This is a genomic window from Allomuricauda sp. ARW1Y1, from assembly GCF_013407935.1.
Classification (GTDB): Bacteria; Bacteroidota; Bacteroidia; order Flavobacteriales; family Flavobacteriaceae; genus Flagellimonas.
The window spans coordinates 115,343-169,293 of record NZ_JACBZU010000006.1; the positions used below are offsets into that span (position 1 = coordinate 115,343).

The following is a 53,951-nucleotide window of genomic DNA, read 5'->3' on the forward strand; positions in this document are numbered from 1 at the left end:
CCATTTGAATCGATGTGCATCCAATATGTCCACCAAATCGTTGGTGACCACTTTTTTATCCGAAATTTTTGGTGCTTGAATCACCAAGCATTCTCTCTCGTCTTTGGTTACGGAAACATGGGGAAGGGTTTCAAAATAATCCATCGGTTTACCATTGATGCGTTTTACGGCAATATGGGTAATGGTCTCCGTCATCCCATAGGTTTCATAGGCGTCCACAGGTATCTCTTGAAGTTTTTCCCTCAAATTTGAATCGACCGCCGCTCCCCCTATAATGAGTTTTTTTACCTTGTTTAATTGATTCAATGAATTTTGCACCTGAAGCGGCACCATCGCCACAAAATCGTAGTCCTGTTCTTGTGTGGACAAGGGGTTAGATGAGGGTTCCACATAATCCAAGGTGAGTCCGAGCACCATGGCACGGACCAACATCATTTTTCCAGCGATTCCAGTGCAAGGTAAGCAGAGTAAAGCGCTGTGCTTAGAACGCAATCCAAAATAGTGTCCCGTAGCCTGTGCGGAATTGACCATGTGCTCCTTTTTGAGCCGAATGATTTTTGGGGCTCCTGTGGAACCCGACGTCCGAACGTTCAAAACAGATTCATCCGAAGTCCAGTCCTTTAAAAAAGCGCCTATGGTTTGCTCGTAATGGGAAGTAGACATGGTAAGCTCGTTGGCTAACTTCCGCACCCCATCTCGACTGTATGCGGTACCGTTCAGCTTAAAATCAGGATGGATGTTATGCCAAGTCGGATTCCCCATCGGTCAACGCCATAAATTCTTCCTTGTACAATACGCGCCCAAATAATCTATCCTTCCAGTTTTTCCAGCCGTATTTTTTGGAGAAGTACAACAATAATAATGGATATACCACAAATACAGGAATCAAGACATCCCAGCCCAAAGCAGGCTCGGATACATCCTTAAAAATGGAATTGGTCTGGAAGGCGGTCCAATCTGCCGTCACCAATAATGCCGTTATCAAATTATTGGCTGCGTGAAAACCGAGTGCCAGTTCCAACCCTTCGTCCATCAAGGTCAAAATACCCAAAAAGAATCCTGTACCGATATAGTAGACCATTATACCCAAACCTAGCTTTTCAACCTCTGGATTGGCGATGTGCATTAAACCAAAAAGACTGGATGTTATGAATAAGGGCAACCATCTGTTTTTGGCCATCAACCCTATGCCCTGCATCATGTGGCCCCGAAACAGATATTCTTCAAAACTGGTCTGTAACGGAATCAGTAATATGGCAATTATGGCCAATGGAATGAATTTGACTAGATTAAAGTTTAACTCATATTTCTCAGGAGAAAAAAAGATGTCTACTCCAGTCAAAATAATGGTGACTCCTGCCCAAAGTCCAAAAGCGAACAAAATTCGTTTCCAATCAATTTTCTTACGGGATGTTGTCAACGAAGTAATGGATTGTTGATGCACTAAAAGTGTCCACCCAAGTACCACAAAAAAACCGACCACCAAAGGTGCCAACAATAAGATCAGAACTAGATTGCTCCCAAATTGGTCGATTATTTGTTGCATCGCGTCCTCAACACTTATTGGAGAATTTATAGTGGTGATATAGTTGAGCACCATAAATCCAATAAAACCAACAGGAAGCACCAAGTACTTCCACATACCGATATTTCCCTTATACCCTTGCTCTATATACATATTTGTTCTATTACATCCATATCCCAGGCATTATCCTGTCTATAAAAAAGTTGCCCTCCGGAAACCTCCAAAGGGCTATTGATATTATTGGTAAACAAACTGCCCGTTCCCAAACCTTGTGGCATAGTCGTTTTCAAGGTGTGGGTAAACTGTGCAATGGCATTTAGGCCAATATTGCTTTCCAACGCGCTGGTAATCCACCAGCCTATGTGTTGTTTGCCGGCCAATTCTATCCATTCCCTGCAACCCTTTATTCCGCCCACCAGACTTGGCTTGAGTATGATGTACTGTGGTTGTATAGTTTGTAGCATTTTCTGCTTTTCCGTTACATCAAAAACACCAATAAGCTCCTCATCCAAAGCGATGGGCAAGGGGGTTTTTTCGCAAAGCAGGGCCATGTTTTCCCATTGTCCCGCTTTTATGGGCTGTTCAATGGAATGTAGCTGAAATGCGGCTAATTGTTCCAATTTTCCCATGGCTTCGTTGGGAGAAAAGGCTCCGTTCGCATCAACACGTAACTCTATTTCATTGGGGGAAAAATTATCCCGGATTGACTTGAGGATAGCCAATTCCTTGTCAAAATCAATGGCTCCAATCTTCATTTTGATGCAGCCGAAACCGTCTTTCAACTTTTGCTCCAATTGGTTCAGCATATATCCCTCATCCCCCATCCAGATCAGTCCGTTAATAGGTATGGGCGCTTCTTTTTTGGTAAAGTCCGAAGGAAACAACTCAAAGGGATTTCGGGAAGCCAATGACAAAAAGGCCTGCTCCAATCCAAACTGAATCGAGGGAAACGCTTCTAATTCTGCCAATAGCTTATCCTTTCCCAGTTGTATGTTTTCACAGGTCCATGCTAATTTTTCTTCGTAATCAGGTCGATCGTCCGCGCTCAGCCCTCGGAGAATACCGCACTCCCCTATTCCAAAAGAACCATTGTTTTTTAAGATCAGGAACCACGTCTCTTTTTGGGTCATCACACCACGTGAAGTGCCACTGGGGACTTTAAAATTGAGGGTATACTTTTTATAATTTGCTTTCATGAAGTAGCCCAAATTTAAGTATATTTTGTTTCTAAAACAGAAGGTATGGGAAGTATCCATGGAAAAACGATTTGGATAACCGGGGCTTCGTCCGGCATTGGGAAAAGTTTGGCTTTGGCCCTTAGTAAATATGATTGCAATTTGATTCTTTCATCCCGTAGGGAAGACGAATTGCTCGAGGTGAAAGACCTCTGTGATACTTCAAGTACTATTTCCGTTCTTCCATTGGATCTAAAGGACCACAAAGGAATGCAGGGCATTGCCAACAAGGCTGTTGGTTTGTTCGGAAAGGTGGATATTTTGGTAAACAACGCTGGAATAAGTCAGCGGTCGCTGATCAAGGACACAACACTCGAAGTGTACCAACAATTGATTGACATTAATTATATGGGGACGGTAGCGCTTTCCAAAGCCATTCTGCCCCACTTTATGGCCAATCAAAGTGGACATTTTGTAACCGTTACCAGTTTGATGGGTAAGTTTGGTTCCCCTTATCGTTCCGGATACTGCGGGGCCAAGCATGCCTTGCACGGTTTTTTTGATGTGATGCGGATGGAACACGAAAAAGATGGAATCCACGTGACCATGGTCTGTCCTGGATTTGTACAGACCAATGTGGCCAAAAATGCCTTGACCGCCGATGGCTCTCCGCAAAAAGAAGATGATATAGCCACGCAAAATGGCATATCCCCTGAGCTTGCAGCACAAAAAATAATTGCTGCCATCCAACGCAAAAAGTTCGAAGTCTATATTGGTGGCAAGGAAGTAAAGGGCATCTACCTCAAGCGATTTTTCCCAAAACTATTGCACAAAGTGGTACTGAAGAGTCAGGTGCGCTAGGGCTTAACTAAAGTTGAACCAGAAACGAACACCTTCTACCTGCCTATCGATATTCAATTTGGACTGCAATTGGTTCACCAATCTATTGATCAAGCGAATACCCATGGAGGAATGCGCCCGTTCATCGGAATCCTCTGGCAGGCCTACACCGTTGTCGGTGTATTCAAAGTAGCCCTGATCTCCATTTTTACGCAAATGAATGTAGATTTTACCGTTCTCATCATTCTCTGGAAAAGCATATTTGAATGAATTGGACACCAATTCGTTTAAAATCAATCCAAAAGGAATGGCACGGTCAATATCCAGTTCGGTGCCCTCGGCATCAATGGTGATGCTAATGTTGTGCCCTCCTTTTTTGTAAACGGATTGAACGCTATTGATCAAACTTTCAATGTATCCCTGCATTTCTATTACCGAGAGGTCATCGTTCTGATACAGTTTTTGATGGATCAACGCCATGGCCTTCACCCTACTCTTTCCTTCTTCCAAGGCTTCAATGGCCGCCTTGCTTCTGGTGTTTTTGGTTTGAAGGCTCAAAAGGCTGCTCACCATCTGCAGGTTGTTTTTTACACGGTGATGGATCTCTTTTAACAGGGAGTCCTTCTCCACCAACGAATTCTCGATAATGTGCTTTTGTTCAGCGATCAATCGTTGGTTTTTGATACTCTTCAGATAGGCATACACCAGACCTGCAAACCCTAAAAGGGTGAAAATCAAAGAAATGAACACCAGATTAATTCGCTCATCCTTGGCCTTCATTTCACTTCGGGCCAGTTCGTTGATGCGCTTTTGTTCATCGATCAACCGTTGGGAATTCTCCAAATCCTCATTGGCCACGATGGTGACCAGTTGTTGTTTAATCAAGGCCGACTGCTTTTTGGCCAAGGAGTCCTTAATGCGCTCGTTACGTTTGTAGTAGATTGATGCGTTTTTGTAGTTTTCTACCTTATCATAGAACGCGGCCAATAAACTGTTCCTTTTAATGGTCTGCAAAACGGTAATGTTATCAAACTCCGTATCCAAATGCTTTTTGGCCTCCCTAAAACGCTCCAACTGAAGGTTGGCCTCCGCCAAGAATAGGGTGTTTTCAACCACTTCGCTATGGTCGTTGTTGTTGGGTGATTTTTTTAAAGTTTCGATGCTGGTCTCCAACAGGGGGATGGCTTCTTCGAACTCACCGAGCATCACATGGCACTTGGCAATATTCCCCTCGATTTCGGCCTGTAGCAACTGACTCTCAAAAATATCTGACTCACTTTTTTGGGTCGAAATATCGTTCATGTATACTCCCAAGTACGAATTTGCTTTTTTCAGTTCGCTCAACGCTGTGGGTGCAGAATCGTCCAAGCGCAGGTAATTGCCCACTTTGCTATGGTATTTGGCCAATCCGTACGAATCGTTGTCCGCAATGGTAGGCTTTACCTCCATAATGTATTGGTTCCTCGCCTTTCGGTACAGGCCAAGGTTGCTATAAATGTCGTAAAAGGCTACATTGTTGGTAATGCCCAGCTCCCGCTTTTGCTTTCGGATTTCAATCTGCTTGTCGAACAATTGCAGATTGGCGTAATTGTCGTCCAGCACATCCAAAACCACTTTTTGGGAAGCATCGTCCAAAGAATCCTTGATGTCATAAAGTTCCTTGGCCAGGACGGTACTCTTGTCGTATTCCCCAAGATCGTTATAGACTTGGGCTTGCATCACTTTGTATAAACGGATAGCGGTTGTGTCCTCCGTTTTTTCTGCGTTGGTCAAGTATATTTTGATGGTATCCAACCAGTCGTAAGCGGAATTGACGTTGTATCGGTCCAACGAATTGAAAAAGACCTCGAACCGTTCTGAAGCTAGGCCGGTATCCTGGAATTCTTCAAGTACACTATCCTCGTTTTCCGCATTGGTTTGTGCGAAAGAAGTGAAAAGAAAAGCAAAGTATACTGAGGTAAATAAAAATCTTACGTAACGTCCCATTAATTAATTTGATACAGTGGCCCGGAACAGTACCGAAGACCCTATATTATTATCGTGCCCTTTTTTCCTTTATTGCCCCGATAACCAAATCAACTGTAAAAATGGAATGTTATACCGATTTGCAAGCTATGGGGTATATAAAGAACGCTAGTTTGGTCGTAAAATTAAATGTCAGTGGAAAGAGATGACCATTTATGTTGTGAAAGTGTCCATTTCTGTTGTGAAAAGTTATCAACTGTATGTCAAATGGCATTTTGTCGATGTTTTGTGCTTTTCATGGAGAAAACACAGTATTACGAATCCCCTGAAATTGAAAAAGGCCCTGCTTTTTACAACAAGACCCTTTTACGAGAACACTATATGAAAATGAAAAAATTACTTTCTGATTTAATAACACTGCTAAAGTAGGCGCGAGATTCCATGTTGAGAAAATATTGTTGTGAACCTGCACAAAACTGTGGTCTTGCCCCCAACAAGCTGTTGTTGGTCAAAAAAAACGCTCCCGTTGGGGAGCGCTTGGTATCTTAATAAAGGAATTCCTTTAGCTGTTCATGGAGGACAGGATAAATTCCTTAAAGTCTTTGGAAATCGGTATCAAATTATTATTGATCATGATATCCTTGGAGTTGATGGCATCAATGTGGTCCACATTGACGATGTAGGATTTATGTGCCCTGTAAAATTTATTTTTGGGCAATTTTTCCAAATAGTCCTTCAGCGGAGAGCGCACCAAGAACTTTTTATCTGCCGTATTGACTTCCAAATAAACATTGTCTGCCTTAATGAACTGGATATCACTAAACTGTATACGATAATACAAATGTTGCTTTTTGACGAAAATGGAATCCTTCAAAATGGAATTGGAGGTGATTTCATCCGCTGCATCATCATCCGATACTTTCTCAACCCCTTTTTTGTTGTAGTTGAAATTGGATAGTGCTATCTCGATGGATGTATACAGGTCCTGTTGTTCAAAAGGCTTTACCAAATACCCATCCGGCTTTACGGTTTTAGCATTCTCTACCGTGGCGCGGTCGGAGTTAGAAGTTACAAAGATGAATGGAATATTATACGTTTCACGAATGTGCTTGCCCAAATCGATTCCTGTCTTGTCCGAAGCCAAGATGATATCAATCAAAACAAGGTCTACATGATTATTTTTAAGGACATCTACGGCTTGTTCGTATACAATCACATTGTCCACGATCTCATAACCGATTTCCTCTAACATGGATTGCATATCATCAGCAATGATGACATTATCCTCTACGATCAAAATTTTTATCGGATGTTCCAAGTTCCTTTAAGTTTATTTGGTTGTATATCAAATTTACAAAAAAATATTAACTGAAATTAAGAATAATACCGCTAGCAAAAAGGTGCTCAAAGCGACTTTCTTCAGTTCGGGATCTAAATGACCTGGATTTTGGGTCTGCATCACTTTGCGCAGATGAATGAGCAATGGCACAAAGGCCAGCATGAAAAAGCTGGCTTTCCAACCCCAACCTTCCAACCAAATAAAGACAGAAAAGCATATCAGGGCCGTAATAATCAAAAAACCATGATAAATTTTCCCCCTATCAAAGCCCATTTTTACCACCAGCGTTACCTTACCATGCTTTTTATCGGAAACCATGTCCCGCAAGTTGTTCAAATTGAGAACAGCGACACATAACAACCCAATGGCGATGGCAGGGAAAAGGGCAACCGCATCCAACGATTTAGTAAACAGAAACATACTGCCCAAAACACCTAGCAGACCAAAGAACAGGAAGACAAAAAGGTCACCCATACCTCGATAGCCATAGGCTTTGGAGCCAATGGTATAGTTTATGGCGGCCCAGATACTCAGCAGCCCCAACACAAAGAATAGAATAATGTAGGGCAAGTTTTCCAAACCGAATGCCAAATAAATAAGCGCTAAAGCGATGAGCAGGGTCAGTATCGTGGAAACAATAATCCCATTTTTGAGCGACGCCCGAGTTATGGTACCGCTTTGCAGGGCGCGTGCCGGACCAATGCGGTCCTCGTTGTCGGTTCCCTTTACACCATCACCATAATCGTTGGCGAAGTTGGAGATTACCTGAAAACCAATCGTGGTCAACAGTGCCAAAACAAATAGGGTCCCATCAAAATATCCTTTATAGGCAGCCAGTGCAGTACCTACAATAATCCCTGATAAAGAAAGTGGGAGTGTACGAAGTCTAGCCGCTTGTATCCAAGCCTTTGTGTTTCCCAAGTTTAGTACGGATCTTCAATTTTGACACGTTGGCCATCAATATAAGAGGCTACAAACGCATCTTCTAAACCAATTTGAACCAAAAACTTTCTAAGCTTTTGGGCCTCCTCCAAAGTTTCATAATTACCAAATGAATAGGCATAAAACGGATTGGTTTTTACAAAAAGTGTATTGGTCAGAGCTTCCGAGGCCAAGGTCACATTGTTGTCCACAAAAGACTTCACTTGTACGGAGTAGATTTTTTCCTTGTTCAAAAATTCCTTGGCCAAATAAAATTCCTTTACCAAGCTCAATTCTTGGTTTTGTTTCTTCAGATTATCTATACGGGCCCTGATCACATCCAAGCTGTCCAACGAGAACAGGACATTGCTCTGGTTCTCAAATTGTTGTTTGCTGCTCAATCCAGCAGTGAATGAGGTTATGGCAAGTGTACCGATAACGAACAGGCCAACAAATCCCAAAAGGATATTTCGCTGTAATTTGATTTTGCGTAAATCCTTGTTCTTGAACTTGATCTGATCAAGAAGTCTTTCGTTTATAATCTGGGCCTTATCTATATCCTTATGAAGGTCCAACAAATCGCTTTCTTCAATAAAAGGCATATTAGGAGGAGGTTGTTAAATTAAGCCATGCTAACCGCAAGGCAACCAATACGTTAATCTGAATCCCTACAAAAATAAAATATTTGGGTTAAGAAAAAAACTTTACGGCGCTAAAGCTACCATAAATAGGGTCTTGGCGTTGTTTTTGGTCTAAAGTAAGCGGATACCGTCTTCCTGTATACTGATTTTACGTTGACGGTACAGAATACCCACCCCTTTTTTAAAGGCTTTTTTGCTCAAATGAAGGGTCTTTTGGATTGTTTCGGGCGACGATTTATCGTGCAAGGGCAAAAAGCCACCACTTTGCACAAGTTTGTCCAAAATCATTTTGGCTGTCGGTTCCAACATTTTGGCTCCAATGGGCTGTAGTGAAATATCCAGTTTTTTGTCATCCCGAACATTTTTTACAAAACCATTCAGACGATCGCCCACCGAAACCGGTTTGAAGATATCACTGTCAAAAATGAGTCCTTTGTGACGATTATCCACGATGACTTCCCACCCCAGCGGAGTTTTTCGATACACCAAAAGGTCCACTGGATCATTTTGCTCGTAATCCACACTATCGTTGGACAAAAACTTATCTATCCTGCTCGAGCCCGTAAGACGCATACTTTCCTCGTCCATATAGCAATGGACAATATATTTTTGACCATCCTCCATGCGTTGCGATTGCTCCCTAAATGGCACCAACAAATGCTTTTCCAATCCCCAATCCATAAAGGCGCCGTAGGCTCCCACTTCGACCACTTGCAAGTAGGCAAACCCATTACGGACAATTTTGGGCTTCAATGTGGTTGAGATGGGGCGTTCCGCATTGTCCAAATAACAGAACACTTCCATTTCTTGGTCTATTTCAAAATCCTCGGGCACGTATTTATTGGGCAACAAAATTTCCGTTCCTTCCTCATCTCCCAAAAAAAGCCCTATACTAGTGCTCCTGAGCACCTTAAGGGTATTGTAGTTTCCCAGTTCTATCATGCGGTAAAGGTAGTTGTAAAAACGGGTATAAAAAAAGCTGTCCGCAATCGAACAGCTCTTTTTTAATAGTGAACATCCTAGTTATATACCGATTCCTTACCAAAGTGCTTGGCCAAAATATAGTAGATAACGGCGCGATGCTTGTTTTTTTCCGATCGTCCGTACGTATCAATAACGCTGTTGATGGACTCCATTAGTGCTGGGGTATCGGCGAGTCCCAATTTTTTGATCAAGAAATTGTTCTTTACGGTTTCCAGTTCCTTTTCGTCAGAACCGGATACTTTGGATGCATCCAAATTGTAAATGGCAGGGCCCAATCCAACCGCTACTTTGGTCAACAAATCCATATCAGGATCTTGTCCAAATTTGTTTTTGATGTCCGCAGCGTACTTTTCGATCAATTCGTCTCTTTTACTCATAATCTGTTAGTGTTCTAGTTTGATTTACAGTTAAGCTTCTAAGATATAAAATCGAAGTACCCAAGCAAAATTTTATTGTTCAAAACCCGTGGTGTGGCGACTTCCAAGATTTTTGGCCGTTCCGATTTCCCATAAAATACATGGAGCGAATCTTTCAGTTCAGCTTCATTGTTCGCTTTCAAATAATCGTAACCGTACATTTTCGCCAAATGTTCCGCCGATAAATTGTGGCTGGTCTCAAAAAAGGTCTCAAACTCCTCGGTCTCCTCCATTCCGGGTAAGATCCTAAAAATACCTCCTCCGGAATTATTGATGAGTACAATCCTAAAATCAGGACGGGTATAACCGTTCCAAAGGGCATTGCTATCGTAAAAAAAGCTCAAATCGCCTGTAAGCAGAACTGTTGGGGAATCGCTATAAATGGAACTGCCCAGGGCCGTGGATGTGCTTCCATCAATACCGCTTGTACCGCGATTGCAGTATACTTTTAATGATTTATCCAACGCAAAGAGTTGGGCGTAGCGTACCGTGGAACTATTGGCCAAATGCACCTGATACCCTTTGGGTATTTTTTTGATGATTTGATGAAAAGCGGTGAAATCCGAAAACGGAATCTCATGGAGATAGTCTTCGCGCTTCTTTTCGTAAATGTCCTTTTTGGTTTCCCAAAACCGTTTGTAATGGCTTTCTCCGAAACTTTCTGTCGCAACCTCCCTAAAAAAACGGTTGGGGTCTGCTTTGATGTGTTTGGTCAGGCAATAGAAGGTATTGTTGGCCTTTTTCACATCTATATGCCAGTGTTGTTTGGGCTTGTATTTTCGTAGAAAGGCCTTTATTTTTTTGGATACGATCAATCCACCAAAGGTGACCAATAGGTCGGGTTGCAAAGCATTGAAAAGCTCTGCTGCATTTTTGGATTTTTCGATAGGCGCGATAATGCTATCTATGCTTTCGAAGAATTCCGGATGATGCAAATTGGAAGTGGTTTCGGTAAACAAAACGGTATCCGGGTCCTTGGCCAAAAGCTGCAACACTTCCTCTTCCAAGGCGTTGGGATGGTTAACCCCTGCCAGGACCATTTTTCGTGGAAGACTCTTCCAAATAGCGGCCAGGGTTTCCCAATCTTCATGTTGCATATCGCCCACAATTTCAGAGAGCTGGTAATTTTGAAGCTGCACCGAAGGCTCCTCTACCCTACCGTACAAGGGTTCCTCAAAAGGAATATTGATGTGCACCGGATATTTTTCATCAAAAGCAACTGAAAGTGCTTTGGCGATTTCCCTTTCGTTATAGTCCTGAACCTGTTCCTGATTATCATCCAATAAGTGCGGGCCATATTTTGAAATGGTTTCTGTGGCATGGGAAACATCCTGCTTCAAATTGGCCGAATAACCGATGTGCTTTTCCATCACATTTTTCTGTCGAATGGTCTGTCCGTCCCCGATATCGATGCGGTAGCTTGGTCTGTCCGCAGAAACCACTATCAAAGGAATATCGCTGTAGTAGGCCTCTGCCACTGCGGGATAAAAATTGAGCAACGCACTTCCCGAAGAGCAAATTACAGCCACCGGTTCCCGCAAATGCTGGGCCATGCCCATAGCAAAGAACGCGGCACAGCGTTCGTCCACAATACTAAAACACTTGAAAAACGGATTTTTTGTAAAACTGATGGTCAACGGGGCATTTCTGGACCCCGGTGAGATAACTATGTTCTTTACGCCCCTTGCTTTAAAGTACAGTGTCAAGGTCTGCGCTGCCGGAATATCTGAATACGTCATGGACTACAAAAATACGCTTTCTTCAGATTAATTCCTTGCTACAAATGGCTCCATTTTACAAAATACCGAGCATGGTTTTGCTTTTGTTTTGGGTTTCAATCCATTCGCTTTCCGGGTCGGAGGCCTCAGTGATTCCGCCTCCCACAAAAATAAAAGCTTTATTGCTTTTCAATTCCATGCAACGAAGATTTACAAAAAGTGATGTTTCCCCTTCTTGTGCGAGGTTGAGTTCCCCCAAAAAACCTGTGTAGTAGGTTCTTTGGTAGTTTTCGTTCGCCGCGATAAACAATTGGGCCTCGCTCGTTGGAATGCCACAAACCGCTGGGGTCGGGTGCAAAGCCTTGATTACTTCGCGCACCTTTATATGGGGCAACATAGCACCTCGAACCTCAGAGCGCAGGTGCCACAAATTACCTGCCCGAACCGATTCTGCTTCATCAATCTCAAGCACCTCCATGGCATGGGCCAATTTGTCCCCAATATATTCGGACACCATTTGTTGTTCTTGAATTTCTTTTTCACCCCATTGGGGTTCCTCATTTTCGATATGGGGAAGGGTCGCCGCCAAGGACATGGTCTGCAATTGTTTATTTTTTACCCGGACCAAGGTTTCTGGGGTGGCACCGCACCAAGTACCCACTTTAGGGTGATGGAACAAATATCCAAATGCACTGGGATAGGTGCTCAGAAGGGTCTTGAAAATTTGTATAGGGGATTTGGCAAATTCCACTGCAATCTGCCTTGACAAGACTACCTTTTGCAGTCTTCCTTTTTTTATTTCAGCAATTCCCCGTTCCACCAATTTTAAGTGATTCTCACGCCCCAATTCGTCCAAATTAACCTTGGCAGGATGTTGTTCCCTTTCAGGGACATATTCAGCCGTCCAAAATGCATCGGGTTGAATCAGTATGGCCTTATCCGCCTTATCGAACGGTGCAAAAACAAAACCACTTTCCGTAAAATCCTTGGTCAGTTTTAAATCTGTGGAAGACTGAAAAACACCATACATTTGGGTAGCATCAGGCTTTCGGTAAATGACAAAGGGCAAGCCTTTTTCCAGACTCTCCCCTGCCTTATCGAAGATGGTATCGAGGTCTTTATTTTCTAGGTAATGCAATGGTGGTCAATTTACAGTTGGAGATGAGTTGGCCTTCTTCGTCCGTAATTTTTATTTCCCAGAGCTGGGTGGTCCTTCCCTTGTGCAAAATGGATGCCTTGGCATACACAAAACCTTCTTTGATGGACTTTACGTGATTGGCCGCAATCTCGATTCCACGTACAAGGAACTTTTGACCGTCCAAAAAAATGTAGGAAGCAGCACTGCCAACACTCTCGGCAAGGGCGACGGAAGCTCCTCCATGGAGCACGCCATCGGGCTGATGCACCCTTGGCGTAACCGGCATTTTGGCCAAGAGAAAATTCTCCCCAACATCCACGTAGGTGATATCCAAGGTTTCCATTAGGGTGTTTTTGCAAATTTCGTTGCAAACGGACAAAATCTTCTCTTTGTGTTCGTTCATCGTTCTACTTTTTTGTAAAATTACACAAAGCTCCGGCAATAGCGAACAAAGTCATTCCAATCATGTCAAACCCAGAAAAAACGGTAACCTATTCCACCGAAAACACCTATCTGACCAAAAACGAACTCACCCCAAAAACCAAGAATGTTTGGCTGATTTTTCATGGTATTGGTTATCTGAGCCGCTATTTTGTCAAATATTTTGAGGGATTGGACATGGAGGAAAACTACCTCATTGTGCCGCAAGCACCCTCCAAATACTATTTGAAAAACGAGTACAAATACGTTGGTGCTAGTTGGTTGACCAAGGAAAACACAGCTATGGAGGTGAAAAACGTGCTTAACTATATTGATGCCGTGCTAGAGGCAGAGCATATTCCGGAAAAAGTCAATTTTGTGGTCTTCGGGTTCTCCCAAGGGGTTTCCATTGCGACCCGTTGGCTTGCGGGCAAAAAAGTACGTTGTAAACTCTTGGTCCTCTACGCTGGTGGTATTCCCAATGAGCTCACTAGTTCCGATTTTGATTTTTTGGATTACGATTCAACCGAAGTCAAAATCATCTATGGCGATCAAGATGAATTTCTTACCCCTGAACGATTGAAAGGTGAGAAAGTAAAAATTGATGAATTGTTTCAAGGCCAAGCCGAAATCATAACCTTTAAAGGAGGTCATGAAGTCAAGCCGAAAATCATAGCGAAATTATTGGAATAGTTAATTGGAGGTCTGTTCCTTGGGTTCTGCTTCCTTAAAGTATTCAATGGTACGGGTAGTGTAACTATTTCCTGGCGTCACGATTTTTTTTACCCAATTACGGGGAGTATGGTTATCAAACTGAAAAATATACTTATCCGTGGACTCAGTGTTTACCGTTTTGTGGATCACTTTGCTCAAAACTCCATCCGTATACTGATAAAAACGCTTTTCTTGGGAAACAAATTCCTTTTCGGCCTTATCGTATAAAAAGTCTTCGCTAGTGACCAATTTACCGGCTTCGTTAAAGACCTCCTCGTTAGCTGTATTGGGTTCTCCGTCAATATATTCCTTGGTGAGTACTACTTTTTGGGTTTTGTTTCCCACCTTTTTGGTGGAGGTACGTACGGATTTTTGCAAAATTCCATTGGTAAAAGTACTGACCGTTTCCTCGTTTTTCACTGTGGAATAGTCAAAAGTCGATTCGTCCACACCTTCCCCGTTGGAGGTGGTGATGCGCACCAACTTGCCTTCCTCATCATAATAGTATTGCTGTTGCTCCAGGAATTGCTTATCGTACGAAATAATTTTTTCAATAATGGTCTTGGTTGGAACGGTATCTACTTCATAAAAATTGGCCATGGAAGTGGATTCGTCGAGAACATTGTTCTTGTAACTTTCCATCCGTTTCTCCAATAATTCCCCATTCTGATATTTGTAGTACGTAATATCTTGGTCCGTGTCGTTATATTGGGTCACGGTTTTAGTCAATACCCCCTCCTTGTTGAATTCGAACAACTCTTTGCCATAATTGGTGGATACCAAACACGATTTCACCCTGCCATTTAGGTCAAAGTCCTTCAGGGTGAAAATCTGCACTTCTTGGGACCAAATCCCAAAAACGAAGAACAACGAAAGAAAAGATGTAATGGCGTAGTGTTTTTTCATGTTGTAAAATTAATCGTAAAAACAACAACCGAAAAATCTTAGGGCACATATCATGCCGCAATAGGAAAGAAATATCTTAAAATTTACGTTGGGGGTCAAAAGGGGCTATACCCATGGATAATTCTTGCCCGGAAATGATCTCGGTGACCAATTTACCTGTAGCAGGACCCAAGCTCCATCCCATCATGGCATGACCGGTAGCAATGGTGAGGTTATTCATGTGCTTGACCCTCCCAATATAAGGAAGCCCATCCGGTGAAACTGGACGAAGTCCACATTTGGCCTTGGCCTTGGCCTTTTCGGGGATGCTCAAACCTTCATAGTAGCTTTCCACTCCTTTGGCTATGGCCTCTACCCGCTCCTTACGAATGGTATGGTTGATTCCCGAAAACTCCATAGTGCCGGCAAATCGGGTAAAACCTTCCATAGGGGTGACAGCAATCTTTTTTTCCATCAAAATGGCGGGGAACGTAATTCCTGTAGGCTCTTCCATGTTGATTCGATACCCCTTTCCTGCTTGCAGGGGCAGTTGTAACCGGATTTTCTTTGATAGGTCGGACGTCCATGAACCTGCAGCCAGAATCACTTCATCTGCCGAATAGGCACCCTGCTCCGTCCGCACTTCTGTAATTCGTTTGCCCACTACAGACAAGTCGGTTACACCTTCGTTTTTACGCACATCTACCCCACTTCTCATGAGATAGTCCAACAAATTCTTCATGATTAGCGGTGGTGTGGTATGCCTATCGCATTCCCAAAGAACGGCTCCTTTTGCATTTATGGTTACGTCGGGTTGCAAGTCCTGCAATTCCTGTTTGGTCAACAATCTACTGTTCAACCCCAAATCCTTGGCCTTTTCCACCACTTCCATTTCGTGGTCGCGAGCCTTATCAGTCTGGAACATCATCAACAACCCTTGGTTGCCAATTTCAAAGTGTCCCAAATCTCCAGAGGCTTGGATTCCTTCAAACAGTTCCCGGCTCAACAGGTTAATGTCGCGAATTACCGGCATTGCCTTCTCTACCTTGGCTTTGGTGGAGGACTTTTTAAAGTACCATGCCCATTTCATGAAATCGATATCCCATCTGGGTTTCATATAAAAGGGGCTCGAGGAGTTGAACATATACTTGATTCCTTGGGTAATCATGCCTGGTGAGGCCAAGGATACGATATGGCTTGGCGTTAAATAGCCTGCATTTACAAAAGAAGCTCCGGCCGAAATATCCGATTTGTCCAATACGGTCACCTGATGTCCTTCCTTGTGCAAAAAATATGCTGTGGAAAGACCAACGATTCCTCCTCCGATCACAATCACAGTTTTGCTCTTGCCCATAGTGCGCCATTTAATGGTTTCCACAAATTCGAAGTACCAAGATACATAAAGGACTTGATTCCGTTAAAATGGTCGATGTGATTTCTTTAACTAACTTTTGACTACTTTTGGGGGATTTTGAAAACCAACTCTAATGAAAAAATTACTTCTCTTGGTGCTGGGGTTATCCTTGGCATGCAATTCTTCCCAAAAAACCGTTTCCGAGGCAGCCAAACCTATGGCCGACCCTGTGCCGTATGCCGAAACAATTACCGAGGCAGACCTCAAAGAACATTTATACACCTACGCTTCGGATGAGTTTGAAGGAAGGGAAACCGGCACTCCGGGACAGAAGAAAGCCGTGGAATATATCAAGGCGCACTACCAATCCTTGGATGTTCCTCCTGCCAAATCCAATGGGGATTACTTTCAAAAAGTGCCTTTGGAAGTTTCAAAAGTTCCTGTGGGAAGCCTAAGTTTTAATGGTCAAGCCTTTGAACTGGGCAAAGAAGTGGTGACCTTTACCTCTGCCCAGGGCACTTATAACGAAATTGTGTACGCAGGATACGGTATCGAAGATGGGGACTATTCCGATTACAGCGGCATTGATGTATCGGGCAAATTGGTACTGATGAAAGCGGGCGAGCCTGTGGACAGTGATGGAAATTATGTGTTGTCCGGTACTTCAGAAAAATCGGAATGGAGCAATCTGTCCGAATCCATTAGCAAAAAAGCATCTATTGCCAACGACAAGGGAGCCAAAGGTGTTTTGTACCTCGATGTTCAAAACTTCCCAAGATTCCGAGGATATTTTGATTTTATCAGAACCAATGACAGCGGAAGAATGCAACTTGCCGGAGATACTGACAACCCGATGCTGCTTATCTTGGACATGCCTGCTGCACAAGCCATTAAGTCTGATATTGAGGAAGACGACGTTCCTAAAGTTGTACAGGCCGATATTGATTTGAATTTGACCAGTGGCAATGACCAGATCGATTCCGAAAATGTGGTGGCCTTTATTAAAGGAAGTGAAAAACCAGAGGAATATGTGATCATTTCCTCCCACTTAGATCATATAGGGGTCACTGCCGATGGGCAAATCAACAATGGTGCGGACGACGATGGTTCGGGTACCGTGGCTTTGTTGGAAATCGCGCAAGCCTTTAAAAAAGCGGCCGATGAAGGGAACGGACCCAAGCGCTCGGTAGTTTTTCTCCACGTAACAGGAGAGGAAAAAGGACTTTTGGGGTCAAGATATTATACTGATGTTGACCCGGTCTTTCCTTTGGAAAATACCGTGGTGGACCTCAACATTGATATGATCGGGCGTATTGACCCCAACTACGCTGGGGCGAGAAATTACCTATACATTATCGGTTCGGACAAGTTGAGTACGGAACTGCACAACCTATCCGAAGCGGTGAATAAAAAATACACCAACATTGAGTTCGACTATACGTACAACGATGAAAACGACCCCAATCGTTTTTATTACCGAAGCGACCATTACAATTTTGCCAAAAACAATATCCCTATCATCTTTTATTTTAACGGTACGCATGCGGACTATCACCGCCCTGGCGATACTCCGGATAAAATCAATTACGACCTGTTGGAAAACCGCGCCCGCCTTATATTTTACACGGCTTGGGAAATTGCCAACAGACCTGGAAGATTGGTGGTTGACAAGGCTGCGGATTAAGAGATTGACCTTTTGTAGATAGAAAAGAATATGAGATTTTAAACTTGAACAAAAGTATATCCAAAATTCAAGCTAAAAACAAAAATCCCGAACCAAAAATGGTCCGGGAATTTTTCTAAACTCAAGGGTGGAAGACCGGGTTCGAACCGGCGACCTCTGGAACCACAATCCAGCGCTCTAACCAACTGAGCTACAACCACCATTTAAAGCGGATGCAAAAATACTTTTTTGTAATGATTCGACCAAAATATTTTTCAAATTCCAACAATTTATTATTCCCGCCCCATTCAAGGGCTTTACCAACCAATTGATTTTCTGTTACCCTGCGTTCAAACGCCAAACCGTATAATTTATCGATAAAATGCACGTTTTTAAGACCAAACACACATTTTTGGGCATTTCACAACATTTAATTCCCATCGTGTCGTTTTAAAATTAGTTTTACAGCAAATATTTTCAACTTGGTGTTGTCAGAAAAAAACTTCATACCAAAGCATGCCACGACCATGTTGCGCATTTTACTTTGCGCCTTCATGCTCGCCGTATCGCTACCGGTTCTGGCACAATCCTCCAACGAAAGGGATAGCTTGGCCTACCGTCTTCAGCGCTTGGAGTCCACCAACCGTTTTAACCCTAAGGACACCACACATATCAAACTATTGGTGGAACTTGCCTTTTCGTACCGCTATTTGGAAATGGATAGCCTTTATTCCATAGGAAAGAGAGCTTTGGAGTATAGCGAACAAATAGATTACACCTACGGTAAAGTAAAGGGGTTGGATGCACTGGGCAATTACTATTACAACAAAGGGGAGCGAGAAAAATCCATGCCCTTGTTCCAAGAAGCCCTTAGATTGGCAACAGAAGCCAAGGACATTCCCTCCGAACTTTCCATTATAAATGCCATGGCCCAAAACTACAGTTTTGAGGGCAATTATGCCGAGGCATTAAACCTCAACCTGAAGGGCATAGATTTGGCCAGAGAAATTGACAACCAACCGATGCTGTCCGTATTGAACGAGAATATTGCGGGATTGTATGCGGACCAAAAAGATTTTAAAAATGCCCTGATGTTCTATGACACTGTTCAAAAAATAAACAGGAGATTGGGCGATGAGGTAATTGACGCGGAAACACAAAGCAACATGGCGTCCCTATACAAGGATGCGAAGGATTACAAAAATGCCATGTTCAATATCAACAGGAGCATCAGCACTTTTGAAAAGCATAAAGTATATGATTGGCTGGCCTATGCCTACGAAGTAAAAGGCGATATTTATCTTGATCAAGAAAAATACAAGTGGGCGCTATACTGGTACGATCAGAGCAATATGTTGTTCAAACATCAGATTGAAGATGACCGGATCAAGATTCAATTGATGAACGGGATGGCAAAAGTATATTTTGGTTTGGAGCAGGACAGTCTTGCTTTAGTATATGCCAAAAAAGGCCTTGCATTGTCCGATAAAATCAAATCCTTGCAAGGAAAAATAGATTGCTCCGAAACTTTGTACAAGGTTCACAAGAAAAATGGCAATACTCCTGAGGCATTGGCCTATCTGGAAAGTTTTAAAATATTGTCCGATTCCCTGTTCAAGGATAAGAACAAGCAAAGTCTTTCCCTTTTGGAGACCAAATTGCAATACGAACAGGAAAAACAGGAACTTATCGAGGCCAACGAGACAGCCTTGGCCAAACAAAGGAACTACATCTATTTTTCGGTTATTATCCTTATGATTCTCAGCATCATCACCTTTGTGATCCGCAGAAGTGAGAACATCCAAAGAAAACTGAACAGGGAGCTCAAGGAAAAGTCCACTGCCGTAACACAACGGGAAGCGCAACTGCATGAAATCAATAAGACCAATACCAAGCTGTTCTCCATCATCGGCCACGACCTTCGGGGCCCAATCGGTGGGCTACAAAGCATGCTAAAGCTATTTACGGATGGTGAAATAAGCACCAAGGAATTCGTATCCTTTATCCCAAAGCTCAAAACCGATGTGGATAATATCTCTTTTACGCTGAACAACTTGTTGTCTTGGGGTATGAACCAACTCAACGGAGTGGTGACCAAACCCAAACGGGTCTCCCTTTCAAATTTGGTGAACAACAATATTCAATTATTATCGGAGATTGCCAACAGCAAGTCCATTAAGATTATCAACCAACTTCCTGAAAATCCAAGGATATGGGCCGATAGCCATCAAATGGATATTGTTGTCCGAAATATTTTGAGCAACGCCATCAAGTTCACCCCCGAAAACGGATTGATTACCATAAACGCCGTGGAAAAGGCTGGCATGTGGCAGGTATCCATTCGTGACACAGGTATTGGAATGACAGCGGAAATGCAACGTTCCATTTTCAAGGACTCTTCCAACATCACCACTTACGGTACAAATAATGAAAAAGGCACCGGCCTGGGACTTTCGTTGTGCAAGGAAATGGTGCTTAAAAACAATGGTGAAATTTGGGTGGACAGTGTTCCACGCAAAGGGACTACCTTTTACTTTACCGTGCCCAAAGCGGTCAACCGCTACCAAAAAGCTTCCTAGATCAAGTCGTAAAGGCTGTCAACACCCACAAAGCGCTCTACGGTAAAGCCTTCGGCATATTCCACCCCAATCATACGACCTAAATCCCGTGCGCGGTAATTCACGCTATCCGTAAAGTTTTTACTGCTGATGGGAGTTTCAGGCTCTTTACTGTTGGGATCATAAAACTGCGAAGCATACGCCATGATGGCTTCCGTTTTCTTATCGATAAAACCAGTGACATCGACCACAAAATCGGGTTCAAGGTTTTTCCACTGTATAAAGTGATACACCACTTTGGGTCTCCAGGCGTCCTGCCATTGGTCGTCCCCGTCCATTTTGGTATCAATTTTTCTGAGTCCGCTCAAAAAACAGGAGTCGCTCACGAGCTTGCTTCCTTTGGCATGATCAATATGACGGTCCTCCACCGCATTGCATATCACAATATCCGGCCTATATTTTCTGATGATTTTGATGAGTTCTAATTGGTGTTCCTTATCGTTCACAAAGAAACCATCGGCAAATTCCATGTTTTCCCGAACGGCAACGCCCAAGATTTCGGCTGCCTTGGCCGCTTCTTGGTCCCTGATTTCGGCTGAGCCCCGTGTGCCCAATTCCCCTCGGGTCAAATCAACGATGCCTACTCTTTTTCCTTTGGAAACTTCCTTTGCAATGGTGGCACCGGCCCCCAATTCGGCATCATCGGGATGCGCTCCAAATACTAAAATGTCTAACTTCATAGGTGTTATGCCGTAACGGTCATGGATTTTACTTTGGCAATGGCCTGTTCAATATCAGCGATCAAATCTTCTATTTCCTCTATTCCCAAAGAAAAGCGAATCAATGAATCCTTTATTCCTTGTTTGGCCCTATCTTCTGGACTCATAAGGGAATGGGATGTTTGTGTTGGTGAAAGCATTGTACTCTCTATCCCGGCCAAACTCATGGATGGCTTGATTAGCTTCAACTCCTTGAAGAAGAGCGATGCATCAATTTCTGGATTCAACTCAAACGAAAGCATTCCACCAAAACCTGTCATTTGCGATTTGGCCAACTCATGTCCCGGATGATTTTTAAGTCCTGGATAATACACATTGTCCACATCTTTACTTTGACTCAAATAGGTGGCCATTTTCATCGCATTTTCATTTTGTGCCTTCACCCGAATGGCCATGGTTTTCAAACTGCGCTCCAACAACCAAACGGTGTATTCGCTCAAGCTACCTCCAAAACAGATGCCTGTTTGCCACACCATATCCATATGTTCTTTTGATGCCGCTACCACACCTGCCGTAATATCCGAATGTCCGCCCATATATTTGGTTGCACTGTGCACTACCACATCAATACCAAAATCAGCTGGGGTTTGATTAATGGGGCTGGCAAATGTATTGTCGATCATGGACAGGATTCCTTTCCTTTTGGCCAAATCGGCCACGCCCTTGATATCTGTAATGGTCAATAAGGGATTGGAGGGCGTTTCTAGGTACAACACCTTGGTATTGGGTTTGATTTCTCGTTCAAAATCGGATACCTCCCAACCTTCGGTGAAAGAATACTCGATTCCAAAGCGCTCCAACTGACTGACCGCAAAATGATAAGTACCCCCATAAATGGTCTGTTGCAATACCACATGGTCACCCTGCTGTAAAAAGGTCATTAAAGCTGTGCTGATGGCCGCCATGCCGCTACCAAAAATCAAAGCGGCTTCGGTATGCTCCAATGCTGCCAATTTTTGGCACAGTGCTTCCTGATTGGGCGTGTTGTAATATCTGGGGTACCGTTTCACATCCACATCCTCAAATTGGTAAGAGGTGCTCATATACAAGGGGGATACTGCCCCTTTGAATTCTTTGTCCTCCAATTCCCCGACGTGGGTGCAGATGGTGTTCACTCCTTTTTTATTGGTGCTCATGAAAATCTTCTTTAGGATAAAGATACGAAACCCATCATACTTGGACTTTCTTCCATTTTCCTTTTTTGAACCATACCATGGCCAATACCGCCAATAATACTTCGGCCAAGGTAATGGCCAAGAAAACACCAATGGCACCCCACCCCAAAACCAAAGCGGAAACATAGGCCAATGGCAATTGGAAGAACCAAAATGAGATCAAATTGATCTTGGTAGGTGTTCTGGTATCCCCTGCCCCATTGAAGGCTTGAGTAACCACCATGCCGTAGGCGTAAAAAATATAACCGAGGGCAATTATCTGCAAGCAAAGCGCGCCACTCTTTACCACCTCTGGGGTAGCGTTGAACCAAGAAATGATGGTTTTGGCAAAAATGAGGTAGCCCAAAGATACCGTTCCCATAAAAATGGCATTGTATTTCCCTGTTTTCCAAACGGAACGTTCAGCACGTTCGGGCTGTTTGGCACCCAAGTTTTGGCCTACCAAGGTCGCCGCGGCATTGCTCATACCCCAAGAAGGCATCAAGGTGAACATCATTACCCGAATGGCAATGGTGTATCCTGCCAATACTTCGCTACCGAACTCCGACATGATACGCATCAAAAAAATCCAGCTGGAAGTACCTATCAAAAACTGGGCAATGCCCCCTAAGGATACCTTGATAAGATTCAACATAACCTTAAAGTTCAATACCAAATCCTTGGCCAGTAACTTTATCTTGCCCCAACCAAAGAACAAAATGCCCAATTGAAAAAGCACCGCGGTTCCCCTGCCAATGTTGGTGGCCACTGCTGCACCTTTTACGCCCATTTCGGGAATAGGTCCAAAACCAAAGATGAACATGGGGTCCAAGATAATGTTGAGTCCGTTGGAAAGTACCAAGGCCCACATGGCAATGGAGGCATTCCCTGCACCACGGAAAATGGCATTGATCAAAAACAAAAGTGTAATAGTAATATTGCCACCAATCAACCATTGGGTATAACCGTAGCCCTCGGCGATCAGTTCAGGTTCCCCGCCCATCAAGGCCAAAATCTCCTTGGCATATATGATACCGATTATGCCTATCAATACAGAAATCAAAACGCCCAAACTGATGGCTTGTACCGCCGCAATCCGTGCGCCTTGCACATCTTTTTCTCCGATTCTACGGGCCACAACAGCGGTTGCGGCCATACTGAGCCCTATGGCCAAGGCATACACCAAAGTGATGACCGACTCTGTAAGCCCAATGGTAGCCACCGCATTGACGCTTACTTTGGAAACATAGGCAATATCCACCAATGCAAAAATGGATTCCATGAGCATTTCCAAGATCATGGGAATAGAAAGCATAAAGATGGCCTTACGGATGCTTCCAGAGGTAAATTCGGTTTCCTTGCCCGAAATAGCTATCCAAAAATAGTGGATGAATTTTTTAAATGAATGTGTATGATGATGTGTCATTATCTAAGAATTATGTGTGAAAAAAGAAAGTAAATGTCAGATTCACCGAAGGAGTTTCGGTTACTGGTTTGGCCTAAGGCCAATGGTGACATCTATCGCGTACATAATTCTTATAACTTCATGATGGGGCAAAGATGCAAAAAAAACGGTTACATTTTCTATAATTTTTTCGTTTTGCTGAATTTCAAGTCATTATTTTCGTAGCAGAACCAACCAAAACTATTGAAGACCATGCACATTAAACGTTCAATCCTTATCGGAATACTAGCTTCCACAACATTGATATGTTCCTGTAAAAAAAATACCTCAACTGCTGAAACCGAAGAAAAAACAGGTTACCAAGGACAAGGCAAAAGTCCCGTGGTGCCCACGGTGGACAAACCAGTTCAAAAACAATGGAGAGGTGTTTGGGCTTTTAATGACAGTACCGTGTATTTTTCCAACCAATTTGATGGTGCCCGATTAAATGGCGTAGCCTACGATGGCAATGATCACTACACCATTTGGGTAACGGCAGAAAATACACCCATCAATGTAAGCCCTTGGTATGCTTTTCAGGTTTGGTCCAAGGAGCCGCGTGAGATAACCGTTCAGTTAAACTATCAGGACTCCAGAAGCCGATATTACCCAAAAATAAGTACGGATGGAAGGAATTTTACTCCACTGGATAGCACACGGTTCAAGGCTATCAACCCGGGTGAAGGTGAATTTGGGATACAGGCAGCACCCGAGTCTGCCGAAATAACGCTCAATATTAACGAATCCCCAACCTGGGTTAGCGCCCAGGAACTGTATACCTCTACTGTGGTACAGGAATGGGTAGATTCGTTAAGTCAAAAAGCGTTTGTTGAGAATTACCCTATCGGTCTTTCCAAAGAGAGAAGGACAATGCACCTCATGGAAATCAACGAAAATCCGGAAACGCAAAAGGCATTAATGATCATTTCCCGACAGCATCCACCTGAAGTCACCGGTTTTTTGGCGATGAAATCCTTTATCGAAACCATTGCTGGCGATTCCGAACTTGCCCAAACATTCCGGAAGGAACACACGGTTTTCGTGGTTCCGCTCATGAACCCAGATGGAGCCGATAACGGTCACTGGAGGCATAATATGGGTGGTATTGACCTAAACAGGGATTGGCAAAACTTCAACCAGCCTGAAACGAGAAATGTTCGGGACTTTCTGGTGGAGAAAGACAAAACCTATGATTTCGTTTTCGGGGCCGATTTCCATTCTACCTGGGATGATATCTACTACCCGATAGACACGACAGTGACGGGAGCAGAAGGAAAAATCATCTTTGATTGGATAGCAAACATCAGTGAGCGTTTACCTCAAAAGAAAACCAATATCAGTGCTTCGGATGAGTTGGACCCCACCATGGTATCCAGCAAATATTTCTACGTAAACCATGGGATGCCCGCCATTGTATTTGAGCTTGGGGACAATACATCCAGACCTTTCCTAAAGGAAAAAGGCAAGGTTGCCGCAGAAGAAATCATGAAGCTTTTAATGGAACAATAAATCATTTTTTAGCGTAGTGTACTTTGTACCGCCAGAAACTGATACCGCCCAGAATGAATACCCCGAGCACGGTGTACCACACAAAGCTTGGGGTTATTACTTGGTCACCGCTTGCGTAACTATGCAACCCTACCAGGTAGAAATTCACCCCAAAATAGGTCATCATAATACTGGCAAAGGCCACGATACTGGCAAAATTATAGGCCCAAGTACCCCGTAATCCGGGTACCAAGCGCATGTGCAACACAAAAGCATAGACCATAATCGAAATCAAGGCCCAAGTTTCTTTGGGATCCCAGCCCCAATAGCGTCCCCAGCTCTCGTTGGCCCATTGTCCGCCCAAGAAATTACCGATGGTGAGCATGACCAATCCGGCGGTGAGTGCCAATTCGTTGATGACGGTAAGCTCCCTGATATTGATATCCATCCGCTTTTTATTCTTCTCGGTGGTCAGGACAATCAACAATAGCGCAACCACTCCCAAAATCATACCTACCGTCAATGGCCCATAGCTACCTACAATGACCGCTACGTGAATCATCAGCCAATAGCTATCCAATACCGGTTGTAAATTGGCAATGGCCGGATCTACCCAGCTTTGGTGGGCTATCCACAACAACATAGATGTTACAAACGCACTCGATGCGATGGTAAGCTCACTTTTTCGCCCCAAAGCCAAACCAATGCCCATGGTAGCCCAAGAAACATAAAGGATACTTTCGTAGGCATCACTCCAAGGAGCATGCCCAGAGATGTACCAACGTAAAATCAATCCGATGGTATGCCAAACAAAGAACAGGATTATGGTTCCTTTCAACAAATAGGCCGTAGCGTCCAAAAATTTGCGTTCCTTAAAAATTTTGGCAATCAACACAAAGAACAACAACACCCCAACCAAGGCGTAGTACTTGTACAAACGGTTGAAAAGGTCCAGCTTGTTGTAGATGATTTCCGTCTTAATCTTGTTGTCCGAGGGCAATACCTCCTTGCCGTGGTTTTTCTGGTTTTGCTTGAACGCTTCCAGCAAACGGTCGGGTTGGGAATAATCGCCACTGGCAATCGACTGTTGCAACGAGTTGAGATAGTACGGCATCGCATTCCTAACGAAATTGGAATAGAGCGAATCCTGGAGCTGGTAGCCTCCACCACGATAATCGACGGCAGAAATCCATTTGTTGTTCTCGTCGTTCAGTAAGGGGAATATTTTTACAATACTTCCACTTAGAGCCATGTCGAGCAAGCTCAAACGCTCCCCTACTTTCTTGAAATCCTTTTCAAAGTTGGATGGATTATTCGTAGAGGTGGCCTTTTCCAGATAAGGACGAAGCTTGTACGATCCTTTGGCATCGAAAAAATCGGTTGCTTTTACAAACTCGGTTCCTTCGGGCACCCCAATTACTTTTCGGATGCTATCATTTTCCTTTTTGCCCAACGCAATGATATCAGCGGTGTACCAAACCCCTGGGTTCAACATCATGGAAAGGAAAACCTGATTGGCAGAAAGATCTTTGTACGAATCATCACCACTCAATTTTCGCAATAGTTCCGATGCGAAGGTATTGATGGGCTTCATCCGTCCGCCCTCATCCTGAACCACCAAAGCTCCAAACTTTTCGGCATGTTCCTTGGCCACCGTGGTCGCTTGAATCACCGAATCAATCTGGGCCTGAGTGGGCATGGAGCTGTGCTCATGACCATCTTCTTCTTGTGCCTGTGCAAAACCAAAGGCAAGCAACAAGGTCAAGGTAGTCAATGCCGCCTTTTTGGCTTTTAGTTTTTCCAATCGCTCCTGTAAATCCTTAAAGCGGGTCTTTCCAAAGAACATAATGCCCATCAAGCCGATATAGAGCAAGAAATAACCAATGTAAGTTATCCAAGTTCCCCACCAGTCATGGTTGACCGAAAGCACTGTACCCCGCTCATCAGGGTCAAAACTCGACTGAAAAAACCGATAGCCTTCGTGGTCGAGTACGTGGTTCATATAAATGTCATAATCAAAAGGTCGTTCGTCGTGAACAGTGACCTTGCTCATAAAGGAAGCGTAACCTGCTTCCGTACCGGGATATTTTTCTGCAATAAAGTCCTTCAACTCAACAGAAAATGGCAATTGATAGACTTTGGAACCGTAGCTCAACGTAAAGTCCAAACCACCTACATTGAACTTATCCGAAAAATTGGAAGTTCCCTTGCTTCCCAAGAGTTTAACCTCCTTGGACTCCCCATTGGCAGAAATGGAAACCACGAGCGCATCTTGGGTGACCTTTGTGATCTCTTCATCCGGGACTTTTACAATACCATATTTGCCCTTTACGATGGGTTCAGGAACCACGAACTGCATTCCGCCCATGTTGTATAGCGAACGTAATTGTAGCGGTTGAATGCTATCGGTAACCACATCACCCTGAAACTGGTCCGCCATCCGCATAAAGTTTCCTTCAAATGGAGTTTTGATGCGATAACCATTTTCCTCATCATAAAAAATATTGATGGCGCCTTCCGTTTCATTGTTCAGCGCAAAAAGAATATTGTGTACACTGGCAATTTTACCATTCTCCAAATAATGTTCATGCCGCTGTCCGTTGCCCGCTTCTACAATTTGTAAAAACTCGGTCCCATTTTCATCGGGAATCAACCCTTTTTTGGCTCCTCTGATGAAATCCACATAGCTTATGGTGAAAGGTTGACCGTTGAAGTCGGACTTCCAAGGCAAGCTGGAACGTTTGCCTTCGGGAGTAACCAAAATATCGTCCTCCAAGACTCTTCTCTTCGTTTCTCCGTTGATATCCCCATCCACATAAGCAGTCAGATACGTTTTGTCGGAATAAAAAACATTCTCGGTAGCTCCCTCCCTAATCGGCATCATCCCTTCATAACTGATATATCGGGTAACAAACGCACCAACAATAATCAAAATCCAAGAAAGGTGGAGTACTAAGACGGGCCATTTTTTCCAATCCAACAATCGATATCTGTAAATATTTCCCAAAAAGTTGATCACAAAAAAGACCATGATAACCTCGAACCAAGTGGCATTGTAAATGTAAATTCTAGCGGTTTCAGTACTGTACCAGCTTTCCACAAATGTTCCTATGGCCATTGCCGCGGCAAAAACCAGAAAAAGAACAGCCATAAGTCTAGTGGAAAAAAGCGTTTTCTTAAGAATATCGATCATGGAAATTCAATCTACTTTTGGCTTGCAAAAATACGGCCTTTTGATAACTTTTTTGTTTACGATGGGCATAAAAATCTAATAGAATTGTTAATTCTTTGGATTCTTCATCAGTCTTTAATTTGTAGTTTTGCGCATGCTTTCTATCGTGATTTTAGGAACGGGAAACCTTGCAAAACACTTGTTTGATGCTTTTTTGAAGGCTGAAGATATCCATGTGGCCCAAGTGGTGGGAAGAAACAAGGAGGCCTTGTCCCAATTTTCGGAACAGTGCAGCGTTTCCAATGATTTTGGAACCATCGCTGATGCCGATGTTTATTTGATAGCCGTAAAAGATGATGCGATTGCCGAGGTCTCTAGCCACTTATTAACTAAAAAGGGATTGGTCGCCCATACGTCGGGAGCTATCGGACTTGAAGTCATTCAAACGGACAACAAAGGTGTTTTCTATCCTTTACAGACCTTTACCAAAGGTAAACCCGTCTCGTTCCAATCCATTCCTATCTGCGTAGAGGCCGAATCCAAGCAATCATTGGATCTATTAAGGACCTTGGCCCGTTCCATTTCGGAAAACGTGCACCATATCGACTCGGAACAGCGAAAAAAATTGCATCTTGCAGCCGTTTTTGTAAACAATTTCACCAATTACCTGTACGGTATTGGTGAATCGATTTGTTTGGATGAGGGGCTGACTTTTGACCTGTTAAAGCCCTTGATTTTGGAAACAGCGGAAAAAGTTCAGCATCTAACCCCAAAGGAGGCGCAAACCGGTCCCGCACGCCGAAATGATTCCGAAAGTATGGAAGCGCATTTGGAACTGTTGAACGATGAGGAACATATAACACTATATAAATTATTGAGTCAAGCCATAAAAAAGAGGCATGAAGAAGAATTATAAAGAGCTGTTGAGCAGCATTACCACTTTTGTTTTTGATGTGGACGGGGTGTTTACCGATGGAACCGTTTTGATTACCACCGAAGGTGAATTGCTTAGAAAAATGAGTGTAAAGGACGGTTTTGCCTTAAAGACCGCTATATCCAAAGGCTATAACGTCTGCATCATCACAGGCGGGACCAACCAAGGAGTAAAAGAGCGCTTGAAAGGATTGGGCGTGACCGATTTTTATATGGGTGCACATTTTAAACAGGAAGCGCTGGAAGAATATTTGGACATTCACGGAATCGACCCCGCTTCGGTAGTGTACATGGGTGATGACCTTCCGGATATTCCTCCAATGAAAATGGTTGCCTTGGCCACTTCACCGCAAAATGCCGTTCCTGAGGTCAAAGCCATTTCCGACTATGTTTCCCACAAGAATGGTGGGGAAGGCTGTGTTCGCGACATCATTGAACAGGTACTGAAAGTACGTGGGGACTGGAACGATAATTTCAGTGCGAAGAATGACTAATAATCCACTCAAAGAAAAACTCAAGGACAAAAAGATCATACTCGGTTCCGGTTCTCCAAGACGGAAAATGTTTCTGGAAGAATTGGGACTTGATTTTGAGGTCAGGCCCAAATCGGTGGAAGAAGTCTATCCCACCGAATTGCAGGGTCAGGAGATTTCGGAATATTTGGCCCAACTCAAGGCCTCCCCTTTTTTGGAGGAATTGGAACCTAACCAAATCGTCATTACTTCGGATACGGTGGTTTGGCACAATAACACATCCCTGGCCAAAGCCGCCGACCAAGCGGAGGCTTTTGAAATGTTGCGAACCTTATCTGGAGACTGGCATGAGGTGATTACCTCGGTTTGTTTTACTACAAAAAAGGAACAGCAAACGGTGAGCGGCATCACCAAGGTGAAGTTGAAAGAGTTCTCCGATGATGAAATCAACTTTTACATTGAGACCTGCCAACCTTTTGATAAAGCGGGAGCCTACGGCATCCAAGAATGGATAGGGATGATTGGCATTACGGAAATCCAAGGCTCGTACACCAATGTGGTAGGCTTGCCCACCGATTTGGTCTATGCAACCCTCATGCAACTGTAGCCCATGATTGATTTGAAAGGGCAAGTTCAAGGAACCCGCTACTTTCTCGCTCATTGTACCATCACCGCGTATTTAAAGGGAAGCTACCATTAATTAGAAAAAGTTAAGTATCTTGAAAGAAACCGACTTTACTAGTAACTTCGAAAAAAATGCGTTTATGAAATCTGTCCTCCCGACCTTCACCACTACGTTTCTATCCTTACTATTGGTATTTGTTTTTGGATGTAAACAAGAAAACAATACGGAAACATCGGCCGAATTGCCTTCAAAAAAAGAGAAGGAACCAGAAGCTCCCAAACGCCCTATTTCCGACAACTTTAAAGAGTATTGGTATGCAGGCGAGGCAGAAATTACTTCGTACCAATTGAAACAGGCCAGATATGGAGAGCTGCGCGATGGCAATGCAGTCATGATCTATGTTACCGAACCCTTTTTGGCCAAAGAACAAGTAAAGGCAAATAACAGCAATCCAGATAATGTATCGGTCCTCAAATTGAACGCGACCAAAAACTTTCTAACTGGAATCTACCCCTACTCCATCATGAGTAGTACCTTTTACCCGGTGTACGACAATCAACATGCCCTAAAAACAAGTTTGTCCGTGCAGGAATGGTGCGGTCATGTGTATTCCCAACTGAACAATCGGGAAATGTTTGAATTTATGTCCCATTCTTATTTTGAAGGGGAGGCAGACCAAAATTTCACCATGGACAAAGCAGCTCTCGAGAATGAAATTTGGACCAAAATCCGGATTGCCCCTGAAAACTTGCCCGTTGGGGATATCACTATGATTCCCTCCTTGGAGTTTCTTCGATTAAGACATCAGGAAATCAAAGCGTACCAAGCCACGGCTGAAATAGCCTCAAAAGATGGCATCACCACCTATTCTATTTCCTATCCTGAATTGGAACGAAATTTGATGATACATTTTACGTCCGAATTCCCGTTTTCCATTGAAGGTTGGACGGAAGAATTCAAGAGTGGTTTCGGGGCCAACGCAAAAACATTGACCAGTACGGCATCGAAAATAAAGACCCTCAAAACGGCCTATTGGCAACAAAATGGGAACAATGATTTGATGTTGCGGGACAGTTTAGGTTTGTAACACCGCGTTGCGGCTATGTTAAAACTCCTCTAAATTGACCCCTAACTAATGGTTTACTGTCTATATTTGAAGCAACCACTAAACAACCAACTATGAAGCATTTTTGGATTATCCTTTCCATGTGCGTGATGTGTTTTACGAACCTTTTTGCCCAAAAACCGGATAAGCTAACTTCGGCAGAACTTTTCCACGAAATCCAAAAACTGAATTTTTTGGGGACCGCGCTCTACGTTGCGGCCCACCCAGATGACGAAAACACAAGCCTAATCTCGTATTTGGCCAACCATGATAAAGCCCGAACGGTGTATATATCCCTGACCCGAGGGGATGGTGGGCAAAACCTTATTGGACCCGAACTCAGTGAACTTTTGGGCGTTTTGCGTACACAAGAGCTTCTGGCGGCGAGACATATTGATGGCGGGGAGCAGCGTTTTTCCCGCGCCAATGATTTTGGTTTTTCCAAACATCCGAACGAAACCCTTAAAATTTGGGACAAGGATATGGTTTTGGCCGATGTGGTTTGGGTCATTCGGAATATCAAGCCCGATGTGATCATCAACCGTTTTGACCATAGAACCCCTGGCTCCACTCATGGTCATCATACCTCCTCCGCGATATTGAGCATGGAAGCATTTGATTTGGCCAATGACCCTAACGCATACACAGAGCAGTTGGATTTGACCTCCCCGTGGCAGCCGAAACGTATTTTCTACAACACCTCGTGGTGGCAATACGGTAGTCAAGAAGCCTTTGAAAAAGTGGACAAATCAGGTATGGTCAAACTGGACGTGGGCACCTACTACGCCGAGCTAGGACTCTCCAATAACGAAATCGCCGCAATGTCCCGTAGCCAGCACCTGTGCCAAGGATTTGGCCGGCTGACCGATAGAGGTTCGGACAATGAGTATATTGAACTTCTTAAGGGAGATATGCCCAAGAATAACAATGTATTCGAGGGTATCAACACTACGTGGTCCCGTGTGGAAGGCGGTGAAGCCGTAGGCAATATTTTGTATGAGGTAGAGGCCAATTTTGATTTTCAAACCCCATCAAAGCACATTCCACAATTGGTAGAGGCCTATCAGCTATTGCAACAAGTAAAAGATGAGCATTGGAGAACCTTAAAGTCACAGGAGCTCAAAAATATTATACTGGCCGCTTCAGGATTATATCTGGAAGCCAGCTCGGCAAGTGCATCTGCCACACCTGGCAGCAAAGTCACTGTCAACATCGAAACCATTAACCGGTCATCCCCAAGCGTTGTGCTCAAAGAAATCCAAATGATCGGGGTTGATGCCCAATTGTCTCCCAACAAGACGTTGAACGACAATCAACGGGAGAATTTTGAAATCAATTTTACCGTACCCGAAAACATCGCATATACCAGTCCTTACTGGCTCAAGGAGCCTGGCACTTTGGGCACTTACACGGTGAACGACCAAAATTTGATTGGCCAGCCCGAAACCCCAAGTGCATTTAAAGCTGTTTTCACAGTGCTGGTCTCGGGTGTTGAAATTCCCTTTGAAAAAGAAGTAGTACATCGCTACTCTCGTCCGGACAAAGGGGAATTGTACGAGCCTTTTGCCATTTTACCGGAGGTGACTTCCAAAATTGATGAAAAAGTACTGATTTTCGCTGATGCCGATTCCAAAGAAGTACAAGTAAAAATTAGAGCTGGAAAAAATGATGTTTCAGGTAGCGTTAGCTTGAGTCATCCTTCGGGCTGGGTGGTTACACCGAGTAGCATCCCTTTTTCCATTGCTCAAAAAGGAGAGGAAATTTCCGTTGCTTTTCAGGTTACTCCACCAGATACCGAAAGTGAGGGTAAAATTGCCCCAAAAGTTACGGTCGCCAACAAGGTTTATGATAGGGAGTTGATAGAGATCAATTATGATCATATTCCAAAACAGTCCGTTCTGCTTCCTTCTGAGGCCAAAGTGGTCCGCATGGATATAAAAAAATCCGGAGAACATATCGCCTATATTATGGGAGCTGGGGACAATGTGCCCGAGAGTTTGGAACAGATTGGTTACCAAGTCCATTTGGTCGACCCAAACGACATCCAGAACGGGGATTTGGATAAGTATGATGCCGTAGTAGTGGGCATACGCGCCTACAATGTGGTGGAAGCCCTCAAATTTAAACAGCCCGTTTTGTTCGACTATGTGCAAAATGGAGGCACCATGATCGTTCAGTACAACACTGCTGGACGATGGGCCAGTCAATTTGAAAACATCGCACCTTACGATGTTACGCTTTCTAGGGATAGGGTAACCGACGAAAATGCCAAAGTGGATATTTTAGCGCCAGAACACCCCTTGGTCAATTTCCCAAATACCATTTCGGAAAAGGATTTTGATGGCTGGGTACAGGAACGTGGACTTTATTTTCCAAGTCAGTGGAGTTCCGAGTTCACCCCTATACTTTCCATGAAAGACGAAGGCGAATCGGAAAAGCAAGGAAGCCTTATTGTGGCACCTTATGGAGAAGGTCACTATATTTACACGGGACTAAGCTTTTTCAGGGAACTTCCTGTTGGGGTTTCTGGAGCATATAAACTCTTTGCGAATATGCTTTCCATAGGAAAGAGTGAGGTAAAAAAACAAAGCAATGTCAAAGGATAATATGGACACCAAATTTGAATGGAAAAAGGAGTACAGCATTGTGATTCTTTTAAATGCCATTTACATATTGGCCTTTTACCTCATTATGATTTTAAACAATTAACTCCCTGAATGGCATTACTCGACTGGATTATTCTTGGTAGTACCCTACTCTTCATCGTTGCCTACGGTGTTTGGAAAACGCGCGGCAACAAAAATGTGGACGACTATGTTCGTGGTGGCGACGATGTGAAATGGTGGACCATTGGATTGTCCGTTATGGCCACCCAGGCGAGTGCTATCACCTTTTTGTCCACGCCAGGTCAAGCATTTCACGATGGTATGGGCTTTGTGCAGTTCTATTTTGGACTCCCCTTGGCCATGATCGTTATCTGCTTGGTATTCATCCCCATCTACAAAAAACTTAAAGTATTTACCGCTTACGAAATGTTGGAAGGTCGCTTTGACTTAAAAACACGGACACTCACGGCCTTATTGTTTTTAGTACAACGTGGACTTGCAGCGGGAATCACCATATTTGCCCCTTCCATTATTCTTTCTGCGGTATTGGGATGGGACTTGCGTACGCTTAACGTGATTATCGGGATATTGGTAATCATTTATACCGTTTCTGGGGGTACCAAAGCGGTGAGCGTTACACAAAAGCAACAGATGTTCATTATTATGTTGGGGATGTTCTTTGCATTTTTCTTTATCATGGGAGCATTACCAACGGATATTTCCTTCGGAAAAGCGTTAAAGATCGCTGGTGCCAACAACAAACTCAATATTCTTGATTTTTCTTTTGACACCAATAACCGTTACACCTTTTGGAGCGGCATTACCGGTGGCTTTTTCTTGGCCTTGGCCTACTTTGGCACCGACCAAAGTCAGGTGCAACGCTATCTATCCGGTAGGTCGGTTCGGGAAAGCCAGTTGGCCCTGATTTTCAACGGTATTTTTAAAATCCCGATGCAGTTTTTTATCCTCTTGGTGGGTGCCATGGTCTTTGTGTTCTATCAATACAATTCCTCCCCCCTAAATTTTAATCCAGCCGCTACGGAAGCTGTCATGCAATCGGAATATGCCAACGATTATAAGACACTTGAGGAGGATCATAAAGTACTGGAAAAGGAAAAAAGAATGGCGCAACATTCCTTTTCGTCAGCCTTGGAACTGAAAGAGTACAACGCTATTGAACAGGCCAAGCAAGACATCATAAAAATCAACGAAAAAGAGAATGCAAGCCGGGAAACCGCCAAAGATTTGATTGCCAAAGCAGATGGCAAGGTAGAAACGAATGACAAGGATTATGTGTTCATTCACTTTATCCTGAACAATTTGCCCATGGGACTAATCGGTCTTCTCTTGGCCGTCATCCTATCCGCAGCCATGTCCTCTACCGCATCGGAGTTGAACGCTTTGGGGACCATTACAGCTTTAGATCTTTACAAAAGAAGCATCGGAAAAAATCACTCTCAAGAACATTATCTCAAAGCGACCAAAGCCTTTACATTGCTTTGGGGTATCATCGCTATCATCATCGCTAACGTAGCCAACCTTTTTGACAACCTGATACAACTGGTAAATATTATCGGTTCTATTTTTTACGGGAACGTTTTGGGAATATTCCTATTGGCCTTCTTCTTTAAGTTTGTGAAAGGCAATGCTGTATTTGTAGCTGCCATTGTCACCCAAATTATTGTAATCATTGGATGGTATCTGGATTGGATGTCCTATTTGTGGTTGAATGCATTTGGCTGCTTGCTCGTAATCATTTTGGCCACCATTACACAGGTGTTCGATAATTTCCTAGGCAATTCATCGGCTATTGAGGAATAAAAAAACCCACTTAAAAAAGTGGGTCTTTATATCAACTTGAATGAGCTTGATTACATTTTAGCCCACTCTTGCAATGAATCCTTGTTCATTTTTACATAATCTTGGTTACCCGCGGCTTGCGCAGCGGCCAATGAACGTTTGGCAGCCTCGATGGCAGCTTCCTTATCCCCCATCTTTGCATAGATAAGCGATTGTGTTCTCATCATCCAATACGCACTTCCATCTCCCATTTCAACGGCCTTGTCCACCCACTCTTTGGCTTGCTGCATGTTCATACCTTCAGCAAAATAGTAGGAACCGGCTGCGAAATAATCGTTTGCGGTCAAATCCTCCTTGTTGGCCATGGTTTCCTCAATGCTCTTAGTGGCCTTGCTCACGGTAGGAACAGTGAAATCCACCCCAACATAGGTGTTCTCCCACATAATGCCCAAAGTAGCACCGTTGTTGTGCAAATCATCAATAGTGATGGTGAAGGACTCGATGGGCATTGGGATATCCATAGTCTCCACCTTTACGGTAGCAGCGACTTTGGAAGCATCCCACTCTTGGGGAGTACCCCAGTTATCGGTAGCAGTGTAAAAGAAAACTTCCCAAACAGCTTCGTTGGGTCTGGTAAAAATAGCGTAAGTACCTGCTTTCAATTCCTTTCCTTCTACGGTGACATCATCGCTAAAGGAGATGGTCGTGTTCTGGTTGGCACCAGTTCTCCAAATGGCATCAAAAGGAACCAAATCACCAAATACTTTCCTTCCCTTCATTGCAGGGCGGGAATACTTAACGGTTACGTCGGTCAATCCCACTTTTTGTTCCAATGTGGAAAAGGGGCTCGGAGCCGGGGTCTGTATCTGCGCTTTCATAAAAAAGCCGATAGACATCATACATAGTAAGAGTGTAAATTTTTTCATAGTTATTGTCTGTATTATTTGTTCAGCAAAGCAAAATTAATACAAAGCCTTGCTCCATTTGTTAATTAAACCTTAAAACAAAAGTAGGTAATTAATAGGTACGTTTTAATCTTTGTTTAACTATTTATAGTTTTAATTAAACATTTTACTCCTATCTTTGTGTAAATTCTAACGAATGCAACTGTATCAACTACAATCTAAGCAAGTTTTTCCCATTAGTCAACAAGAAGCGTGGGAATTCCTATCAGACCCCAAAAATTTAGCTGTCATTACACCTCCTCACATGGGGTTTCATATTTTGGCGGGAGCCGATAGGCCCATGTTCCAAGGGCAAGTCATCCAATATATAGTGAAACCCTTTCCCATGGTTTCTACCAAATGGGTAACGGAAATCACCCATGTAAAAGAAGGGGAATATTTTGTGGATGAGCAGCGTTTTGGGCCCTATGCCCTCTGGCACCACAAACACTTTTTAAAAGAAGTTCCCGAAGGTGTGGAAATGGAAGATATTATCGATTACAAATTACCTTTTGGTATTTTGGGGCAGTTGACCCATCCCCTACTGGTAAAAGGTCAGCTCCAGAAAATATTTGAGTTTAGGGAGAAGAAACTTGCCGACCTATTTGGTACGGTTGAAGGAAAAGAAAACTATTTAAGCATCAGAAAAATATAATATGGAAAAGAATATACTATTGATCGGCGGATCGTACGGAATTGGATTGGAAATGGCAAAAACACTATCCAAAGACCATAAGGTGTATGTTGCCAGCCGAAGCAATGATGAACTCAGCAATCTCGACGTCACCCATATTCCCTTTGATGCCTTGACGGATGACCTTTCGGAAAAGCAAATTCCAGAACAACTGGACGGCTTTGTATATTGTCCAGGAAGTATCAATTTAAAACCCTTTAAAACGATGGGAATGGATACCATCCAAAAGGATATGGAAATCAATTTTTTTGGACTGGTCCGAACCGTGAAAACGATTATGAACCGGATGAACGAAGGTTCCAGCATGGTGTTTTTCAGTACTGTGGCCGTGGGGACCGGAATGCCCTTCCATACCAGTGTATCTGCAGCCAAAGGAGCTATCGAAGGTTTTGCACGTGCTCTGGCAGCAGAATATGCCCCAAAGGTAAGGGTGAACGTCATTGCGCCATCTTTGGTAGATACCCCCCTATCTGAACGTTTATTGAGCAATGACAAGAAAAAAGAAATGATGTCCGAGAGACACCCATTAAAACGAGTGGGCACGGCACACGATATAGCCAACATGGCCACTTTTCTGCTGGATTCCAACAATTCATGGATTACGGGCCAGGTAATCGGGGTAGATGGCGGAATGTCTAGCTTAAATGTGAGTTCATGAAAGACAACATCATCGTATTTTGGTTTAGACGCGATTTACGGTTGGATGACAATGTAGGTCTGTACCAAGCCCTTCAAAATGATGCCCCTGTGCTTCCTATCTTTATTTTTGACAAGGAAATTTTGGAAAGTCTGCCCAAAAAAGATGCAAGGGTTACCTTTATCCACGATCAAATCCAAAAAATAAGCAAGCAACTCCGCACCAATTACGACAGCGGCGTAGCGCAATATCACGACAAACCCATTAAAGTGTTTGAACAGCTTATGAAGGATTATGATATTGAAGCTGTTTACACCAATCATGATTATGAACCTTATGCCAAAGAACGCGATAAAGAAATCGCCGATTTTTTGAAGGAAAACGATATACAGTTCAACACCTACAAAGATCAAGTCATTTTTGAAAAGGAGGAAGTGGTAAAGGACGACGGAGACCCCTATGTCGTTTATACACCTTATATGCGCAAGTGGAAGGAAAATTTTAATCCCTCCATTCATATAGTGGAGTACGATACGCTGAAAGATTTGGGCAAAAATTTGCATCAGTCCAAATCCTTGCCCCAACTCTCCTTGGAAGCTATGGGCTTTGAAGAATCTGACATTAAAGTTCCCGATTTTACCGTGACCTCCAATTTAATTCAAAATTATGAGGACACGCGCGATTACCCGGCCAAGGAAAAAGGAACCTCCCGTTTAGGTCCCCACTTGCGTTTTGGTACCGTTTCCGTTCGAAAAATGGTGAAAAAGGCCATCGATGAAAAGAACGAAACCTTTTGGAACGAATTGATTTGGAGGGAATTTTTTATGCAGATCCTATGGCATTTTCCCCATACCGTAGATAATGCGTTCCGTTCCAAATACGATAGAATCGAATGGCGCAACAACGAAGAGGAGTTTGAAAAGTGGAAAAAGGGCAAAACTGGATATCCTTTGGTAGATGCAGGTATGCGCGAACTCAATGAAACGGGCTACATGCACAACAGGGTTCGTATGTTGGTGGCCAGTTTTTTGTGCAAGCATTTGCTGATCGATTGGAGATGGGGCGAAGCCTATTTTGCTGAAAAACTGTTGGATTATGAAATGGCGAGCAATGTGGGCAACTGGCAATGGGCCGCAGGCAGTGGTGTGGATGCCGCACCTTATTTTAGAATCTTTAACCCGACCACGCAGATAAAAAAATTCGATAAGGACAAAAAATACATCAACAAATGGGTTCCCGAACTACAGGAACTCAACTACCCGGACCCTATGGTCGACCACAAAATGGCTCGGGAACGCTGCTTAAAAACCTACAAGGAAGCGGTAAGTTGACGCATTTTCTTTAAATTTAGGAGCTGTTGTAATTTTATGTGACGTCTTGTTGACAGCACATCAAACAGCGGTAAATAACTAACTCAAAACCTAAATGATGAAGAAATTTTCAACCTTACTCCTTTTGGGACTGGTCTCATTGAACCTATCCGCCCAAAAAATGTCAAAGGACAAAAAAGCGGTCGTCGCTTCCGTGGAAAAGCACAAGGAAAACCTTATTCAAATCAGTGATTCCATCTGGGCACTGGCCGAAACAGCATTCGAGGAATCCATTTCCTCAGAATTGTTGGCCGATTATGCCGAGAAAAACGGAATGACCGTCACACGTGGTGTAGCCGATATCCCAACCGCCTTTGTTGCTACCTACGGTTCAGGAAAACCCGTAATCAGTGTCTTGGGCGAGTTTGATGCCCTACCGGGCCTTTCACAGAACACGGTTCCCACCAAAGATCCACGAATTGATGGTGCTCCCGGCCACGGATGTGGGCACAATATGTTCGGGGCAGCCAGTTTAGGCGCTGCCATAGCTATCAAAGAACAAATTGAGGCAGGAAACATTAAAGGAACCGTCAAATTCTTTGGGACACCGGCCGAAGAGAAATTTTTTGGAAAAGTTTGGATGGTAGAAGCCGGACTTTGGGACGATGTTGATGTAAACGTAAGCTGGCACCCATCTGCCGAAATTGAAGCCGACGTACAAAGTGGATTGGCCCTAGTCGATTTCATGATTGAATTTTATGGTCAAGCTGCCCACGCATCTTCCGACCCATGGAACGGACGCAGTGCCTCTGACGCCTTGGAACTGTATACCACGGGGATTAACTATTATCGCGAGCATATAAAACCCACTTCGCGTATTCACTACCATATTCAAGATGGAGGCCAAGTAGTAAATGTTGTTCCCGACTATGCCCGCCTTTGGGTGCGTGTGCGTGACCCCAAAAGAGATGTGATGCTTCCCACCTTTGAACGGGTTAAGGCCATGGCCGAAGGCGCCGCAATTATGGCCAATGTAGATTACAAATATTCCTTGATTTCAGGAATTTATGAAACCCTGGTCAACCGTGAGGGAGGTAAAATCATGCAAAACAATCTGGAGCTTTTGGGACCCATTACCTATACCGATGAGGAAATTACCTATGGTAAAGCCATTCAAGAGGCCACTGGAAAACCCCAAGTGGGCATGGATGGTGAAGTACATCCTTTGAAAGAAACCGAGGAACTGCCCGGAGGAGGCTCTACCGATGTTGGTGATGTAAGTTGGAACGTACCCAACATCAACCTAGGCGTAACGGTTGCTCCGAAAGGAACACCTTGGCACTCTTGGGCCGTTGTGGCCTGTGGGGGTATGAGCATTGGCCATAAGGGAATGATTTACGCCTCCAAAGCTATGGGCATGACCATGTTCGATCTTTTTGATGACCCAAAATTGGTAGAAAAAGTAAAAGAAGAATTTAAGACGAGAAAAGGTGATGTTAAATACGAGGCCATGATCGATGGTCCGCCACCAATTCCCGGTAAATAAAATTATTATATTGAAAGGCCTGCGTTGCGCAGGCCTTCATTCATAAAAATTGCATGATGAAAACTCCTGTTCTACAAACTTTTCCATTAAGCACCCCTTGGCAGACCTTGGATCCTTTTCTTTTTAGTGTATATCATTTAGATTATTTCCCAAAGGGAAATGGGGAAATGGGACCCGACCCATCCCTTTTGAAAGGACGAAACTTAGGAAGTGATTTTGACCCGACCCAAAAGTGGCGCATGTATCACGGGCAGTCCATTCCAGGATTTCCGTACCATCCGCACCGTGGTTTCGAAACCATCACCATTGTGAACAAAGGATTTTGTGACCACTCGGATTCTTTGGGTGCCGCAGGCCGATTTGGCGAAGGCGATGTACAGTGGATGACCGCTGGAAGGGGCGTTCAACATTCTGAGATGTTCCCCCTGCTCAAAGATGAGGAAGAAAATCCCTTGGAACTCTTTCAAATATGGTTAAACCTGCCTAAATCGGGAAAATTTGTCGACCCGCACTTTAAGATGCTTTGGCACGAGGATATTCCGGTTGTGGAGGAAGAAAATGCAAAAATCAAGGTGATAGCCGGTCCCTACAAAAATGTTGCCCCACCGCACCCTGCCCTGGATTCCTGGGCGGCCGACCCGGACAATGAAGTGGCCGTTTGGAACATTCATGTAGAGCCTGAAGCCGAATATATGCTGCCGAGTGCCAGTGCATCGGTAAACCGCGTACTTTACTTTTATGATGGTGATGAAATACATATAGGAGATAAAAAAATAAATCCCAGTTTTGGGATTGTTTTGGACCCCACCACCGATGTGAATATCAAAGTTGGTTCCGAAACCGCCCATTTTATGTTACTGCAAGGAAAGCCCATTGGCGAGCCCGTCGCCAAATATGGTCCCTTTGTAATGAACACCCAAGAGGAAATCCAAAAAGCGATGGAAGAATACCGCCTTACCCAATTTGGGGGATGGCCATGGCCCCACCCGGACCATGTTCATGATAAAGACAAGGGGCGCTTTGCATTATACCCCGATGGGAAAATGGTCGAGAAAAATTAAAATTTTTCTGACAAACCCTTATTTTTTAGGGGTTACAGCGCTTTTTTTGTTTTTGATAATAAGAATTATTTCTATTTTAATTCCTGACAATCAAAGTTTTGGAACAAGCTTACTTATCTCGTCAGACAAATGGAAATCAATTCATTCCGATTTTTTCATATTAAATTCTTTCTACTATTTCTTTTGATGGGAAATATGGGTTTTTCCCAAACCAAGGAAATGGATAGCCTTCAAAACCTCCTGAAAACGGCGGATGACACGACCCAAGTCAACCTACTGAGGCTTTTAGGGATAAAATCCAGATTTATAGACAAGGAGAAAGCGGTTGCTTACGGGTTACAGAGTCTGGAGAAATCCAAGGAAATTGGTTTTTCGGTAGGTGAGGCCAAAGCGCTTTATTCTTTGGGGCTGACCCATGGCATGACCGATAGCTATGCAAGCTCCTTGGAATATCTAAATAAATGTCTTTTGGTAGCAAGGAAAAACAACGACTATAGTCTGGTATGCGATATATACAATTCGATGGGCATTGTATACAAGCGAATCGGTGATTATCCTTCTAGCCAGGATAGCTATCTAAAAAGCCTTAAGGTAATCGACTCGTTTGACCTTCAAATAAATGCTGCTTCGGTTTACATCAATCTTGGGGTTTTACACGATTTGATGGATGAAAAGGAGAAGGCAATTGCCAGCTATCAAAAGGCTCTGGAAATCTACGACGGTCCAGATCCCGAAGCCATGAAGAACGATGTGGAAGTAAATTTGGCCATCATGAGCTATACGGACGGAGACTACCGAGCAGCCTTGGACAAATTTTTAAAAATTGTACCCTATTGGAGCCAAGAGGGAAACAACATCAAATTGTACGACCTGTATAGCAATATTGGGCATTGTTACCTTCAATTGGAGCAATGGGATAATGCTGAGGAATATCTTTTCAAGGCTCTGGATTTGGCCAATCAACTTTCCCTAAGGCAAGGCCAAGCGTTCGTATACCAAAATTTGGCCAACCTGATGTTGCAACAGAACAAGTTGAATCAGGCCATGCGTTACTCGAACGATAACCTCAAAGTCTTGGAAGGTATGGAGGGTGCCTACGAACGGAAAAAAGAGGCACACGAAAAAGCCTACGAGATTTACCAAGCCTCAGGTCAACTAGAAAAAGCCATTTTCCATTTGAACAAGACGATGGATTATAAGGATAGCCTGATGAACGAGACCAAGGTAAAGGAGATAGAAAATTTACAAGTAAGGCATGAAGTATACGTGAAAGATCGTGAAATTGAGGCCAACACCTTGGAATTGGCCCTGCTCAACACCCGTGTAGAACAAAATAGAAAACGAACACTATACCTTATTATCATATCTGCCCTATTGCTTTTTTCAGCTAGCCTGCTCTATTTCCGATATTTGGCAAAGAAAAGATCTAATGCCATTCTTTCCGAAAAAAATAGATTGATATCTGAGCAACGAGATACCATAGGCCAAATGAACAGGCAGTTAGAAAAGCGGATGTTACGGGCCCAGATGAATCCCCATTTTATTTTTAACTCCCTCGGTTCCATACAACACCTCATCAGCACCAACGATAAAAAAGGGGCCCTCACCTATCTCTCCAAGTTTTCAAAACTGCTTCGTCAGGTGTTGGAAAGTTCGGTGAACATAAGTTTGGTGCTAAGTGAGGAAATAGAGCTGCTAAAAATTTATGTGGAACTGGAAGCTTTGCGTTTTGACCATTCCTTTTCCTATCAATTTGAAATCGATGAGAATTTGGATATCGATGCCCATGAAGTTCCCATGCTTTTGGTACAGCCTTATATCGAAAATGCCATCATACACGGATTGATGCCAAAGGAGGGAAACAAGGAGCTTAAGGTATCTTTTACCGATAAAGGAGATACTATCGAATGTGTGATTGAAGACAATGGCGTAGGACTGACCCAAACGGAAGCACGAAAATCCAACCGAATATCCCGTGGCATGTCCATTACGGAACGAAGGATACAAGCACTTAAGCAGCACTCTGCCCAACAATTGGTTAAAATAGAGAACCTTTCCGACGAGAACCGCTCAGGTACCCGTGTAACCATCTTGATCCCGAAAGAATAAGTATAATTATACCCTTACGATATTGGCTCCAATGGCACGCAAACGCTCATCGATGTTTTCGTAGCCGCGGTCAATTTGCTCAATATTGTGAATAGTGGATGTTCCTTTGGCCGACAGTGCTGCAATCAAAAGGGAAACACCCGCCCGGATATCTGGCGACACCATGGTGGTGGCCTTTAGGGTGGATTTAAAGTCATGCCCAATAACCGTGGCCCTATGCGGGTCGCAAAGGATGATTTTAGCCCCCATATCAATAAGCTTGTCCACAAAGAACAATCGGCTTTCAAACATTTTCTGATGAATCAGGACTTCGCCTCGGGCCTGTGTGGCCGTAACCAAAATAATACTCAATAAATCAGGGGTCAATCCAGGCCATGGCGCATCGGCAATAGTTAGGATAGAACCGTCAATAAAATTTTGGATTTCGTATCCATCTTCATGCTTGGGAATAAAAATATCATCGTTTCTTCGCTCTACTGTAATTCCCAGCTTACGGAAAACAGTTGGAATCTGGCCTAAATCGTCCCAACTCACATTTTTAATGGTCAATTCGCTCTGGGTCATGGCCGCCAGTCCAATCCAGCTACCAATTTCAATCATATCGGGAAGCATGGTATGTTCGGTACCTTTTAGCGATTTTACCCCTTCAATGGTCAACAAATTGGAACCGATACCTGAGATTTTGGCCCCCATGCGGTTCAGCATTTTGCACAACTGCTGCAAATAGGGCTCACAGGCTGCATTGTAAATGGTTGTGGTACCCTCGGCCAAAACGGCTGCCATCACAATGTTGGCCGTACCGGTTACGGATGCCTCATCCAACAACATGTAGGTGCCAGTAAGTTTTTCGGCCTCCACACCATAGAAATACTCTTCTTTGTTATATCTAAATTGGGCTCCAAGCTTAATGAAACCTTCAAAATGGGTATCCAAACGACGTCTTCCTATTTTATCCCCACCAGGTTTGGGGATGTATCCTTTTCCAAAACGGGCCAACAGTGGACCAACCAACATAATGGAACCGCGAAGACCTCTTCCATCCTCCTTGAACTTGGCCGATTGCAGATAATCCAGGTTAACGTCATCCGCTTTAAAGGTATAAGAGCCTTTTCCTTTCTTTTGAATCTTGACGCCTAAATCTTCAAGCAGTGCAATGAGTTTATTGACATCGACAATGTCCGGAATGTTGTTTATGGTAATTTTTTCTTCTGATAGCAATACGGCACAAAGAATTTGAAGTGCTTCGTTCTTTGCTCCCTGGGGGGTGATTTCACCATGCAACTGGTGGCCGCCCTCTATTCGAAATGTACCCATGTATTACTTTGGAGTTTAATATCTTTTTTTACGACCTCTTTGACTTTTTTTGCCCCGATTATTGCTGGTGTTCGAACGGCTGGGCCTATTTTTCAAAAACTGTCCGCTCTCCGTCAAACTCTCATCGCTCTTGGCCAAATCAATCTGACCATCACTGAGCTCTTTCAAGTGATTAAAAATTACGGTGTCCTCTACGGTATCCTTGTTCCATGTCAAATAACACTTTTTCATGTGGTTGGCAATGGCATATTCCAAGCCAGACCGCATATCGCCCTTTTCCCAATTTACCGCCACATCAATCATCCGTTTGATGTTGTTTCCATAAAAACGGTACTTGGGATGGTTCTGAGGATATTCCAAGGGTTCAGGACGCTGCTGCAAGGTCTCTTTGGAGGTTATGGGAAAGGGAGAGTCCACATCCAATTTAAAATCGGACATAATGAAAAGCTGGTCCCAAAGTTTGTGCTGAAAATCCGGCACGTCCCTCAAATGGGGCTGCAAATTACCCATAACACTAATAATGGATTGTGCCACTCGGTTTCGTTCATCACGATCTTCGATGGCTACGGCATGGTCCACCATTTTTTGAAAATGGCGCCCATATTCGGGAATAAAAAGCTTTGGACGCTCTGTATTGTATTCTAGGGTATATACTTCGTTCAAACTACTGGATTTTGTGAATTGATAATTGGAAAGTCAAACTGATAACGAGTGCAAATTAAGAAAATTATGGCAAATTAAGGACCTACAGGGAAATAACACCTTCCACAACGGAAACTTCCTTGTACTTTTGGATAACTTCGTCCGGATTCTTCAAATGTACGGTAATGGACAAGCTGGTGTACGTCCCCTTTTTGCTCTTTTTGGATTCTATCACCGCCCCTGTATTATCGAAAATGTCCTGGATTTGCGATATTTTGGCCTCCTCTGTGGGAACAATAAATTTGTAGAGGTAGGTTGATGGCCAACTCGTGGTCTCCAACAACTGCTCCTTTAACTTCGCGTAAAATTCTTCCGTCTCTTTCTTATCCATACCGCAATTTTATACAAATATATGGCTTACCCTTCAATTTTTTTTCCTTGGGGCGATTTCATTACTTTGTACCATCAATTCTAAGGTCTTTGGGAAAAAACAAGGTAGTTATAACGGGAGCTCCCGGAACTGGGAAGACGTCCATAGTAAACGGTTTGGAACAGAGAGGTTTTCACTGCTTTCACGAAATCATTCGGGATATGACCTCCAAAGCGAAGCAGGAAGGGCAATCGGAACACCATATTTCCAATCCGCTGGTGTTTGTGGACGATGCCTTGCAGTTCAATAAAGACTTGCTGGAAGGTAGGACGTCCCATTACCGACAATCAAAGCACATCAATGCGCCCATCAGCTTTTTTGACAGGGGCATTCCCGATGTGCTCGCCTATATGGATTTTTTCGACCAAGCATATGACGACTATTTTATTTCCCATGCCGAGAACCATAGATATGATTCCGTTTTTATAGTTCCGCCTTGGAAAGAAATCTATGTTTCCGATAACGAGCGTTTGGAAACTTTTGAGGAAGCGGAAAACATCCACCATTCCTTGCTTAAAATTTATACCCAATTTGGCTATAACCCCATCGAAGTGCCAAAAGATGATGTCCTAAATCGGATTGATTTTATTTTGGAAACACTTAAAATAACATAGTGCACAAGAACATCACAAGCGTTTTACAACAATACTGGGGATATGATGATTTTAGGGGTTCCCAGAGGAAAATCATTGATACGGTCATTTCTGAGCAAGATGTACTCGCCCTTATGCCTACCGGTGGCGGAAAATCCATTTGTTACCAAGTGCCTGCACTGGCCATGGAAGGTATTTGTATTGTGGTCTCACCTTTGGTGGCCCTGATCCAAGATCAGGTGGCCCAATTAAAAAAGAGAAATATCAAGGCAATCGCCTTGACCGGGGGCATCCGTTCCAACGAAGTAAACGACTTGTTGGACAATTGTGTGTTTGGCAACTACAAATTCCTATACCTATCCCCAGAACGCTTACAGCAGACCGTGGTAAGGGAACGCATTCAGCAGATGAACGTGAATCTTATTGCGATTGACGAGGCACATTGTATCTCCCAGTGGGGAAACGACTTTAGGCCTGCTTATTTGGAATGCTCCATTTTAAAGGAATTGGCTCCTCAAACTCCTATGATTGCTCTTACGGCGACAGCTACGCCCCGTGTTGTGGATGACATTGTGGAGAATTTGGAATTGAAAGAGGTCCGTATTTTTAAAGATTCGTTTTCCCGCTCCAACATCGCATTCAAGGTAAGGCGTTCGGAGGACAAATTGTACCAGCTCAAAAAATACATGGGAAAAATCCCGGGAAGCGGCATCGTCTATGTACGTTCCCGGAAAATGTCCATCTCCTTGGCCAACTTTTTGATCAACAACGGGGTATCGGCTTCTTTTTACCATGGAGGCATTCCCAAATCGGACAAGGAGGAAAAACTCAATCGTTGGTTGGATGGCAAAGACAGGGTCATGGTGGCCACCAATGCCTTTGGCATGGGGGTGGATAAACCAGATGTGCGCTTGGTGATCCATTACCAGATACCCGACAGTTTGGAAAGCTATTTTCAGGAGGCGGGACGCGCTGGTAGGGATGGAGAGCCTTCAACGGCCATCATCCTAACCTCCAAAGAAGATGCGGATAGGGCCAAACAGCAGTTTTTGTCCACCCTACCCGATGTGGGTTTTGTGAAAACCGTTTATTCCAAGCTCAACAACTATTTTCAGATTTCCTACGGAGAGCTTATTTCGGAACCTCTGGCTTTCAAGTTCAATGAGTTTTGTTCGCGATATGCGTTTAATCCCAACATGGCGTTCAATGCCCTTCGTATTTTAGATCAAAATTCCGTGCTATCGTTGGCCGAAAACTTTAAGGAGAAAACTACGCTTCAATTTGTAGCTTCCAAGGCCGAAATATTCAATTACCTGGACAAAAACCGTAAAACGGCCACCATCATTCAAACCATTTTACGGACCTACGGTGGTATTACGGATTATGAGACCAAGATCAATCTGTATATGCTGTCGCAAAAAACGGGCACTGGCGAGGAACGTTTAAAGCAACTATTACAGCAACTGGCGGACGATAACATTGCGGAATACCACAACCATAGTTCCGATTTGGAAATTACCTTTTTAGTGCCCCGTGAAGACGACCATACCATCAACCCGTTTGCCAAAAAAATAAAGGATTTCAACCAGGTGAAGGTGGATAATATGGCCGCTATGTTGGGGTACATTGCCAATCAGAAAATGTGCCGTAGTGTTTACCTACTGAATTATTTTGGCGAAAAGTCCGCCGAAAAGTGCGGCACTTGCGATATTTGCACAAAGAAGGCCAAAGTATCCTCTCCACACGACTTGGAACAAAAAATTCTGGAACTCTTGGAAATTCGCCCCCATTCCTCCAGACAGTTGGAACGCGTCACGGGAACAAGTGAAAAAGAACTTTTGAACCTGCTCGAGCGGTTGCTGGAAAATGGATTGGTCTCGATAAACATTAAGAATGAGTACATCAAAACATAATTCGCTTCGTATCGTATTTATGGGTACCCCCGATTTTGCGGTGGGCAGCCTAAAACAACTTTTGGAAGCTGGCTTTAAAGTGGTGGGTGTAATTACCGCCCCGGATAGGCCAGCGGGAAGGGGGCGCAAGCTCCAAGAGTCAGCCGTGAAACAATTCGCTGTTAAACACCAATTAAAGGTATTACAGCCGACTAACTTAAAGGACGAGGCATTTTTGGAGGATCTCAAAAGCCTTGATGCCAACCTTCAAGTAGTGGTCGCTTTTCGGATGCTGCCCAAAGTGGTCTGGCAAATGCCCGCGTATGGCACCTTTAACCTTCATGCTTCGCTCCTGCCCCAATATCGGGGTGCAGCTCCCATTAATTGGGCAATCATCAATGGTGAAACGGAAACAGGGGTAACTACATTCTTTATTGATGAAAAGATAGATACCGGGAACATCATTCTTCAAAAAGGAGCCAACATACGGCCAGAGGACAATGCCGGAGACCTGCACGACAGGTTGATGGAACTGGGCGCCCATTTGGTCGTGGATACCTGCAAACAGATTGAAGCGGGGACCGTGTCCCTACAAAAACAGGATGAGAGCATGGAATTAAAGCCCGCTCCAAAAATCCATAAGGATACCTGCCGAATCGATTGGAATAGTTCCATGATGGATATTTACAATCATATTCGGGGGTTGAGTCCATATCCAGGGGCATGGACGGAGTTGGTGAACGATGGAAAAGCAGAACCCATGAAGATTTTCAGGACCAAAATGGAGACCTCCGAACACGACTACATCGTTGGAAAACTGGTGGTAGGAAAAAAATCGCTCAAGGTTGCGGTTAAAGAGGGGTACCTAAACTTGTTGGAATTACAGCTTCCCGGCAAACGAAGAATGCAGGTAAACGAAGTTTTGAATGGGCTAAATCTGGAAAAAGAGGCACATCTTCGCTAAAGCCTTGCTATGATTGGGCTGGGAAAAGTTGTCGTTTTTTTCCCACTTTATCAACAAACGTTTCAAGTTATCAACAAAAACCCCTATTTCCCTTGGTTTTACTTGCGTGAGACCCAAATCCATATAAATTTGTTCAGCATTAAAATTATATTAACAACAATTAATTTAATTCCATTATGAACAAAACAGAATTAATCGATGCTATGGCAGCTGATGCTGGCATCACTAAGGCAGCAGCAAAAAAAGCATTGGAATCTTTCTTGGGAAATGTAGAAGGAACGCTTAAAAAAGGAGACAGAGTTTCCTTGGTAGGTTTTGGTTCTTGGTCAGTTTCTAAAAGAAGCGCTAGAGAAGGTAGAAATCCACAGACTGGAGCTACTATTAAGATTGCCGCTAAGAACGTTGTAAAGTTCAAAGCAGGTGCTGAATTGAGCAGTGCAGTAAACTAATCAATTTATGTATTGAATATACGAAAGCACTCCTTTTGGGGTGCTTTTTTAGTTGATAACAGCTTTGTTTTTTTTGCATATGTTGAATAATATGTTAAATTTAGAAACATGAATTCAGGTAAATGGTAACTCAGAAGCCAAAAAAGGGGAATTTACTTGTTGCGGAACCTTCGCTGACCGGCGATGTTTCTTTCAATAGATCTGTTGTACTTATTGCCGAACACAACCACGAAGGTTCGGTCGGGTTTATTTTGAACAAGCCTCTCGACTACACCATTTGCGACTTGGTCTCGGACATAACCATTCCCTTCCAAGTGTTCAATGGTGGCCCCGTAGAGCAGGACAACCTTTATTTTATCCACAAGGTGCCCCATTTGATAGAAAACAGTATCGAGATTTCCGATGGGATTTTCTGGGGTGGTAATTTTGAAGTGACCATAGAACTCATCAACAATGGAACCATCACCGAACAGGATATCCGATTCTTTTTAGGGTATTCCGGATGGGGAACCAGTCAATTGGACCAAGAACTCTCGTCCAAATCATGGGTGGTACTGCCCAACGAATACGAAAGCAGTATTCTAGAAAAAGCCGCTAACGCCTTCTGGAAAGAAAAAATGGTGGAATTGGGCGGCGACTACCTGCTTTGGTCCAATGCTCCCGAAAACCCTTCACTCAACTAGCCAATTCTGGCCTTAGCATTTAATTTACCCACCAAACTCTTGGCAACTTTGGTGCCGTACTCCTTTTTTCTGTATTTGCTGATGGGCTGAATCCCCACAATGGAATTGGTAAGGAACATCTCGTCCATTTTTTGAAGCTCAAACGGCGAAACGGAATCCTCGACCAAATCATAGTCTTCCGACCCAGCGATCAGCTTCATCAGGTTTTTTCGGATAATCCCGTCCAAGCAACCATCACTCAAAGGAGGTGTCTTTATTTGGTTGCCCTTCACCAAAAATAAATTGCCATTGATGGTTTCTACCACCTTTTTGTCCGTGTTCACCAATAAGCAATTGGCATATCCATTTTCCTGGGCATAGACACCGGCCACCACGTTCAAAATTTTGTTGGTGGTTTTTAGGTTGGAAAGCATATCCGTATTGACGTAATAATCCTTGAAAAGTTCCACTTCATAGGGTTTCTCCTCGATGATGAAGAAAGGAGACTCCATAGCATTGGTTTCAATCACGTAGGAAACATCGTTGGTAGCTGGGGTATACAGTCCACCGTCGTTTCTAAAAACTGTTAATCGAACGCGGACCGCTCCGCTTTCCAGCTGATTGGATTCGATGGTTTTCTTGATTTCTTCCTCTAAAAATTCCAGGGTAAAATCCATTGGGATTTCCATCCGAAGGATACGCATGGAAGCCATCAACCTAAAATAATGATCTTCCCAAAAAAATAAGGTCCCGTTCACATACCTGACCGTCTCAAAAAGAGCGTCGCCATATTTAAAGGCCCTGTTGTTGTGGGTGAAAATTGTTTTATCCGCTGCTTGTAGTGCTCCGTTACAATTGACCATAAAAAAGTCCCGATTTTTATCGGGACCAAAGATACGGTTTACTGAAGAATCGGGCTAGGTGGAACCTAGAACTTGTTTAAGGTCCGATACCTGGTTCTCCCACAGCATTTTCGCTTCGTCCACTTCGTCTTCCTCGGCAAAATCGGTAATGAACAAGGAAACATCCTTTGTTATCTCATCCACAATGATGCGCATTTCAAAAAAGGAACCATCTTCGTTTTCTTCCCATGCCAATTTGACAAATTCCTCACTCTTTCGCTTGAGCAGTTTGGCCCGCTCCTCGGAGCCATCCCATATAAATGTAAAAATCTCCCCACGGGAGTTTACATTATCGGCATACCATTCGGAAAGTCCTGATGGGGTGGAAATATATTGGTAAAGCAACTGAGGTGAAGCCTGGATCACAAATTCCAGTTCAAATTTAACCTTATCACTCATTGTCGTGTTCTTTAGAAGTTTTTTCAGCTTAAGTATAGTTTGGGAAGATATAAAAATAAATATCAAATAATAAATTAATAATGAATTTTGATTCAGCGAAAATTTAAACCTATATTTGCACCCGCTTAGCAAAAACACGGCGAGGTAGCTCAGCTGGTTAGAGCGTCGGATTCATAACCCTGAGGTCAAGCAGGTAAAAATTGACAAATGGCGAGGTAGCTCAGGTGGTTAGAGCGTTGGATTCATAACCCAGAGGTCGGGGGTTCAAGTCCCCCTCTCGCTACAATTTGAAGAGAAAAAACCCAAGACGAAAATCTTGGGTTTTTTTGTTGGGTACAACATAGGTACAACATTTTGTTTTTTTTGTAAAAACATAATATATATAGCTATGTAATGCCTTGCAATTTGGAATATATCTCTACCATGGCCATCGTATCTAACTTGCAATATTCCAGTAGATGTTTTCTGATGTTCTTCTTATCTCCTTCAAAATTCGGGTCTATTACCATTCTTCCCCATGTATCCAGTGCCATCGTGCCGTCTTGTACTTCCAAATCTGCATATGATAACTGAGGGCATATTACCGGTAATACTTTTTTTATTGAGCTAGAACCATGGAATCTATAGTCGATATAGTCTTTTTTGAATATCTCTTCTAGATCAAATGTATGCTCATTGATATAGGTTAGGTATTCGGCGTGGTGCGGCAGCATTAACATCATATCCCTATTCCTACTATTTTCAAAACTGGCGTGCCAAGAAATAAAAGTGCCCTGTTCTTTTGTAAAATCCCTCATACCAGTAACCAGCTCATCCGGCATTTCCATTTTATCCATTAGATACTCAAAGTGGATTAACTCGCCATTTTCTTTCAGGGTATGAATGGATACTTGAAATGGTAAATGTTGATGCGGTTTCACTCCATCTAGCTTGGGGATGGCACTCGCGTAGGTTTCATAATCATAAAAATGTAGGGGAAACGTCAGATTTTTTAAACGTTTCTTAATCCTTTCCGAATTGATAATCGCCTTTTCATGTATGCCGGACTCTACCTGTTTTGACTGATTCTCGTTAAGTTCAAAACCTTTTGGGACTTCAATGATACTGGTACAGTCGCTTTCTATCAGCTCTCCTATTTTTTTAACCGAAATTCTACCGATTTCATAAATACTGTAATCCGGTATGTCCGCGTTAAAATAGTTGAAGCTATCGCAGTGGTTGCTTCTCGTTTTGTATCTGCATGAACAGGAACTAAATTCAAGCAGATTCTTGTTAATTAATGTAGAAGCCGCCTTTATCTCATTGACCACAGTAGAATAAATTGCATTTACAGATTCGGTTATATCCTCAATTTCCAATAGTTCATTAGCAATGATATCCCATCCTTTGATATAGTTCTTATTTAGATGAATGATGGAGATATTTGAAACATCCAATCCATTTTTCTGTAAGACGTATTTTTGAAAACAGGCATTGTAGCCTTCCCTTTTTTAGGACATCGCTAAATTCATAAAATTATCATTAATGTCGTCTGTTTCGGGGAAGAATTCTTCCCCGAAACGGTTCTT

Annotated in this window: 47 protein-coding genes and 2 tRNA genes (1 of these 49 cut by a window edge); 23 read left to right on the forward strand and 26 right to left on the reverse strand. The window is 43.4% G+C overall.

Features of this window, described 5'->3' with window-relative positions; all coding sequences use genetic code 11:
• The 3 genes in view from GGE08_RS14515 to GGE08_RS14525 are tightly spaced (each overlapping or abutting the next) and all read right to left on the reverse strand, a layout consistent with a single transcriptional unit that may run on beyond the window.
• On the reverse strand, positions 1-762 hold the 5' portion of the coding sequence (locus GGE08_RS14515) for an AMP-binding protein (RefSeq protein WP_179385610.1). It extends 312 nt beyond the left edge of the window; the window shows 762 of its 1,074 coding nt (coding positions 1-762); its start codon is at positions 760-762; its stop codon lies beyond the left edge, outside the window.
• On the reverse strand, positions 740-1,678 hold the full coding sequence (locus GGE08_RS14520) for a CPBP family intramembrane glutamic endopeptidase (protein ID WP_179385611.1): 939 nt from the start codon (positions 1,676-1,678) through the stop codon (positions 740-742). The genes GGE08_RS14515 and GGE08_RS14520 overlap by 23 nt, the downstream gene beginning before the upstream one ends.
• On the reverse strand, positions 1,669-2,721 hold the full coding sequence (locus GGE08_RS14525) for an o-succinylbenzoate synthase (protein ID WP_179385612.1): 1,053 nt from the start codon (positions 2,719-2,721) through the stop codon (positions 1,669-1,671). The genes GGE08_RS14520 and GGE08_RS14525 overlap by 10 nt, the downstream gene beginning before the upstream one ends.
• Positions 2,722-2,766: 45 nt before the next feature.
• Here GGE08_RS14525 and GGE08_RS14530 point away from each other — a divergent pair, with 45 nt between their 5' ends.
• Complete coding sequence (locus tag GGE08_RS14530; protein ID WP_179385613.1) at positions 2,767-3,561, forward strand: SDR family oxidoreductase; 795 nt, start codon at positions 2,767-2,769, stop codon at positions 3,559-3,561.
• Positions 3,562-3,564: 3 nt separating this feature from the next.
• Here GGE08_RS14530 and GGE08_RS14535 read toward each other — a convergent pair whose 3' ends face one another.
• The 9 genes from GGE08_RS14535 to GGE08_RS14575 form a co-directional block, all read right to left on the reverse strand.
• On the reverse strand, positions 3,565-5,526 hold the full coding sequence (locus GGE08_RS14535) for a sensor histidine kinase (protein ID WP_179385614.1): 1,962 nt from the start codon (positions 5,524-5,526) through the stop codon (positions 3,565-3,567).
• Positions 5,527-6,067: 541 nt separating this feature from the next.
• Complete coding sequence (locus GGE08_RS14540) at positions 6,068-6,823, reverse strand: LytR/AlgR family response regulator transcription factor (RefSeq protein ID WP_179385615.1); 756 nt, start codon at positions 6,821-6,823, stop codon at positions 6,068-6,070.
• 33 nt (positions 6,824-6,856) lie between these two features.
• The gene (menA, locus tag GGE08_RS14545; protein WP_179385616.1) at positions 6,857-7,765 is read right to left on the reverse strand and encodes a 1,4-dihydroxy-2-naphthoate octaprenyltransferase; all 909 of its coding nucleotides are present in this window, start codon (positions 7,763-7,765) and stop codon (positions 6,857-6,859) included.
• Between the two features lie 2 nt (positions 7,766-7,767).
• On the reverse strand, positions 7,768-8,367 hold the full coding sequence (locus GGE08_RS14550; protein WP_179385617.1) for an SPOR domain-containing protein: 600 nt from the start codon (positions 8,365-8,367) through the stop codon (positions 7,768-7,770).
• 150 nt (positions 8,368-8,517) lie between these two features.
• On the reverse strand, positions 8,518-9,348 hold the full coding sequence (locus GGE08_RS14555; RefSeq protein ID WP_179385618.1) for a S1 RNA-binding domain-containing protein: 831 nt from the start codon (positions 9,346-9,348) through the stop codon (positions 8,518-8,520).
• Between the two features lie 77 nt (positions 9,349-9,425).
• Entirely contained in the window at positions 9,426-9,767 is a 342-nt protein-coding gene (locus tag GGE08_RS14560; RefSeq protein ID WP_179385619.1) for a DUF2853 family protein, read from the reverse strand.
• 38 nt (positions 9,768-9,805) lie between these two features.
• Positions 9,806-11,545, reverse strand: coding sequence for a 2-succinyl-5-enolpyruvyl-6-hydroxy-3-cyclohexene-1-carboxylic-acid synthase (gene menD, locus GGE08_RS14565; protein WP_179385620.1), 1,740 nt, complete (start codon positions 11,543-11,545; stop codon positions 9,806-9,808).
• A 55-nt stretch (positions 11,546-11,600) separates the two neighbouring features.
• Positions 11,601-12,662 (reverse strand): chorismate-binding protein, encoded by a 1,062-nt coding sequence (locus GGE08_RS14570; protein ID WP_257024045.1) that lies wholly within the window; start codon positions 12,660-12,662, stop codon positions 11,601-11,603.
• Positions 12,643-13,065, reverse strand: a complete 423-nt coding sequence (locus GGE08_RS14575) for a PaaI family thioesterase (protein WP_179385621.1) — start codon at positions 13,063-13,065, stop codon at positions 12,643-12,645. The genes GGE08_RS14570 and GGE08_RS14575 overlap by 20 nt, the downstream gene beginning before the upstream one ends.
• 62 nt (positions 13,066-13,127) lie before the next feature.
• Here GGE08_RS14575 and GGE08_RS14580 point away from each other — a divergent pair, with 62 nt between their 5' ends.
• The gene (locus GGE08_RS14580) at positions 13,128-13,775 is read left to right on the forward strand and encodes an alpha/beta hydrolase (RefSeq protein ID WP_179385622.1); all 648 of its coding nucleotides are present in this window, start codon (positions 13,128-13,130) and stop codon (positions 13,773-13,775) included.
• On the opposite strand, the gene GGE08_RS14585 is transcribed toward GGE08_RS14580, so the two are convergent.
• Complete coding sequence (locus GGE08_RS14585; protein ID WP_179385623.1) at positions 13,776-14,702, reverse strand: hypothetical protein; 927 nt, start codon at positions 14,700-14,702, stop codon at positions 13,776-13,778.
• A gap of 76 nt (positions 14,703-14,778) precedes the next feature.
• Entirely contained in the window at positions 14,779-16,035 is a 1,257-nt protein-coding gene (locus GGE08_RS14590; protein WP_179385624.1) for an NAD(P)/FAD-dependent oxidoreductase, read from the reverse strand.
• Positions 16,036-16,168: 133 nt separating this feature from the next.
• Between GGE08_RS14590 and GGE08_RS14595 the strand changes: the two genes are divergently transcribed.
• Positions 16,169-17,719, forward strand: a complete 1,551-nt coding sequence (locus GGE08_RS14595; RefSeq protein WP_179385625.1) for a M28 family peptidase — start codon at positions 16,169-16,171, stop codon at positions 17,717-17,719.
• Between the two features lie 125 nt (positions 17,720-17,844).
• Here GGE08_RS14595 and GGE08_RS14600 read toward each other — a convergent pair.
• Positions 17,845-17,920, reverse strand: a tRNA-His gene (locus GGE08_RS14600).
• A gap of 263 nt (positions 17,921-18,183) precedes the next feature.
• Between GGE08_RS14600 and GGE08_RS14605 the strand changes: the two genes are divergently transcribed.
• The gene (locus GGE08_RS14605) at positions 18,184-20,277 is read left to right on the forward strand and encodes an ATP-binding protein (protein WP_179385626.1); all 2,094 of its coding nucleotides are present in this window, start codon (positions 18,184-18,186) and stop codon (positions 20,275-20,277) included.
• On the opposite strand, the gene bshB1 is transcribed toward GGE08_RS14605, so the two are convergent.
• The 3 genes from bshB1 to GGE08_RS14620 are packed head-to-tail and all read right to left on the reverse strand — an operon-like array spanning position 20,274 to position 23,615.
• Positions 20,274-20,996 carry a bacillithiol biosynthesis deacetylase BshB1 gene (bshB1, locus tag GGE08_RS14610; protein WP_179385627.1) on the reverse strand — a complete coding sequence of 241 codons (723 nt, stop codon included), beginning with the start codon at positions 20,994-20,996 and terminating at the stop codon, positions 20,274-20,276. The genes GGE08_RS14605 and bshB1 overlap by 4 nt on opposite strands.
• 5 nt (positions 20,997-21,001) lie before the next feature.
• The gene (locus GGE08_RS14615) at positions 21,002-22,171 is read right to left on the reverse strand and encodes a PLP-dependent aspartate aminotransferase family protein (protein WP_179385628.1); all 1,170 of its coding nucleotides are present in this window, start codon (positions 22,169-22,171) and stop codon (positions 21,002-21,004) included.
• 34 nt (positions 22,172-22,205) lie between these two features.
• Positions 22,206-23,615 carry an MATE family efflux transporter gene (locus tag GGE08_RS14620; protein WP_179385629.1) on the reverse strand — a complete coding sequence of 470 codons (1,410 nt, stop codon included), beginning with the start codon at positions 23,613-23,615 and terminating at the stop codon, positions 22,206-22,208.
• A gap of 231 nt (positions 23,616-23,846) precedes the next feature.
• Here GGE08_RS14620 and GGE08_RS14625 point away from each other — a divergent pair, with 231 nt between their 5' ends.
• Complete coding sequence (locus GGE08_RS14625; RefSeq protein WP_179385630.1) at positions 23,847-25,142, forward strand: M14 family metallopeptidase; 1,296 nt, start codon at positions 23,847-23,849, stop codon at positions 25,140-25,142.
• Position 25,143: 1 nt separating this feature from the next.
• Here the strand turns inward: GGE08_RS14625 and ccsA are convergent, their stop codons facing one another.
• Positions 25,144-28,314, reverse strand: coding sequence for a cytochrome c biogenesis protein CcsA (gene ccsA, locus GGE08_RS14630; protein WP_179385631.1), 3,171 nt, complete (start codon positions 28,312-28,314; stop codon positions 25,144-25,146).
• Positions 28,315-28,447: 133 nt separating this feature from the next.
• Between ccsA and GGE08_RS14635 the strand changes: the two genes are divergently transcribed.
• The 6 genes from GGE08_RS14635 to GGE08_RS14660 all read left to right on the forward strand — a co-directional run bounded on the left by GGE08_RS14635 (position 28,448) and on the right by GGE08_RS14660 (position 35,856).
• Entirely contained in the window at positions 28,448-29,209 is a 762-nt protein-coding gene (locus tag GGE08_RS14635) for a Rossmann-like and DUF2520 domain-containing protein (RefSeq protein WP_179385632.1), read from the forward strand.
• Positions 29,193-29,720, forward strand: a complete 528-nt coding sequence (locus tag GGE08_RS14640) for an HAD family hydrolase (protein WP_179385633.1) — start codon at positions 29,193-29,195, stop codon at positions 29,718-29,720. The genes GGE08_RS14635 and GGE08_RS14640 overlap by 17 nt, the downstream gene beginning before the upstream one ends.
• Positions 29,713-30,306, forward strand: coding sequence for a Maf family nucleotide pyrophosphatase (locus tag GGE08_RS14645; RefSeq protein ID WP_179385634.1), 594 nt, complete (start codon positions 29,713-29,715; stop codon positions 30,304-30,306). The genes GGE08_RS14640 and GGE08_RS14645 overlap by 8 nt, the downstream gene beginning before the upstream one ends.
• 157 nt (positions 30,307-30,463) lie before the next feature.
• Complete coding sequence (locus GGE08_RS14650) at positions 30,464-31,411, forward strand: septum formation inhibitor Maf (protein WP_179385635.1); 948 nt, start codon at positions 30,464-30,466, stop codon at positions 31,409-31,411.
• A 92-nt stretch (positions 31,412-31,503) separates the two neighbouring features.
• Positions 31,504-34,035, forward strand: a complete 2,532-nt coding sequence (locus tag GGE08_RS14655) for a PIG-L family deacetylase (RefSeq protein ID WP_179385636.1) — start codon at positions 31,504-31,506, stop codon at positions 34,033-34,035.
• A 111-nt stretch (positions 34,036-34,146) separates the two neighbouring features.
• The gene (locus GGE08_RS14660) at positions 34,147-35,856 is read left to right on the forward strand and encodes a sodium:solute symporter (protein ID WP_179385637.1); all 1,710 of its coding nucleotides are present in this window, start codon (positions 34,147-34,149) and stop codon (positions 35,854-35,856) included.
• A gap of 50 nt (positions 35,857-35,906) precedes the next feature.
• Here the strand turns inward: GGE08_RS14660 and GGE08_RS14665 are convergent, their stop codons facing one another.
• The gene (locus tag GGE08_RS14665) at positions 35,907-36,761 is read right to left on the reverse strand and encodes a DUF2911 domain-containing protein (RefSeq protein WP_179385638.1); all 855 of its coding nucleotides are present in this window, start codon (positions 36,759-36,761) and stop codon (positions 35,907-35,909) included.
• A 175-nt stretch (positions 36,762-36,936) separates the two neighbouring features.
• On the opposite strand from GGE08_RS14665, the gene GGE08_RS14670 reads away from it, so the two are divergent.
• The 6 genes from GGE08_RS14670 (at position 36,937) to GGE08_RS14695 (ending at position 44,136) form a co-directional block, all read left to right on the forward strand.
• Positions 36,937-37,434 (forward strand): SRPBCC family protein, encoded by a 498-nt coding sequence (locus GGE08_RS14670; RefSeq protein ID WP_179385639.1) that lies wholly within the window; start codon positions 36,937-36,939, stop codon positions 37,432-37,434.
• 1 nt (position 37,435) lies between these two features.
• The gene (locus tag GGE08_RS14675; protein WP_179385640.1) at positions 37,436-38,131 is read left to right on the forward strand and encodes an SDR family NAD(P)-dependent oxidoreductase; all 696 of its coding nucleotides are present in this window, start codon (positions 37,436-37,438) and stop codon (positions 38,129-38,131) included.
• Positions 38,128-39,441, forward strand: coding sequence for a cryptochrome/photolyase family protein (locus GGE08_RS14680; RefSeq protein ID WP_179385641.1), 1,314 nt, complete (start codon positions 38,128-38,130; stop codon positions 39,439-39,441). Before GGE08_RS14675 ends, GGE08_RS14680 begins: the two co-directional genes overlap by 4 nt.
• Positions 39,442-39,538: 97 nt before the next feature.
• Complete coding sequence (locus GGE08_RS14685; protein ID WP_179385642.1) at positions 39,539-40,966, forward strand: amidohydrolase; 1,428 nt, start codon at positions 39,539-39,541, stop codon at positions 40,964-40,966.
• A gap of 56 nt (positions 40,967-41,022) precedes the next feature.
• On the forward strand, positions 41,023-42,027 hold the full coding sequence (locus GGE08_RS14690; RefSeq protein WP_179385643.1) for a pirin family protein: 1,005 nt from the start codon (positions 41,023-41,025) through the stop codon (positions 42,025-42,027).
• 219 nt (positions 42,028-42,246) lie between these two features.
• Positions 42,247-44,136, forward strand: a complete 1,890-nt coding sequence (locus tag GGE08_RS14695) for a tetratricopeptide repeat protein (RefSeq protein WP_179385644.1) — start codon at positions 42,247-42,249, stop codon at positions 44,134-44,136.
• Positions 44,137-44,142: 6 nt separating this feature from the next.
• Here the strand turns inward: GGE08_RS14695 and murA are convergent, their stop codons facing one another.
• The 3 genes from murA to GGE08_RS14710 form a co-directional block, all read right to left on the reverse strand.
• Entirely contained in the window at positions 44,143-45,450 is a 1,308-nt protein-coding gene (murA, locus tag GGE08_RS14700; protein WP_179385645.1) for a UDP-N-acetylglucosamine 1-carboxyvinyltransferase, read from the reverse strand.
• 15 nt (positions 45,451-45,465) lie between these two features.
• The gene (locus GGE08_RS14705; protein WP_179385646.1) at positions 45,466-46,113 is read right to left on the reverse strand and encodes a DUF4290 domain-containing protein; all 648 of its coding nucleotides are present in this window, start codon (positions 46,111-46,113) and stop codon (positions 45,466-45,468) included.
• An 82-nt stretch (positions 46,114-46,195) separates the two neighbouring features.
• The gene (locus GGE08_RS14710) at positions 46,196-46,483 is read right to left on the reverse strand and encodes a DUF493 family protein (protein ID WP_179385647.1); all 288 of its coding nucleotides are present in this window, start codon (positions 46,481-46,483) and stop codon (positions 46,196-46,198) included.
• An 89-nt stretch (positions 46,484-46,572) separates the two neighbouring features.
• On the opposite strand from GGE08_RS14710, the gene GGE08_RS14715 reads away from it, so the two are divergent.
• From GGE08_RS14715 to GGE08_RS14735, 5 genes are all read left to right on the forward strand, one after another.
• Positions 46,573-47,136, forward strand: coding sequence for an AAA family ATPase (locus GGE08_RS14715; protein ID WP_179385648.1), 564 nt, complete (start codon positions 46,573-46,575; stop codon positions 47,134-47,136).
• Positions 47,136-49,028 carry an ATP-dependent DNA helicase RecQ gene (locus GGE08_RS16235; RefSeq protein ID WP_179385649.1) on the forward strand — a complete coding sequence of 631 codons (1,893 nt, stop codon included), beginning with the start codon at positions 47,136-47,138 and terminating at the stop codon, positions 49,026-49,028. Before GGE08_RS14715 ends, GGE08_RS16235 begins: the two co-directional genes overlap by 1 nt.
• The gene (gene fmt, locus GGE08_RS14725) at positions 49,009-49,971 is read left to right on the forward strand and encodes a methionyl-tRNA formyltransferase (protein WP_179385650.1); all 963 of its coding nucleotides are present in this window, start codon (positions 49,009-49,011) and stop codon (positions 49,969-49,971) included. Before GGE08_RS16235 ends, fmt begins: the two co-directional genes overlap by 20 nt.
• Positions 49,972-50,147: 176 nt before the next feature.
• Positions 50,148-50,420, forward strand: coding sequence for an HU family DNA-binding protein (locus GGE08_RS14730; RefSeq protein ID WP_127140702.1), 273 nt, complete (start codon positions 50,148-50,150; stop codon positions 50,418-50,420).
• Between the two features lie 122 nt (positions 50,421-50,542).
• Positions 50,543-51,103 (forward strand): YqgE/AlgH family protein, encoded by a 561-nt coding sequence (locus tag GGE08_RS14735; RefSeq protein ID WP_179385651.1) that lies wholly within the window; start codon positions 50,543-50,545, stop codon positions 51,101-51,103.
• Here the strand turns inward: GGE08_RS14735 and GGE08_RS14740 are convergent.
• Both GGE08_RS14740 and GGE08_RS14745 read right to left on the reverse strand, forming a co-directional pair.
• Complete coding sequence (locus GGE08_RS14740; RefSeq protein ID WP_179385652.1) at positions 51,100-51,945, reverse strand: aminotransferase class IV; 846 nt, start codon at positions 51,943-51,945, stop codon at positions 51,100-51,102. The two genes, GGE08_RS14735 and GGE08_RS14740, sit on opposite strands and share 4 nt — an antisense overlap.
• A gap of 54 nt (positions 51,946-51,999) precedes the next feature.
• Positions 52,000-52,383, reverse strand: a complete 384-nt coding sequence (locus GGE08_RS14745) for an START-like domain-containing protein (RefSeq protein WP_179385653.1) — start codon at positions 52,381-52,383, stop codon at positions 52,000-52,002.
• Between the two features lie 209 nt (positions 52,384-52,592).
• On the opposite strand from GGE08_RS14745, the gene GGE08_RS14750 reads away from it, so the two are divergent.
• Positions 52,593-52,666 (forward strand) — tRNA-Met (locus tag GGE08_RS14750).
• Between the two features lie 103 nt (positions 52,667-52,769).
• Here GGE08_RS14750 and GGE08_RS14755 read toward each other — a convergent pair.
• Positions 52,770-53,819: a DUF2779 domain-containing protein gene (locus GGE08_RS14755; RefSeq protein WP_179385654.1), complete on the reverse strand. Its 1,050-nt coding sequence runs from the start codon at positions 53,817-53,819 to the stop codon at positions 52,770-52,772.
• Positions 53,820-53,951 lie beyond the last annotated feature (132 nt).

What these genes read in the sequence shown, in the direction of transcription:
- GGE08_RS14640 (WP_179385633.1), top strand. Translation starts at nt 29,193, where the DNA reads ATGAAGAAGAATTATAAAGAGCTGTTGAGCAGCATTACCACTTTTGTT.
- GGE08_RS14580 (WP_179385622.1), top strand. Translation starts at nt 13,128, where the DNA reads ATGTCAAACCCAGAAAAAACGGTAACCTATTCCACCGAAAACACCTAT.
- GGE08_RS14665 (WP_179385638.1), bottom strand. Translation starts at nt 36,761, where the DNA reads ATGAAAAAATTTACACTCTTACTATGTATGATGTCTATCGGCTTTTTT.
- GGE08_RS14635 (WP_179385632.1), top strand. Translation starts at nt 28,448, where the DNA reads ATGCTTTCTATCGTGATTTTAGGAACGGGAAACCTTGCAAAACACTTG.
- GGE08_RS14740 (WP_179385652.1), bottom strand. Translation starts at nt 51,945, where the DNA reads ATGGTCAATTGTAACGGAGCACTACAAGCAGCGGATAAAACAATTTTC.
- GGE08_RS14690 (WP_179385643.1), top strand. Translation starts at nt 41,023, where the DNA reads ATGAAAACTCCTGTTCTACAAACTTTTCCATTAAGCACCCCTTGGCAG.
- GGE08_RS14685 (WP_179385642.1), top strand. Translation starts at nt 39,539, where the DNA reads ATGAAGAAATTTTCAACCTTACTCCTTTTGGGACTGGTCTCATTGAAC.
- GGE08_RS14585 (WP_179385623.1), bottom strand. Translation starts at nt 14,702, where the DNA reads ATGAAAAAACACTACGCCATTACATCTTTTCTTTCGTTGTTCTTCGTT.
- GGE08_RS14535 (WP_179385614.1), bottom strand. Translation starts at nt 5,526, where the DNA reads ATGGGACGTTACGTAAGATTTTTATTTACCTCAGTATACTTTGCTTTT.
- GGE08_RS14745 (WP_179385653.1), bottom strand. Translation starts at nt 52,383, where the DNA reads ATGAGTGATAAGGTTAAATTTGAACTGGAATTTGTGATCCAGGCTTCA.
- menD (WP_179385620.1), bottom strand. Translation starts at nt 11,545, where the DNA reads ATGACGTATTCAGATATTCCGGCAGCGCAGACCTTGACACTGTACTTT.
- GGE08_RS14650 (WP_179385635.1), top strand. Translation starts at nt 30,464, where the DNA reads ATGAAATCTGTCCTCCCGACCTTCACCACTACGTTTCTATCCTTACTA.
- GGE08_RS14695 (WP_179385644.1), top strand. Translation starts at nt 42,247, where the DNA reads ATGGATAGCCTTCAAAACCTCCTGAAAACGGCGGATGACACGACCCAA.
- GGE08_RS14560 (WP_179385619.1), bottom strand. Translation starts at nt 9,767, where the DNA reads ATGAGTAAAAGAGACGAATTGATCGAAAAGTACGCTGCGGACATCAAA.
- GGE08_RS14730 (WP_127140702.1), top strand. Translation starts at nt 50,148, where the DNA reads ATGAACAAAACAGAATTAATCGATGCTATGGCAGCTGATGCTGGCATC.
- GGE08_RS14675 (WP_179385640.1), top strand. Translation starts at nt 37,436, where the DNA reads ATGGAAAAGAATATACTATTGATCGGCGGATCGTACGGAATTGGATTG.
- ccsA (WP_179385631.1), bottom strand. Translation starts at nt 28,314, where the DNA reads ATGATCGATATTCTTAAGAAAACGCTTTTTTCCACTAGACTTATGGCT.
- GGE08_RS14520 (WP_179385611.1), bottom strand. Translation starts at nt 1,678, where the DNA reads ATGTATATAGAGCAAGGGTATAAGGGAAATATCGGTATGTGGAAGTAC.
- GGE08_RS14645 (WP_179385634.1), top strand. Translation starts at nt 29,713, where the DNA reads ATGACTAATAATCCACTCAAAGAAAAACTCAAGGACAAAAAGATCATA.
- GGE08_RS14590 (WP_179385624.1), bottom strand. Translation starts at nt 16,035, where the DNA reads ATGGGCAAGAGCAAAACTGTGATTGTGATCGGAGGAGGAATCGTTGGT.
- GGE08_RS14615 (WP_179385628.1), bottom strand. Translation starts at nt 22,171, where the DNA reads ATGAGCACCAATAAAAAAGGAGTGAACACCATCTGCACCCACGTCGGG.
- GGE08_RS14660 (WP_179385637.1), top strand. Translation starts at nt 34,147, where the DNA reads ATGGCATTACTCGACTGGATTATTCTTGGTAGTACCCTACTCTTCATC.
- GGE08_RS14710 (WP_179385647.1), bottom strand. Translation starts at nt 46,483, where the DNA reads ATGGATAAGAAAGAGACGGAAGAATTTTACGCGAAGTTAAAGGAGCAG.
- fmt (WP_179385650.1), top strand. Translation starts at nt 49,009, where the DNA reads ATGAGTACATCAAAACATAATTCGCTTCGTATCGTATTTATGGGTACC.
- GGE08_RS14575 (WP_179385621.1), bottom strand. Translation starts at nt 13,065, where the DNA reads ATGAACGAACACAAAGAGAAGATTTTGTCCGTTTGCAACGAAATTTGC.
- GGE08_RS14595 (WP_179385625.1), top strand. Translation starts at nt 16,169, where the DNA reads ATGAAAAAATTACTTCTCTTGGTGCTGGGGTTATCCTTGGCATGCAAT.
- murA (WP_179385645.1), bottom strand. Translation starts at nt 45,450, where the DNA reads ATGGGTACATTTCGAATAGAGGGCGGCCACCAGTTGCATGGTGAAATC.
- GGE08_RS14525 (WP_179385612.1), bottom strand. Translation starts at nt 2,721, where the DNA reads ATGAAAGCAAATTATAAAAAGTATACCCTCAATTTTAAAGTCCCCAGT.
- GGE08_RS14625 (WP_179385630.1), top strand. Translation starts at nt 23,847, where the DNA reads ATGCACATTAAACGTTCAATCCTTATCGGAATACTAGCTTCCACAACA.
- GGE08_RS14680 (WP_179385641.1), top strand. Translation starts at nt 38,128, where the DNA reads ATGAAAGACAACATCATCGTATTTTGGTTTAGACGCGATTTACGGTTG.
- GGE08_RS14530 (WP_179385613.1), top strand. Translation starts at nt 2,767, where the DNA reads ATGGGAAGTATCCATGGAAAAACGATTTGGATAACCGGGGCTTCGTCC.
- GGE08_RS14620 (WP_179385629.1), bottom strand. Translation starts at nt 23,615, where the DNA reads ATGACACATCATCATACACATTCATTTAAAAAATTCATCCACTATTTT.
- bshB1 (WP_179385627.1), bottom strand. Translation starts at nt 20,996, where the DNA reads ATGAAGTTAGACATTTTAGTATTTGGAGCGCATCCCGATGATGCCGAA.
- GGE08_RS14655 (WP_179385636.1), top strand. Translation starts at nt 31,504, where the DNA reads ATGAAGCATTTTTGGATTATCCTTTCCATGTGCGTGATGTGTTTTACG.
- GGE08_RS14735 (WP_179385651.1), top strand. Translation starts at nt 50,543, where the DNA reads ATGGTAACTCAGAAGCCAAAAAAGGGGAATTTACTTGTTGCGGAACCT.
- GGE08_RS14555 (WP_179385618.1), bottom strand. Translation starts at nt 9,348, where the DNA reads ATGATAGAACTGGGAAACTACAATACCCTTAAGGTGCTCAGGAGCACT.
- GGE08_RS14670 (WP_179385639.1), top strand. Translation starts at nt 36,937, where the DNA reads ATGCAACTGTATCAACTACAATCTAAGCAAGTTTTTCCCATTAGTCAA.
- GGE08_RS14550 (WP_179385617.1), bottom strand. Translation starts at nt 8,367, where the DNA reads ATGCCTTTTATTGAAGAAAGCGATTTGTTGGACCTTCATAAGGATATA.